The sequence below is a fragment of the Burkholderia sp. Bp8984 genome, assembly GCF_003853755.1.
Classification (GTDB): Bacteria; Pseudomonadota; Gammaproteobacteria; order Burkholderiales; family Burkholderiaceae; genus Burkholderia.
This window is the reverse complement of sequence record NZ_QTQN01000001.1, coordinates 1-57671: the sequence shown is the minus strand read 5'-3', so window position 1 is coordinate 57671 and position 57671 is coordinate 1. Positions and strand designations below refer to the sequence as shown.

Annotated in this window: 39 protein-coding genes and 1 pseudogene (1 of these 40 running past the window's edge); 18 read left to right on the top strand and 22 right to left on the bottom strand. The window is 66.3% G+C overall.

Annotated elements, in window-relative coordinates; all coding sequences use genetic code 11:
- The 6 genes in view from DID98_RS00190 to DID98_RS00165 are tightly spaced (at most 16 nt apart) and all read left to right on the top strand, a layout consistent with a single transcriptional unit that may run on beyond the window.
- Positions 1 to 778 carry the 3' portion of an ABC transporter substrate-binding protein gene (locus DID98_RS00190; protein WP_124484776.1) on the top strand. It extends 317 nt beyond the left edge of the window, so 778 of the gene's 1095 nt are visible here — the last part of the coding sequence; its start codon lies off the left edge, out of view; it ends in the stop codon at positions 776 to 778.
- A 16-nt stretch (positions 779 to 794) separates the two neighbouring features.
- On the top strand, positions 795 to 1688 hold the full coding sequence (locus DID98_RS00185) for a branched-chain amino acid ABC transporter permease (protein ID WP_124519425.1): 894 nt from the start codon (positions 795 to 797) through the stop codon (positions 1686 to 1688).
- Positions 1681 to 2568 carry a branched-chain amino acid ABC transporter permease gene (locus DID98_RS00180; RefSeq protein WP_124569968.1) on the top strand — a complete coding sequence of 296 codons (888 nt, stop codon included), beginning with the start codon at positions 1681 to 1683 and terminating at the stop codon, positions 2566 to 2568. The genes DID98_RS00185 and DID98_RS00180 overlap by 8 nt, the downstream gene beginning before the upstream one ends.
- Complete coding sequence (locus tag DID98_RS00175; RefSeq protein ID WP_124569966.1) at positions 2565 to 3347, top strand: ABC transporter ATP-binding protein; 783 nt, start codon at positions 2565 to 2567, stop codon at positions 3345 to 3347. Before DID98_RS00180 ends, DID98_RS00175 begins: the two co-directional genes overlap by 4 nt.
- Positions 3344 to 4063, top strand: coding sequence for an ABC transporter ATP-binding protein (locus tag DID98_RS00170; protein WP_124569964.1), 720 nt, complete (start codon positions 3344 to 3346; stop codon positions 4061 to 4063). The genes DID98_RS00175 and DID98_RS00170 overlap by 4 nt, the downstream gene beginning before the upstream one ends.
- Entirely contained in the window at positions 4060 to 5439 is a 1380-nt protein-coding gene (locus DID98_RS00165) for an MFS transporter (RefSeq protein ID WP_124569962.1), read from the top strand. Before DID98_RS00170 ends, DID98_RS00165 begins: the two co-directional genes overlap by 4 nt.
- 215 nt (positions 5440 to 5654) lie before the next feature.
- Here the strand turns inward: DID98_RS00165 and DID98_RS00160 are convergent, their stop codons facing one another.
- Entirely contained in the window at positions 5655 to 6713 is a 1059-nt protein-coding gene (locus tag DID98_RS00160; RefSeq protein ID WP_260426175.1) for a porin, read from the bottom strand.
- A gap of 459 nt (positions 6714 to 7172) precedes the next feature.
- Here DID98_RS00160 and DID98_RS00155 point away from each other — a divergent pair, with 459 nt between their 5' ends.
- Positions 7173 to 7910, top strand: coding sequence for a helix-turn-helix transcriptional regulator (locus tag DID98_RS00155; protein WP_260426176.1), 738 nt, complete (start codon positions 7173 to 7175; stop codon positions 7908 to 7910).
- 63 nt (positions 7911 to 7973) lie between these two features.
- Here DID98_RS00155 and DID98_RS00150 read toward each other — a convergent pair whose 3' ends face one another.
- The 14 genes from DID98_RS00150 to DID98_RS35660 all read right to left on the bottom strand — a co-directional run bounded on the left by DID98_RS00150 (position 7974) and on the right by DID98_RS35660 (position 24262).
- Positions 7974 to 8681, bottom strand: a complete 708-nt coding sequence (locus tag DID98_RS00150; protein ID WP_260426177.1) for an ABC transporter ATP-binding protein — start codon at positions 8679 to 8681, stop codon at positions 7974 to 7976.
- The gene (locus DID98_RS00145; RefSeq protein WP_124569960.1) at positions 8678 to 10453 is read right to left on the bottom strand and encodes an ABC transporter permease subunit; all 1776 of its coding nucleotides are present in this window, start codon (positions 10451 to 10453) and stop codon (positions 8678 to 8680) included. The genes DID98_RS00150 and DID98_RS00145 overlap by 4 nt, the downstream gene beginning before the upstream one ends.
- Positions 10431 to 11276, bottom strand: a complete 846-nt coding sequence (locus DID98_RS00140) for a branched-chain amino acid ABC transporter permease (RefSeq protein WP_124569958.1) — start codon at positions 11274 to 11276, stop codon at positions 10431 to 10433. Before DID98_RS00140 ends, DID98_RS00145 begins: the two co-directional genes overlap by 23 nt.
- Positions 11277 to 11280: 4 nt before the next feature.
- On the bottom strand, positions 11281 to 12465 hold the full coding sequence (locus tag DID98_RS00135; RefSeq protein WP_124484768.1) for a substrate-binding domain-containing protein: 1185 nt from the start codon (positions 12463 to 12465) through the stop codon (positions 11281 to 11283).
- 36 nt (positions 12466 to 12501) lie between these two features.
- Positions 12502 to 13923 (bottom strand): indoleacetamide hydrolase, encoded by a 1422-nt coding sequence (gene iaaH / locus DID98_RS00130; RefSeq protein WP_124569956.1) that lies wholly within the window; start codon positions 13921 to 13923, stop codon positions 12502 to 12504.
- 198 nt (positions 13924 to 14121) lie between these two features.
- Positions 14122 to 15354, bottom strand: a complete 1233-nt coding sequence (locus DID98_RS00125; RefSeq protein ID WP_221621947.1) for an MFS transporter — start codon at positions 15352 to 15354, stop codon at positions 14122 to 14124.
- Positions 15355 to 15503: 149 nt separating this feature from the next.
- On the bottom strand, positions 15504 to 16556 hold the full coding sequence (locus DID98_RS00120) for a carbon-nitrogen hydrolase family protein (RefSeq protein ID WP_124569954.1): 1053 nt from the start codon (positions 16554 to 16556) through the stop codon (positions 15504 to 15506).
- Positions 16557 to 16707: 151 nt separating this feature from the next.
- Positions 16708 to 17667: a helix-turn-helix domain-containing protein gene (locus DID98_RS00115; protein ID WP_124484765.1), complete on the bottom strand. Its 960-nt coding sequence runs from the start codon at positions 17665 to 17667 to the stop codon at positions 16708 to 16710.
- Between the two features lie 83 nt (positions 17668 to 17750).
- Positions 17751 to 18896 carry an alpha-hydroxy-acid oxidizing protein gene (locus DID98_RS00110; protein WP_124484764.1) on the bottom strand — a complete coding sequence of 382 codons (1146 nt, stop codon included), beginning with the start codon at positions 18894 to 18896 and terminating at the stop codon, positions 17751 to 17753.
- A 93-nt stretch (positions 18897 to 18989) separates the two neighbouring features.
- Complete coding sequence (locus DID98_RS00105) at positions 18990 to 20336, bottom strand: MFS transporter (protein ID WP_124569952.1); 1347 nt, start codon at positions 20334 to 20336, stop codon at positions 18990 to 18992.
- Complete coding sequence (locus tag DID98_RS36120) at positions 20333 to 20458, bottom strand: hypothetical protein (protein ID WP_260428021.1); 126 nt, start codon at positions 20456 to 20458, stop codon at positions 20333 to 20335. Before DID98_RS36120 ends, DID98_RS00105 begins: the two co-directional genes overlap by 4 nt.
- A gap of 141 nt (positions 20459 to 20599) precedes the next feature.
- On the bottom strand, positions 20600 to 22051 hold the full coding sequence (locus DID98_RS00100; RefSeq protein WP_124569950.1) for an aldehyde dehydrogenase: 1452 nt from the start codon (positions 22049 to 22051) through the stop codon (positions 20600 to 20602).
- A 55-nt stretch (positions 22052 to 22106) separates the two neighbouring features.
- On the bottom strand, positions 22107 to 23696 hold the full coding sequence (gene mdlC / locus DID98_RS00095; RefSeq protein WP_124569948.1) for a benzoylformate decarboxylase: 1590 nt from the start codon (positions 23694 to 23696) through the stop codon (positions 22107 to 22109).
- A gap of 413 nt (positions 23697 to 24109) precedes the next feature.
- Entirely contained in the window at positions 24110 to 24262 is a 153-nt protein-coding gene (locus DID98_RS35660) for a hypothetical protein (RefSeq protein WP_185640814.1), read from the bottom strand.
- Here DID98_RS35660 and DID98_RS00090 point away from each other — a divergent pair.
- Positions 24241 to 24462 (top strand): annotated as a pseudogene (locus tag DID98_RS00090) (ankyrin repeat domain-containing protein); the annotation flags it as partial. The gene DID98_RS35660 and the pseudogene DID98_RS00090 overlap by 22 nt on opposite strands.
- Before the next feature lie 153 nt (positions 24463 to 24615).
- Here the strand turns inward: DID98_RS00090 and DID98_RS00085 are convergent.
- The 3 genes from DID98_RS00085 to DID98_RS00075 form a co-directional block, all read right to left on the bottom strand.
- Positions 24616 to 26532: a serine hydrolase gene (locus DID98_RS00085; protein WP_124569946.1), complete on the bottom strand. Its 1917-nt coding sequence runs from the start codon at positions 26530 to 26532 to the stop codon at positions 24616 to 24618.
- A gap of 9 nt (positions 26533 to 26541) precedes the next feature.
- Positions 26542 to 27423, bottom strand: coding sequence for a sterol desaturase family protein (locus DID98_RS00080; protein ID WP_124569944.1), 882 nt, complete (start codon positions 27421 to 27423; stop codon positions 26542 to 26544).
- A gap of 477 nt (positions 27424 to 27900) precedes the next feature.
- The gene (locus tag DID98_RS00075; RefSeq protein WP_124569942.1) at positions 27901 to 29670 is read right to left on the bottom strand and encodes a hybrid sensor histidine kinase/response regulator; all 1770 of its coding nucleotides are present in this window, start codon (positions 29668 to 29670) and stop codon (positions 27901 to 27903) included.
- An 88-nt stretch (positions 29671 to 29758) separates the two neighbouring features.
- On the opposite strand from DID98_RS00075, the gene DID98_RS00070 reads away from it, so the two are divergent.
- Positions 29759 to 30466: a response regulator transcription factor gene (locus DID98_RS00070; RefSeq protein ID WP_260428020.1), complete on the top strand. Its 708-nt coding sequence runs from the start codon at positions 29759 to 29761 to the stop codon at positions 30464 to 30466.
- A gap of 119 nt (positions 30467 to 30585) precedes the next feature.
- Here the strand turns inward: DID98_RS00070 and DID98_RS00065 are convergent, their stop codons facing one another.
- Positions 30586 to 42978 carry an LWXIA domain-containing protein gene (locus DID98_RS00065; protein ID WP_124569941.1) on the bottom strand — a complete coding sequence of 4131 codons (12393 nt, stop codon included), beginning with the start codon at positions 42976 to 42978 and terminating at the stop codon, positions 30586 to 30588.
- A 567-nt stretch (positions 42979 to 43545) separates the two neighbouring features.
- On the opposite strand from DID98_RS00065, the gene DID98_RS00060 reads away from it, so the two are divergent.
- The 3 genes from DID98_RS00060 to DID98_RS35655 all read left to right on the top strand — a co-directional run bounded on the left by DID98_RS00060 (position 43546) and on the right by DID98_RS35655 (position 46107).
- A complete protein-coding gene (locus tag DID98_RS00060; RefSeq protein ID WP_124569939.1) occupies positions 43546 to 44805 on the top strand; it encodes a porin in 1260 nt (419 codons plus the stop codon).
- 335 nt (positions 44806 to 45140) lie between these two features.
- Positions 45141 to 45632: a peptidoglycan-associated lipoprotein Pal gene (gene pal / locus DID98_RS00055; protein ID WP_124570072.1), complete on the top strand. Its 492-nt coding sequence runs from the start codon at positions 45141 to 45143 to the stop codon at positions 45630 to 45632.
- Positions 45633 to 45933: 301 nt separating this feature from the next.
- The gene (locus tag DID98_RS35655) at positions 45934 to 46107 is read left to right on the top strand and encodes a hypothetical protein (protein ID WP_185640807.1); all 174 of its coding nucleotides are present in this window, start codon (positions 45934 to 45936) and stop codon (positions 46105 to 46107) included.
- Positions 46108 to 46202: 95 nt separating this feature from the next.
- On the opposite strand, the gene DID98_RS00050 is transcribed toward DID98_RS35655, so the two are convergent.
- From DID98_RS00050 to DID98_RS00040, 3 genes are read right to left on the bottom strand one after another with little or no spacing between them, the layout of a single operon-like run.
- Positions 46203 to 47462: a cytochrome c gene (locus tag DID98_RS00050; protein ID WP_124569937.1), complete on the bottom strand. Its 1260-nt coding sequence runs from the start codon at positions 47460 to 47462 to the stop codon at positions 46203 to 46205.
- The gene (locus tag DID98_RS00045; RefSeq protein WP_124569935.1) at positions 47459 to 48175 is read right to left on the bottom strand and encodes a (2Fe-2S)-binding protein; all 717 of its coding nucleotides are present in this window, start codon (positions 48173 to 48175) and stop codon (positions 47459 to 47461) included. The genes DID98_RS00050 and DID98_RS00045 overlap by 4 nt, the downstream gene beginning before the upstream one ends.
- A complete protein-coding gene (locus tag DID98_RS00040) occupies positions 48172 to 51048 on the bottom strand; it encodes a xanthine dehydrogenase family protein molybdopterin-binding subunit (protein WP_124569933.1) in 2877 nt (958 codons plus the stop codon). Before DID98_RS00040 ends, DID98_RS00045 begins: the two co-directional genes overlap by 4 nt.
- 498 nt (positions 51049 to 51546) lie before the next feature.
- Here DID98_RS00040 and DID98_RS00035 point away from each other — a divergent pair, with 498 nt between their 5' ends.
- The 6 genes from DID98_RS00035 to DID98_RS00005 all read left to right on the top strand — a co-directional run bounded on the left by DID98_RS00035 (position 51547) and on the right by DID98_RS00005 (position 57499).
- On the top strand, positions 51547 to 53106 hold the full coding sequence (locus DID98_RS00035) for a sensor domain-containing diguanylate cyclase (protein ID WP_124569930.1): 1560 nt from the start codon (positions 51547 to 51549) through the stop codon (positions 53104 to 53106).
- A gap of 273 nt (positions 53107 to 53379) precedes the next feature.
- Entirely contained in the window at positions 53380 to 53655 is a 276-nt protein-coding gene (locus DID98_RS00030) for a hypothetical protein (protein ID WP_044844576.1), read from the top strand.
- A 243-nt stretch (positions 53656 to 53898) separates the two neighbouring features.
- Positions 53899 to 54933 (top strand): succinylglutamate desuccinylase/aspartoacylase family protein, encoded by a 1035-nt coding sequence (locus DID98_RS00025; RefSeq protein ID WP_124569928.1) that lies wholly within the window; start codon positions 53899 to 53901, stop codon positions 54931 to 54933.
- Positions 54934 to 54967: 34 nt separating this feature from the next.
- Positions 54968 to 55177 (top strand): type II toxin-antitoxin system MqsA family antitoxin, encoded by a 210-nt coding sequence (locus tag DID98_RS00020; protein WP_124484748.1) that lies wholly within the window; start codon positions 54968 to 54970, stop codon positions 55175 to 55177.
- A gap of 406 nt (positions 55178 to 55583) precedes the next feature.
- Positions 55584 to 56726, top strand: a complete 1143-nt coding sequence (locus DID98_RS00010) for a DUF3182 family protein (RefSeq protein WP_260428018.1) — start codon at positions 55584 to 55586, stop codon at positions 56724 to 56726.
- Positions 56723 to 57499: a S9 family peptidase gene (locus DID98_RS00005; protein ID WP_124519398.1), complete on the top strand. Its 777-nt coding sequence runs from the start codon at positions 56723 to 56725 to the stop codon at positions 57497 to 57499. Before DID98_RS00010 ends, DID98_RS00005 begins: the two co-directional genes overlap by 4 nt.
- Positions 57500 to 57671 lie beyond the last annotated feature (172 nt).

Sequence of the window (57671 nt, the reverse complement as noted above, 5' to 3'; positions counted from 1 at the left end):
GATCCCGATCGGACAATTCCTCGTGCGCCAGGGCGACGTGCACGTCAACATCGGTTCGTCGAGCCAGCAGGTCCGCAAGATCGGCGCGGGCTCGTTCAGCACGATCGGGCTCGACGACCAGTCCGCGCGCTTCGCCGCGCAGGACGTGTACGACCGCAAGCTGCGGCGCATCGCACTGATCGCGCCGAACAACGGTTACGGCCAGGGCATCGCAACCGAGTTCAGGAAGCGTTTCGAGGCACTCGGCGGCACGATCGTCTCGACGGTTCTCTACACGGAAGGCCAGTCGACCTACCGGCGCGAACTGGAACAGGCGTCGCGCGCGCAGCCCGACGGCTACGTGTACAGCGCGTACGGGCAGGAAGCCGCGACGCTGAACCGGCAGGCGTTCGAAATGCGCCTCAACCAGCGGCCGTGGTACGGCATCTACCTGACGATGTGCACGAGCGACACGCCCGCCCAGATCGCCCAGGGGCAGATCGGCCTGGAGGTCGCGGCGCTCGGCGGGAGCGCCGCCGCGTACGCGGCGGCCTATCGCGCCGCGTATCACGAGGCGCCGCGCTCGGCGTTCGGCAGCTACGCGTACGACGCCACGATGCTGTCCGCGGCGGCAATCAACCGCGCGCACTCGGCCGATCCAGCGAAGGTGCGTGCGGAACTCGCGGCCAGCCAGCCCTATGACGGTGTGACGGGCACGATCGCCTTCGATGCCGACGGCCAGCGGCTCGTGCAGCCGTACGAGAAGGTCGTGTACCGGCAATCCGTCGTCGCCCAGTAGCCACCGGGAGCACGCGATGCTGCAGTTCCTGATCGATGTCCTGATGCGCACGTCCGACTTGTTGCTGGTATCCGTCGGCCTGTCGACGCTGTACTCGCTGATTCGCTTCCCGAACATCGCACACGTCCAGTACGCGATGGTCGGCGCGTTCGCGACCCTCGGGTTCGAGCGCATCGGCATGCCGTTCCCGCTTGCGACCGCCGTGTCGTGCGCGCTGGTCGGCCTTGCCGCGACGCTGCTGAACCTGTTCGTGTTCACGCGCCTGCTGCGCTCCGGCAGCGCGGTCGCGATGATCGGCTCGCTCGCCGTTTCGCTGCTCGCCGTCGCGCTGATGCTCGGCACCGCCGGCTCGCGGCCGCTGCAGTACGCGCAGGCGGTGCGCCCGCCACTGATGGTCGGAGGCGTCGCGATGTCGCCCGCGCAGGCGGGTTCGATCGCGTGCGGTTGCGTCGCGCTCGCCGTTTTCGCGCTGCTGCTGTACCGCACCCGCCTCGGCCGTGCGATGCGTGCGCTCGCGTCGAATCGCGCGCTCGCGCTCGCGACGGGCATCGATGCGCGGCGCGTGACCAACGTGATCACGTTCGCGAGCGGCGTGCTCGCGGCGCTCGGCGGCACGATGCTCGGCGCGACTGAAAGCGTGCACGTCAACCTCGGCTACGGGCTGCTGATCCCGGTGTTTTCCGCCGCGATCCTTGGCGGTCTCGGCAATCCGCTCGGCGCGGCGGCCGGCGCATTCCTGATCGCGCTTGCCGAGACGACCGCGCTCGATGTCGACTTCGGCGGGCTGGTCGGGCGGCCGGTCGCTTTCTTTCCGGTCGAATACGTCGGCGCGGTGTCGTTCGCCATCCTGCTCGTCGTGCTCGTGTTCCGGCCGTATGGAATCTTCGACGGGGAGGTGCGTCGTGTCTAGTTTCATCGTCCATCTGCTGACCGTCACGTGCCTGTACGCGACGATGGCGCTCGGCCTGAACCTGCAGGCAGGCTACGCAGGGCTCGTCAATTTCGGCTTCGTTGCGTTCGCGGGGCTCGGTGCCTACGCCGCCGGCATCGCTTCGCAGCTCGGCTGGCCGCTGCCGGCCGCCGTGGCGCTCGCGGCGGGCGCGGCGAGCGTGCTGGCCGTCTCGATCGCGCGGCTCGGCCGACATCTGTCGGCCGACTATTGGGGCATCGCGACGCTCGCGATCGCCGAGATCCTGCGCACGTTCGCGCTGAACGAGGGCTGGCTGACGGGCGGTGCGCAGGGTATCGGCGGCATCGCGCCGCTCTTTCCCGGGCTGCGCGCGCCGTGGGCCGATCTCGCGTTCCTCGCCGTCTCGGCCGGCGGCCTCGCCGTCGCCTGCGCCGCATGCCGGCTGCTGACCACCGGCCGCTTCGGTCGCGCGCTGAAGGTGATGCGCGAGGAGCCCGCGCTCGCCGTCTGCTTCGGCTACGACCCGGTCGCGCTGAAGACCTGGGCGAGCGTCGCGGGCGCGCTGCCCGCGGCGTTCGCGGGCGCGCTTCTCACCTGGTACATCAGCTACGTCGGCCCGGATGCGATGGTGGCGTCGGAAACCTTCGCGCTGTGGACCATCGTCATGGTCGGCGGGCTCGGCAGCCACGCCGGCGTGCTGGCCGGCGCGCTCATCGTTCAGGCGGTTTACGCGTTCGCGCCGTTCCTGAAGGACTGGCTCGGCGTCGGCAGCGATCTCGCGGGTGCGGTGCGCCTCGGCCTCGTCGGCCTGATGCTGCTCGCATGCGTGCTGTGGCGCCCGCGCGGCCTCGTGCCGGAACGGCTGGAGGTTCGCCCATGAGCGCCCTGCTCGACCTTGAAGGCGTCACGATCCGCTATGGCGACAACGCGGTGCTGTCCTGCCTCTCGCTCGCCGTCGGCGACGGCGAGATCGTCGGACTGCTCGGGCCGAACGGCTCGGGCAAGAGCACGGCACTCAATGCGATCACGGGCTTCGCGCCCGTCGCGGCCGGCGCGATCCGCTTCGCCGGGCGTCGCATCGACACGCTTGCGCCGTACCGGATCGCACGGCTCGGCATCCGCCGGACGTTCCAGTTGCCGTCGATGCCCGCGCGCATGTCGGTGCTCGAACTGGCGATGGCCGCGTCGTCGGCCCGCCACGGCCCCATTGCGGCACTGCTGCGCAGCCGCGCGACACGCACGCTGGAAGCCGCGACGCGCGCTCGCGCCACCGCGCTACTCGAGGAACTGAAGCTCGCGCACGTCGCCCAACTGGGCGCCGCGGCGATCTCCGGCGGCCAGAAGAAACTGCTTGGCATCGCGTGCGCGATGATGACCGAGCCGAAGCTGCTGCTGCTCGACGAACCGACCGCGGGCGTTCACCCCAACCTGCGCGGCGAACTGGTCGCCGAGCTGCGCCGCATCCGCGGACTGGGCGTCACGCTGGTCGTGATCGAGCACGACATGCACTTCATCCGCGAGCTGTGCGACCGCTGCATCGTGCTCGATCGCGGCGCCGCGATCGCCGACTGTCGTCCCGCCGAACTCGAAAGCAACCGGCGCGTGCTCGATGCCTACCTGGGCCGGGCCCATGCGCGCCATCTGATGGGGGCGTCATGATCGAAGTTCGCGACCTGGTCGCCGGCTACACGGCCGACATCGACATCCTGCACGGCGTATCGCTGTCCGTCGGGCCGGTCGACATCGTCACGATCCTCGGCCCGAACGGCTGCGGGAAATCGACGCTCCTCAAGGCGATCGCCGGCTTCGTGCCGCCCCGCGCCGGCACGGTCACGATGCATGGCCGCGACATCGCGCGCGTGCCGGTACACCGCAAGATCCGCGAACACGACATCGGCTTCGTCCCGCAGACCGACAACGTGTTCGGCGCGCTGACGGTGCGCGAGAACCTGATGCTCGGCGGCCACGCGATGTCCGCGTTCCCTCGCGAAACGCGGATCGAGGAGCTGTGCGAGCAATACCCCGTCCTGCGGCGCCGCTATCGGTCGCCCGCGGGCGCGCTGTCCGGCGGCGAGCGGCAGATCGTGTCGCTCGCGCGCGCGCTGATGCCGCGCCCGGTGCTGCTGTTGCTCGACGAGCCGTCGGCCGGCCTGTCGCCGAAAATGGTCGACGAGGTGTTCGACGCGATCGTACGGATGCGCGATACCGAGCACGTCGCGGTGCTGGTGGTCGAACAGAACGCGATCGAGGCGCTGCACATCGCCGATCGCGGCGTGGTGCTGACGATGGGTCGCGTCGCGCTGACGGGCACCTCGGCCGAGCTGCTCGACAGCGACGAGATGCGGCGCCTCTATCTCGGTGGGCGCGCGGCATGAGCACGAACGCCGCGCCCGCAGCCGGCGCGACCGGCGCGCCTGCCGCGCGGCCGGCACACGTGCTGGTCGCGCTTGCCTGCGGCTTCGTGATGGCGATGCTCGACGTGACCATCGTGAACGTCGCGCTGAAGGCGATGCAGGGGAGCCTCGACATGTCGCTGACCGCGCTCGTCTGGGTCGTCGACGCCTATACGCTCAGCTTCGCCGCGCTGCTGCTGTTCGGCGGCGCGCTCGCGAACCGTTACGGGTCGCGTGCGATCTATGTCGCCGGGCTCGCGCTGTTCGTCGCCGCGTCGGTGCTTTGCGCGGCCGCGCAGACGAGCGGCATGCTCGTCGCCGCGCGGCTGCTGCAGGGCGTGGGTGCCGCGCTCTTCATGCCAAGCTCGCTCAGCCTGCTCACGCTGGCGTTTCCGGCCGGGCCGGTGCGCACGCGGATGATCGGCATCTGGGGGGCGCTCGTATCGGCGGCGATGGCGATCGGGCCGTGCATCGGCGGCGTGCTCGTCGACGCGATCGGCTGGCGCGGGATCTTCTGGGTCAACCTGCCTGTCGGGCTCGCCGGACTGTGGCTCACGTGCCGCCATGTCGAGCATTCGCCGCGCCATCCCGGCCCGCTGAACACGATCGGCCATCTGCTCGGCGCGCTCGCGCTCGCGGCGCTCAGCTATACGCTGATCGAGGGGCCGGGCACCGGCTGGCGCTCGCCCGCCATCGTCGCCGGCGCGGCCGCGACGTTTGCCGCCGGCGCGGCATTCGTGTGGCGCGAACGTCGCGCCCGCGACCGGATCCTGCCGCCCGCGCTGCTGCGCAACCGGCGCTTCGTCGCGGGCGGACTGCTCGGGCTCGCGATCAATTTCGGCATCCTCGCGGAAATCTTCCTGCTGAGCCTTTACCTGCAGCAGACGCGCGGCGCGAGCGCGCTGCGCGCCGGCTTCGAGCTGTTTCCGCTGATGGCGATGTTCGGCATCGGCAATCTCGCGTCCGCCCGCGTGAGCGCGCGGCTCGGCCCGCGCGGCACGCTGCTTGCGGGCCTCGCGCTCGCCACGCTCGGCAGCGCCGCGCTGATCGGCATCGAGGAGCTGCCCTACACGGCGCTCGCGATCGCGGTCGGCATCGCGAACCTCGGCGCGGGCCAGGCCATCCCCGCGATGAATCTCGTCGTCATGCAGTCGGCCGGCCCCGCGGACGCGAATCTGGCCGCCGCATCGCTGAACGCGAGCCGGCAGATCGGCTCGCTGGTCGGCGTTGCGATCGCGTCGGTCGTGCTGCACGCGATCGCCAGCCCGGAGCGCTCGACCGCGGCCGGTTTCGCCGTGATCGCGAGCGTCTACCTGGCCGGCTTCGCGATCGTGTTCAGACGCATCGACCCGGGTTGACGCCCCCGCGGGCCGCCCTTCTTCATGACAGCGAGGACATCATGCACACAGCGACTGGCCGCAAGGGATGGTGGATTCAACCGGTCGATGCAACACACTAGACACTGCGTAAGCAGTGGCTCGAGCTTCTCTGCATCCGACAACACTCTGGACTGTGCCCCTTCCCCAACAGATTGGTGAAGCTCCAGTTCGCCATCGGTCTTACCCCGCAACAGTTAGAACTTGTGCCGAATGCCAATTCTCGCCGCAGTCTGAAAACTCGTGCTGGACGGCGACCCGAGCGCTGCTTCGATTTGAGCGCCGTGTGCATGATCATGCGCGAGCGCCCCAACGAAATAAACGTCCGTGCGTTTGGAAATGAAGTAATCCGCCCCGATGGTGACCTGATTCGCGCTGCCGACCCCGTTATTGCGCTCTTGAAACTGGAACCCTGCTCCAAGCGAAAGATCTGGCCTGACAAAGTAAGTCATGCCACCGTCATAGGTCAGCGCCCGAGCTTTGGTGCCGCTGCTCAACTGGACATCGGTCACTACGCCGAATATCTGGGCTTTCCCGAGACTGTAAGTTGCACCGCCTGCGTATTCCGTCAAATTCGCGGAGTTTGTCGCGTTATGCTGCTTGAAATACGACAGCGATGCGGCGAGCCCACCTTGACTGTAGTTCAGCAGAAAATTCATCGAGCTATTGGTGCCCAACGAGCCGGCGACATTGCCGAAACCATACATGGCGCCGGCACTGAAACCCGAAATCTTTGGCGAGAGATACTTCACCGAGTTATTGACGTTATCGCCCCACAGTCGGTTATCAAGCGTATACCCGCCAGCCGCATACGCCGGGATTCCCCACCCCAGGATGCCCGCTGCCGTGTTTCCTGCGATCGAGTACGCCGGGAAAATATCGCCGATGAAGTCGTATTGCCGCCCGAGCGTCAGCGTCCCGAAGCGCCCGTCAAGGCCCACGAAGGCTGCTCGATTGAACAACAGCCCGCTCTGCGCCAAGGCCCCGTTGGAAAGTTGAAAGCCACTTTCGAGCGTGAAGATCGCCTTGAGCCCGCCCCCCAGGTCCTCTTTACCCGTCAGCCCCCACCGATCTCCCTGCGACGACCCGGACGCAAACTGCACGAGCGCGCCATGTCCGGTGCTCGACGTCGCATTGTTCGTGTACGTAATGCCCGCATCCACCAGCCCGTACAGCGTCACTGAGGACTGCGCATGTGCCGCGCCGCACCCAACCGCGGCGCAGACAACCATGCTTCGCTTGATGACCATATTCATATCGCTTTCCTAATTTTGTAGCGTAGTTTTCGTTGACGAGAATGACTGAGGAAAACGTCCCGCTGGAAATGCATCGGAATCGTTTGGTCAATGGGCAGGCGTCTCCGGGTAATCCTGCAGCTTGCCTCACTACAACGAACAGTCTCAGCACGTCCGCTTCCCACTGTGCGTCTACTCTATGAGCAGCTTTTTTTGAGCCCCATCGTTAGAAATGTCGACACGAATTCCCTGGCCTCCCCCCTCGCTCACGAAATTCGAAGGCCCCGGCGAGCGTCCCTTTTTGATCTGTAGGTATGCCGTGGATCCAGCTGAGACATGAATGCAACGAACAGGTAGAGGAAGCGAAGTTTCGTTGCCGATCAGCATTTTTTCCCTGCTATGCTTGACGTGTAATGCGAGCCTGTCTTTCAAGGCTGCCGCGCATGCTGTCTCTTGATTCTTCCTACCGATGAGGCACCCTTGAAGCCACCAGTTCACGACCTCACGCTCGACGAACTCCGACTTTTCGGGGACATCATCGGACGGCTCGAAGAGCTCGGGCCGATGGTGGATGTAAGACGCGTCGTTTTGCCAGACTTGACCCGGCTGCTGCGATCCGATTTCTGCGTCTCGTACAACTGGGATGCAGAAAAAGGAACATACGTCGACCCGATCGCGGTCAACGTCGACTCCGATCATGTGCGCCGCTACACGAGCTGGTACCAGCACAATGACCCGATGACGGCGCAGCTCTGCAAGATGCGCAAAGCCACCTTGGTGGAGGAGGTCATGGACCGACCTGCACTAGAGAAAAGTGAGTTCTATAACGAGTTTCTCGCACAGGATGGTTTGCATCACGGGATCAACATGTTTGTTTTCGACGGCGAGCGCCAGCTCAGCGATCTGAGAATCTGGCGGACACAGGATCGACCTGAATTCGAGATGCGCGACAAACTCGTGCTCGATGCGCTCGAGCCGTTCCTTTGCCGCGCCATCAAACGTCGGGCAGGTAGTGCAACGGGTCTCACCGACCGTGAGAGCGAGATCGCGCAACTTGTCGCGAAGGGTTGTACCGATCAGGATATCGGCCGCCTGCTCTGCATCAGCTTGTCGACCGTGCGCACCCATTTGCGGCGGATCATGGACAAGAAGGGATTCTCCAACCGCGCGGAGCTTGCTGCTTCCGTCGCCGCGGCTAGAACGACCGCGCCGTCATGAGTGTCGAACGGCACGATCGACGATCAGGTGCACGCGACGCGACGAATCGTTTGATACGGAAGACTAAACCGCCAATACGGCTTCGAGCTGGTCGCGAGACATATCGATCGAGTCGCCCGACAGCACGATCTCTCCATGATCCAAACCGATGAAATTGTCGGCGATCGAAGTTAGAAACGTCAGATTCTGTTCGACAACCACGAACGCCGCTCCTTCTGCGGTCCGAGACCGGATAACAGACGCCATGCGCTCCAGGTTCTCCTGCTGAACCCCTTCCGACGGCTCGTCGATCAGCGTGAGAGGCGAACGCTCCGCGATGATTCTGGCGAAGGAAAGCAACTTCTTTTCACCACCGCTCAGCTTTCCAGCCGGCTGCAACAACCGCTCTTGCAGACGCGGGAAGATCCGGAACAAGTCGTCGTATGCGTCCAGGCTTCTTGTCTTGAATCCGAGTGTCAGGTTGTCTGCGACGCTCAAATTGTCAAAGACAACCCGTTCCTGCGGCGCGTAGCTCATCCCCAAACGTCGTCGCTGATGCGACGGCACTTTGCCGACTTCACCCCCGTTGACGGTTACGGCACCGGACATGGGCCGGATGACGCCCGTCAAAGCGCGCATCAGCGTCGACTTGCCCACACCATTGCGGCCGAATACACCCAGGACGTTACCCGCAGCCACCTCGCCGCTGATCCCTTTGAGCACCATCGTGTCACCATAGCCGGCGACGATCGACGAAAAGCTCAACATGGCTTCTCGCTGGCGTTCGCTCATTTTCTTCCTCCTGAGTAGACAGCCTTGACCTCTGTCGACATCTTGATCTGCGACAGAGACCCGACCGCGAGGCTTCTTCCCTGATGAAGCACCACCACGTTGCCGGCGATCTTTTCGAGCGCGCTCATGTCATGCTCGATCACGATGGCTGACGCCTCCAGTTCGCCGACGGTCGACGTGATCGCGTCCATCATGTGACGGGTTTCGTGCGCCGAGAGGCCCGCGCACGGCTCGTCGAGGAGCAAAAGACGCGGCTCGGTGATGGCCACCATCGCGAACTCCAGCATCTGGCGCATCCCTTGAGAAAGATCTCCCGCACGAACAGCCATATTCGATTCAAGAAACCCGAATTTTCCAAGCGTGCGGACGCGTTGAACCGAATTCCAATGCAGGGGCGCCGCAGTCAGCATCTCTCGAGGACGGATCCGATTCGCCCACAGGGCGATCTGAAGATTCTTGTCGACGGACAACTGGGCGAAAACCGTGGGAATCTGAAACTTGCGGCCGACTCCCAGTCGGGCGACCTGCCAGGCCTGAGAGGACGAAATCTCGGCCCCGCGAAAGTGGATTTCGCCTGAACGGACTGGCAAGCGGCCCGTCATTGCATTGAACGTCGACGTCTTCCCGGCGCCATTGGGGCCAATGAAACAATTGATGACCCCGGCTCCCACCTCGAGATCGAGCCCGTTGAGAATGTTGACGCTACCCTGGCTGACTTCCACCTTCCTGAAACTGAGCAGCGTGGATTGAAGCGGTCGTATGTCAATCGTAGCGATGTCGGGCGCATCGGCCCGTTTCTCCGGAATCGTGTTCGCGACTCGCAGACCCGCAATTCGGGCAAGCGCAGCGGCCATGCCGGCCAGGCCATCGGGAAACAGCCGCACCACACCGATGAAAATCAGCGCAACCAGCACTTCCCAATAGGTAAACAGATCACGCCAGGTCGCTGCGAGCAGTCCGATCACGACGGCACCGAGTTGCGCGCCCAACGGACTGCGCTTTCCCCCGACGGCCGCCCAGATGACAAACTGCGCTGACAACGCCACGCCGACCGCCTGAGGACCGACGAGGCCCTCATGAGGCGCATACAGCGCGCCCCCCAAACCTGCGATCGCGCCCGATAGGCCAAAAGCGGCAGCCTTCAGTTTGTGTGTCGCGAATCCAAAGAACTGGAGGCGATCTTCGTTCTCTGAAGTGGCGGCCCAGAGCGTCCCGATCGGTCTGCGGTTCAACCAGGTGATCAGCGCCGTGACGACAACCGCAGCCGCGGCGATCACGTAATACAGGCTTCCATACCTGTCGGTCATCGGCAGATCGGGGATATCGGTCAACCCATTGAAGCCGCCGGTTACGCTGCTCCATTGATTGGCGACCAGAAACCCCAACATGCAAAGCGCAAGGGTAATCAACGAAAAGAACGGCCCACTGTCGATCCGGCGCGCAAAGACGATCAATCCGATTGCATAGGCCAGGGCCGCCGGTACTGCAATTGCAAGCGGAAGCATAATGATCTGCCATTCGCCACCGGCCGCGGCGGCGCAGCGCAATACAAAGGCGCTGACATACGCACCCAGCCCGAAAAACAGGCTTTGGCCCAGCGGCAAGAAGCCCGCATTCCCCCAGCACAAAGCAACGCTTTGCGAGGCCATTCCATACAGCAACAGAAGCCCGATCTGGTTTGCGCTGTAATCACCGGCCCACCGCGGCAGGCTGAGAAGAATCGCCGCCGTGACAACCTGGATGGCCGTTTCAACGGCGCGAGACGAGGCCATTTGGGCGACTCCACAAGAAATAGATGGACAGGATCAGGACAGCGGTATAGCCCGACGTCTGATCGATGAAACTCGACACCGCGACCTGCGTCCCTCCGATGACGAACGTGCCTACCGCGAGACCGAGCAGGCTGCCCAGGCCACCGACAACGAGCACGAAAAACGAATTGAGCAGATAGTCGAGGCCCATGTATGGCTCGACCCGTACGATCGGTGCGAGAAGCACCCCCGCCAACCCGGCCAGCACCACACCCGTAATGAACGTGCCGCTGGCCAGTCGGGCAGTATTGATGCCGGCTGCCTTGGCAAGAAGCGGATTCGCGACCATGCCTCGAATCCGCGCGCCCGTCTGGCTGCGGCTGTACCATGCGGCGAGCCCCGCGAATGCCAGGCCCACCGCGAGCATCATCGCGAGCCGGAATGCCGGATACTGGGTGCCAAGGACATCCATCGATTTGCCATCCGCACCCGTCACGTCCTGGTAACCCTTTCCGAACAATGCGACCACGCCTTCGCGCAGTAGGATCGAAACGCCCCAGGTTGCGAGCAAGGTGTCGAATGGCCGCTCATACAAAGGGCGAACCAGCAGGCGCTCGACGATCCATCCGACAGCAGCGCATACGACGATCGCCAAAGGTATGGCAAGCAAGGCGGGTAACCCGAGACGCTGCACGACGACCACCGAATACGCGCCCAGCATGATGAACTCGCCGTGTGCCATGTTCAACACGCCCAGCAGCCCGAACACGATTGCCAGACCTATCGTCGTGAGCGCGAGGGCCGCGCATGCGTATCCGAGATTGAGAAGATGGGAAAGCAGCATGACTTCAACCCGCACCCGCTCCGCTCGCACAGGTTTCGGCCGAGCTCAGTTGTGAGAACGTCTTGACGACGTCGTATCGGACGCCTGATGCCTTCGCGAGGAAGATGTCGGCCGTCACATTGCGCGACTTCATCGTGACCGCGCCGCGCGGGCCTGTGTAACTTGCGCCATCGGAAGTCTTCGTCAGATCGCCGATCGACGCGGAATTCGCCTTCCTGGCCATGGCGTCATACATCAGGATGCCCTCGTACGTCGACTCGCCGATGCTGCTCAAAACCGCCGAAGCACCGAACTGCTTGTGATAGCGCTCCAGAAACTGCCCGGACGTGGCGGTCGGCGTCGAGAAAAAGCCGGAGGCCGAGTAGAGGTTCCTGGAGTTGGACGCACCGATGCCGATCAATGTGTTTTCTTCGACCATCGTGCCGAAGCGGATCATCTTGTCGCTGAGACCGAAGCTCGCAAAACTTCGGTTGAACGTGACGGCCGACCCGCCCACCAGCGTGATGAAGACCGCATCCGCCTTGCTGTCCCGGATTTTGCCGAGTACCGCGTCGAAGTTGTCGACGTCGAATGGAACGTACTCTTCGCCGACCACGGCCGCGCCGGAACCCTGAATCGCCTTTTTCGCCACTTCGTTCGACTTGCGCGGCCAGATGTAGTCGTTGCCGATCAGGAACCAGCGCTTGACCTGGTGTTTGGCGGTCAGCCACGGAATGACCGGCGCCAGTTGCTGCGCAGGCGTCTCGCCAACGAAGAACGTGCCCTTCGCGCAATCGCCGCCCTCGTACATCGGGGTATAGAAGTAAGGCACCTGGCCTCGGAACAGACTTTCCAGCGCCGTCCGGACAGCGCTATCGTGCGATCCGACAAAGACCTCCGCCTTGTCGCGCTTCCAGAGGCGGAGCGCCGTCTGCGCCGACTCGGAAGGTGCGGCGCCGGCGTCGCCCACCAGCAACTCGAGGGGGCGCCCCAAAACGCCCCCGCGCGCATTGATCTCGTCGATTGCCAACGCCGCACAGTTTTTGCAGGCTTGACCGAAAAATGCGGCCGGCCCGCTCATCGGCGCCATCAGCGCCAGCTTCAGCGGCTGGTTTGCCGCGCGTACCGATGCCGGAACGAGCCCCCCGACGCCCACCGCGGCACTTGCAGCACCGAGCGCAATACTTTTCAGGATATTTCGACGATTCATTTGCTTGCCTTTCTCGTTAAGCCGTTGCCGGATGAATCAAACGTGTGCGTCGAGACGCGGGAACGTCGCGGCACACAGCACGCGCTCCATTTCCTTGCCGATCTGCAGGATTCGCTGATCCGAATACGGAGCACCGTCCAGCGCCAGTCCAACCGGGAGCCCATCCTGGGTCAGACCTGCGGGAATGGTGATGCCGGGTACCCCGGCATTGCTGCCTGGTTCGGTATTTCGCGTGTACGCGGCAAAGACATCGAGCGCTTCAGACCCGACCGCCACGGTTTCAGAGCCGATGTTGCAAGCCGGAATCAGGACGGTGGGAAATAGCAGCGCGTCGGCCTCCATTTCGCGAAGACACGCCACGTAAGACGTGCGCGACCGCTCTCGCGCGAGAAGAGCTTCGGTATATTCGGCCGCGGAAATCGCACCGGCCCCCAGGATGTCGCTGACGATGCGGACTACATCCGGGCTTTTGATCCGGGCAACGATCTCCGGGAACGTCACAGCCACGCCACCTGTTTCCAGATAGCGGCCCACGGCACCGCCAAACTCGAAAAACGGGATGGTTGCGCTCTTCTGCGCACGGAAAAACGGATAACGTCGCAGGTCTACGTCAACCAGTTCGAAGCCTGCATCCTCGAGCTTCTGCAGCGCATGTTCGAGTACCGGCCGCGCATCGGGTGACAGCCCCTCCCACAACGTCGAGTACGGGACTGCCAGGCGAAAGTCACGTGCACCGTCGACAACGGGAGGCGCTGAACCACTTCCGGACAGGATCTCGTCCAGCAACATCATGTCGGAGACGGTTCGGGCAATCGGACCGACCGTGTCGCGCGTGGGCGATATCGGTACGACTCCCTCTGACGGATAGCGTCCATGCGTGGGACGAAAGCCGACCAGTCCACACAGCGCCGCCGGTATTCGCACCGATCCGCCCGTGTCGGTGCCGAGCGCCGCCGGCACCGCACCACTCGCCACCAGCACGGCAGACCCGCCGCTGCTTCCGCCAGGAATTCTGGACGGGTCATACGGATTGCGGGCCGGGCCGAAAAATCCGTTGTCGTTGGTGCAGCCGAAAGCGAGTTCGTGCATGTTGGCTTTGCCCGCGACCAACGCACCCGCTTCGATCACGCGCGCCACGACCGGCGCGTTCGCTCGAGGTACGGCGTTGCGCAGCGCTGCCGTTCCAGCGGCTGTCGGCATGCCCACGCAGTCGATGTTGTCCTTGATTGCCAATGGAATGCCTGCAAGTGACATCCGGCCTGTTCGGGCTGCGGGAGATTCATCATGCGCCCGCGCCGATTGCAACAATTTCTCCGGGTCGACATACACGAACCCGTTCAGCGACTCGGTTTCAGCCTGTCGATCCATCAGCGCCTGAACGTATTCCAGGCAGGAGATCTCGCGTCGATCGATCGCACCTTTGGCGTCGACGACTGAAAGCTGCGGGAGGGTTGGCATCTACGTCTCGCTTACATTTCGGTCTTCGTAGATTGCACGCCTGCTTTTTTGCAGCGTATCGTCAGAAATGACGACGACGCGCTCAACCGTGGCAGCGTCACCTCACCGCGCCCGATGCAGCCCCGCGACCGACGTCGGCGGCCTTGATCGCGCGAGTCCCCGCAAAGGTCTGAAATCCGCCTGCTCTTTGCCGAACGTTCAGACCGCGTCGATGTTCGAGACGGAATGCTTCGACGTCGCGGCCGGCACCGTTTCATCGAGAAACATCCCCACGAAAGCGCTCACCAACGACACCCCACCGACGATCAGCATCGGATAGCCAAGACCGAACGTGTCGGCGAGCCCGCCAGCCACCACCGGCATCAGGACTCCACCGATGAGTTCACTGACAGCGGTAGGAACGCCTACGGCGGAGCCAGTCAGCGTGGACGGTACGGATTCGCATGGAATCACGGCAAGAAAGAGCGGTGCGATGCCGAAGCCGCAAATCCCGGCAGCAAAGAGATTCGCGAACATGACGATCGGAGAAGCGTGACAAAGAACGAAAGCCAACATCAGGATGCCGTAGCAAGTCGCAGAGACGACGAGCACGATCCGCCGCCCGAGCCGATCAGAGATCGCCGGAACGGCGATCATCCCGATAAACCCGCCGAAACCCCATCCGGAGATGATCAGGCCGACCGTGCCGAGGCTGAGGCCCGCCACTTTGGTCAGATAGAGCGCGACGAACGTCGAGAACACGAACAGGCCCGTCTGGAAAAGCGATCCGATGACCGTGGTCAGCCAGATGTTCTTGTATCGCAGCACGGTCAAGGGGCCGCCCGATGCCGATCGGACCTGCTTGTCGCGATTTGCCTCCGACTTCCGCATGGTCCTGCCGATCAGGAACGTCAGCAAAAGCCCCGGGATACCGAGAACGAAGAACACCCACTCCCAGCGCATATGCATCGCGAGCTGGGTAGCGATGATCGGTCCAAGACCGATACCAAGAAGGGGGAAAAACGACTGGTGAATGCCAAGATTCAAGCCGCGCCGACGCGGCGTCGATATCTCGTCGATGGTCGCAACGCTGGCGCTGAAGACGCCCCCCTCTCCCACGCCGAGGAGGCCGCGCACAAGCAGCATGCTGTGGAACGACTTGGCGACACCGGTAAAGGATGTCATCACCGAGAAGAAGATTGAAGAACCGAGCAGAATCTTGCGACGCCCATGGCGGTCGGACAGACTCCCGAGCACCCATGTCGAAACTGCCCAAGTCAATGCGAGAACCGAGGCGATGGCGCCTGCCTGCGTGTTGTTCAGTTTGAGCTCCGGCAGCAGCACCGGAAACAGGTACACGATGACCAGACGATCGAGACCGACGATTCCGAACAGCACCGCAAGAAAGATGACCATCTTCCATTCGTAGTCTCGATTTTCTTTGTAGTTCATATCGACATCCTAAATATATGGTCGAGACCGGATTGCCGTTATTTCGAAAAAACCGTCCGGTTTCAATCGATATCAAGCAAACACGGTAGCGACATGAAAACCTCTGACCCGGCTCGCCATGGCATGACATGGCGAACTCGATGGTCCCGTTACTGATCTACGCCACTTCCCGCAAGCTCGGACAAGCAGCCGTTGTCTGATGACGTTTGAGCATCGGCGCGCGTCTCCACCGGCGTTCTGTCGAGAGTCTCGGCGAAAGGGGGGCGCGGCCGCCGATCGATCAGCAATCGCAGAACGTCCGGCCGCGAGTAATGCCCCGCGGGATCGAAAACGCACTTCGAAAGCGATTGCAGGCCGAGATCGATGTTGGCGTAGAGCAAGCCTTCTGCGGTTTCGTCGAGCTTTTCGAACAATTCCGCCCCGTCAGGCCCGTATCCAACGCTATGGCCACCGCCTGGCCGCAACAGCTGACGTTTGTCCGCGGTGTCACACAGACTCTCGACCATCTCTTCGGTGACGACTGTCGAAGGCGCAAGGACAAAGCACCCTCCTTCGACGGCGTAGGTTCGCGAAACCGCGTTGTTCACCTGGTGGCTCAATGCGCTCGCAAATTCATAGAGGGAAAAGCTCGGCCAGGCGGCAACGTGGACCTGTTCGCCTTGCGCATACATGGCGGCTTTGGTCAAAGGTTGCACGTGCTCGGCACAACAAAGCGCGCCGAGCTTTCCCAGCGGACTGTCGACCACGGTCAAGCCACTGCCCTCCCCGTCACCGAAAACCGTCCGTTCGAGGTGTGTGGGCTTGAGTTTCTGTCGTTGCAGGAGTGTTTCCCCGTCGGGGCCGATAATCCATTGGGAGATATACAACGAGTGGCCCTTGCGCTCCGAGAGTCCCATCACCACCGTGATACGGTTTTTTCTCGCCGCGTCCCTCAGTGCGTCGGCTTCCGGACTGTCGTAGCTCAGTGAGTTGTCGAAGTAGCGCTGGACATAGCCTTTGCTCATATACCAGGCCGGGGTACCGAGCCAGACATAGAACGGATAGCCCGGCAGCCAGACTTCGGGGAATGCGATCAGGTCGGCGCCGGCCTGCGCGGCCTGTTCAATCAAGCGGATGGACTTTTCGATTCCGGCCTGAAGATCGAGGAACGCCGGGGCGGCCTGCACCACAGCCGCTTTATATTGGGGATGGTTGAGAGCCAAGATATTCCTCCACGACTCGCGGGCGGGACGCCCGCAACGTTGTAGATGAAGTGTCCCGGGCCAATATGGCGGACGCTTGACTCTGACAGAACAGGATTTTCACTTTTGCTGCCAGCAGGTGGGATCGCTGTCGCAGCCAACTCAGGACGCTTCAGAAAGCGTCGCAATGCTTCGCACGGTAGTCGCGGGCGGACATTCCGAAGTGACGTCGAAACGTACGGCTGAAATGCGATGCATTATTGAAACCCCATGCCATCGCAATATCGGTAATCGAGCGGTTTGCGTAGGCGCGCTGCTGAAGCCACTCGCCGCATCCATTGAGTCTGGTCGTACAGATGATCTCGCCTATCGACTCTCCGGCCTCGGCGAACAGTCGGTAAAGGTAACGGCTGGAAACCCCAAGCTCATCGGCGATCTGTTCGGGTCCCAGTTCCGGTTCGTGGATACGATCCTTGATGAACGCACGCGCCCGGAGCAGATGCATCTCCTTCACGTTGGATTTCGGCAGGGGAACCGTGTTGAAATGATCGGCCAGCGCCAGGGCGACCAGATTTGCGGTCACATCGGCAAGCTTCCCGCAGCCGGCCACGGCGCCTTCGTCTGACGAAAGCGCTCTGTGCAGGGATGCGATATGGTCGGCCGCGACGCGGCGGATCCCCGTCGCCGCGGGAATCCTCACTGCCGTATGCTGCCGGCCACACGGCACCAATTTCTCCAGCGCCCTGCGCGGAAAGCGGATCGTGTAATGCTCCCCGGAAAAATGCCACGCGAAATTGCGCGACGAGTCGAACAGCACCATGTCGGTAGGGTCGACGAACGCGGTGCGGGCATCCTGCTCGATTGCACCTCGCCCCTCGATCTGTATCGACACGAGCAGGTAGTCGTCCGCCGTGCGCCGCACTTCCTCCCAGTCATGCGCCGCAACGTGATCGACCGCCGAGATCCGTGACACGCACACTCCGTCGGTGTTCACGCTGGAGATCTCGCCACGAAATCCCTGATCGGACTCGGTCCTGAAAACCATGGGGACGCAACTGGCCCGAACCTGATCCGCCCATGCCACAAGCCGGTCGTCGCGATGGTATTGATCCGTAGTAATCACTTGATTCATGGCACAAGATTCCGACTACAAATACGCGGGATAGCGATCCCGAACAATTGCGCATCCAGAATCCCGCGTCAATGCGCAGTAACCTATGACGGTCGCTTCGAAATGTAGCTGCGATCGAGCTCCCCGACCGAGCGGCAACCGATGAGGGCGAGCGTCCGGTCTGTTTCCCGTTTGATCATCTCGATGACGTCGCTCACGCCGATTTCCCCTCTGGCTGCCAACCCGTATAACGTGGCGCGCCCGAGCATCACGGCATGTGCCCCCAAGGCGATCGCCTTGACGACGTCAGCCCCTGTCCGTATCCCACTGTCGAGAATGACAGTCGTTCCAGAGGTGCGCTCGACAATATCCGGCAGCACATCGGCTGTCGCGGGCAGGTCGGCGAGCTGCCGGCCGCCGTGGTTCGAAACGATCACGCCGTCCGCGCCGAGCTCGACGCACCGCGCGGCATCGTCGGCCGTCACGATGCCCTTGACTAGGAGTTTGCCCGGCCATTCGTCCCGCAAACGGCGCAGGTCATCCCAACTGAAGCTCGCATCCATCTGTCTGCGAAGAATCGCTGCCTGGGAGGCCGTGTCCGATGCATCGTCCGTAGCGAAATTTCTCAACTCCGGCATGCCGTGCATCAGATAGGACCAAAGCCAACGCGGGTGCGACAGTCCATCGACGGCCGCGCGCGCACTTGCCTTGAACGGCATGGCAAAGCCGTTGCGAAGATCGCGTTGGCGAAAACCGTTGACCGCTACATCGGTGGTGAGGATCAAGGTCGAATAGCGGGCCGCGCGGGCGCGATTGACCAGGCTCTTCGCGAGGTTGCGATGAACCACATACAGTTGAAACCACAGTTCTCCGTCGGCTCCTTTTGCCACCTCTTCGATGGACATGTTGGAAGCCGTCGATAGCGCAAAGGGAATACCGGCCTTGGCCGCCGCACGCGCAAGTGCGAGGTCGCCCTTGGGCCAGAATGCGCTATTGAGACCCGTTGGTGCGATCACCAGCGGTGATGGAATCCGCTGGCCTAAAAGTTCCACCGACTGCTCTCGTATGCTGACATCCGACAGCCGACGCGGCAACAACTGCAATTTATCGAACGCCGAACGGTTGTGCCTCAGTCCCGATTCATCGTCCGCCGCGCCTTCCAGATAGTCGAACACCATTCGTGGCAGCCGCCGTCTGGCTTCGTCACGATAGTCGCTGACGGAGAAAATGCCGGGAAATCCTGTTGTCATGATTGACGTACTGTCGGAGTAGATCGTGATGCGAAGAACACGAGGCGCGCTGGAGTCCGGATTCGCGCGCCTCTGTCAAGCTGGAGCCTGAGGTCAGGCGCGATTGACGGGCGGAACATGACGACGCACGATCATCAGGCAGATAAAGACCATCGACATCGCCCCACCAAGCATGCCCAGGTACGCGGACGCTCCCCCCTGCGTGATCACGAATGCCCCGGCGAACGCGCTGAGAATCGCGCCAAGCCGCCCGAATGCAAGCGCGGACGCGGTCCCGGTCGCGCGTATCTCGGTTGGATAGACGTAGGCGCAAAGGGCATACATCGTCGACTGAACTGCGTTCACGAAGAGGCCGTGCAAACCAATTCCGAACACAAGCAACGTCGTGTGGGCAGAGACGTCGATACCGCGCAGGAAGAGCGCGCTCGCGGATGCCATCAGGCAGCACACGAGCAAAGGCCAGCGTGACCCGAACCGGCCGATTGCCACTGCGCAGCCCAGGGCGCCGATGACGCCACCCAGGTTGTAGGCGGTCAGGCCCGAACCTGCCACCGAAGGGCTGAGCCCCTCGCCTGCAAGCATCGTCGGCAGCCAGCTGAATGCGCTGTAGACCGCGATCAGGTTCATGAAGAAAGCGATCCAGATTGCAATCGTGTCACGGCCTTGATCGTCCGCGAACAGAGCACGAAAGCCCGGACGCTGTACCGCTTTCTGTTCCTTCTGATCGGCGAACACGGCGTCCGGCTGAATCGAGCGGGACATGCGGGTCAGCAGGTGACGCAGTTCGTTCCAGCGTTCGTCATGGCGGACAAGATAACGGGGCGATTCCGGCATGGCGAGATACAGCAGGAACGCCAGTGCCACGGGAAGCGTGCCGCCGATGAGAAAGAGCCCACGCCAGCCATAGTGAGGAAGCACGACGCTCGCGAACAGTCCCGCAAGCATGCCCCCCAGCGGTACGCACACGATGGTTGCTGTGACTGCGAGCGTCCGCCGGCGAGCCGGCGTAAATTCCGCCGTCATGGTCGTCGCGCTTGGCAGCGCACCACCGATACCCAGTCCCGCGAAGAAGCGCAGGATTGCAATGGTCATGACGTCCGGCGATAGCGCAATCGAACTCGTCGCCAGGCCAAATACCAGCACGCTTCCAATAATGGCCCAGCGCCGACCGAACCTGTCCGCGAAAAGGCCGGCGAACGCGCTACCGATACCCATGCCTACGAGGCCGGCAGCAACGGCGGGCGCAAATGCGTTGCGCGTAATGCCCCATTCCTTGATCAAGCTGGGAATCGCGAACCCGATGAGTTGCCCATCGAAGCCATCCATCACGATCGCGAACGCGGCGAGAAAGACGACCATTCGCTGAAACGCCGAGAACGGTCCGTCATCAAGGGTGCGGCCTATGTCGACGATCGGCAGACCGGGATTACGATCGTTCATTTCGCCCCCCCGACCAGAGCAGTGAAGCCTGAATCGCCGGCCTGGGTAATCCGTTTTCCGACGTAATGGCCCGACTCGAACTGGGTGCGATCGAGCGACCACTCAAAATTGACAATAGGCATTGCAGTCTCCTTAAGCCGATCGCTCGTCGTTACAGGAGCGAAGGCTACTCACCGGTACAGGGTTGTTGTTTTGTTCGCGCCCACGATCCAGCGGCCCGTCTCGTCCGTCGCGAACAAGACGCGCCCCGACCGTGGCAACCATCAGAACGGATAGTGACGAGGCGTCGTTTGCACGGTGATCCAGCGCAAATCGGTAAATTCCGCGATTCCCGCCTTGCCGCCGAAGTGCCCGAAACCACTGGACTTCATCCCGCCAAACGGCATTTGCGCCTCGTCGTGAACCGTCGGCCCATTGACGTGGCAAAGCCCGGACTCGATACGCTTCGCTACCGTCAACGCACGCGCGACGTCACGGCTGAAGACTGCCGCCGACAGACCATATTCGTTGTCGTTCGCGCATGCGATGGCCGCTTCGTCTCCCTCGACGCGGACGATCGCCTTGACCGGCCCGAACGACTCCTCCCGGTAGATACGCATGTCGGCCGTGACGTGATCGAGCAGCGTGGCCGGCATGAGCGTGGTCTCGGATTTTCCTCCGCAGACCAACGTCGCACCTTTCGCCAGCGCGTCGTCGATCAGGTCGTTGCACTTCCTGACGGTCGCCATGTCTACAACGGAGCCGAGCACGGCCGGGCCCTTTCTCGGATCGCCAAGCGGCAGGCTCTTCGCCTTTTCGGCCAGGCGCGCGACGAATTCGTCGGCGATGTTCGCGTCGACGACGATGCGTTCGGTGGACATGCAGATCTGACCGGAATTTGCGAACGCCCCGAATGCCGCGCCCTGAACCGCAGCGTCGATATCGGCATCGTGAAGAACAAGAAACGGAGCCTTTCCGCCGAGCTCAAGTACCGAGGGCTTCAGAAACTTCGCGCACTGGGTGGCGATGATGCGGCCGACGCGGGTCGAGCCCGTGAAGTTCACCCGTCTGACCGCGGGCTCGGCAATGAGCGCTTCGACAATGGCGCCGGCATTCGCCGGCGCATTCGTGACGAAGTTCACGACGCCGCGCGGCAGCCCGGCGTCCTGCAACGCCTCGATGATGAGGCCGTGGGTCGCGGGGCAAATTTCCGAACCCTTGAGCACGACGGTATTGCCGCAAGCCAGCGGCAACGCGATGGCACGCACGCCGAGGATGACGGGCGCGTTCCACGGTGCGATCCCGAGCACGACGCCGGCGGCCTGCCGAACCCCGAGCGCGAGATTGCCGGGCACGTCCGACGGAATCACTTCGCCCGAAATCTGCGTGATCATCGCAGCAGCTTCGCGCAATCCGTCGGCCGCAAGCTTGACGTTGAAATCGGCCCACAGGCGGGACGCGCCCGTTTCGGTCGCCATTGCCAGCGCGAAAGCGTCGCGCTTTTCTTCGAGCGCATCTGCGGCTCGATTCAGCAATGCGCGTCGCTCGCCGGGCCCCATCGCCGACCAAGCGGGAAAAGCGGCGGCGGCAGCGTGCACCGCGGCCTGTGCATCGGCGACGGTCGCGGCGGGTGCGGTCGATGCAACCGTGCCATCGAGCGGATTGCGGCGCTCGAATGTCGCCCCATCGCGAGCCATCGTGCGCTCGCCGTTGATCAACATCGATACCTGATTCATAGCCGTCTCCTGGAATATGTTTGAAAAGCCAGCCTGTCGAACCACCGACTCGCGGTCAGGCCACGACAATTTCTACAAGGCGCGTTTTGCCCGAAGACAAAGCGTCTTCCAGCGCGGACTTCAGCGACGGCGCGTCGCTCACTCGCACCCCTTCGCAACCCATGCTGTTGGCCAGAGAAACGAAATCCAGCCCCGCGAGGTCGGTGCCCTGTACCGGATCCGACGCGGAGAAGCCAAAGACGGGCGCAAATTCCTGCAAGGCGGCGTAGCGGGCGTTATTCAGGATGACAAAGGTGATCGGGAGATCGAGTTGGACCGCGCTATAGATCGCTTGGGGCGAATACATCGTCGAGCCGTCACCGATGAGGCCGATCACGCGGCTGCCGGGTTTGCCCAACGCCACGCCCACCGCGGCGGGCATGCCGTAGCCCAGACCGCCGCTTGCCATCGTGTAAAACGTCTGACTGCGCGTGAACGGCAGATAACGCTGCATGACGGGCCGCGAACTTGGCGCCTCCTCGACCACGATATCCGCTGCGTCGCGCACCTCGGAGAGCGTCTGCAACGCATACGCGACCGACATGACCGCCGTGGGCTCGGCTCGCTCGACGACCTCGCGAGGCGCCGGCAACGGCCGGCCACGCGGCGCCGGACGGGCGAGCAGGTCCGCCAGCCCCAGGCGAACGTTCGCCACCACCGACGTGCCGACCGGGGTCCACGCCGCGGTAGCCGGATCGTCGATCAATTGGTACAACGCCGCGCCATCAGGCACATGCGGCCCACTGCCTTCGACGTGATACGCAAAAGCCGGCGCCCCGACGACGAAGATCAAGTCATGCCCATCCAGAATCCGAACGATTTTTTCGCGCATCGCCGGAAGGAATCCGGCGAAAAGTCGGTGATCTTCAGGGAAGCTGCAGCGTGACGACATCGGCGCGACATAAACCCGCGCGTTGTGGCGCTCGGCGAGCTGGATGGCCTCGCTCCAGGCGTCGGCACGATCGAGTTCCGCGCCGACGACGATGGCCGGCCGTTTGCAGTTGTCCAGCGCGTCACCGATCTCCGCGATCGATGCCGGATCGGGGCGGAACCGGGTGCTGACCCGTGTCGCCTCGACGAGGTCGGCCGGCTGATCCCAGTCGTCGACCGGAATGGAAACGAACACCGGGCCACGCGGCTCCTGCATCGCCACGTGGTAAGCACGGGCGAGCGCAAGCGGAACATCCGCGGCACGAGCCGGTTCGATGCTCCACTTCACATAGGGCCGCGGCAACTCGGTTGCTTGCGATGCCGACAGAAACGGATCGAACGGCAGAATTGAACGGGCCTGCTGGCCGGCAGTAATGATCAGCGGCGTCCGGTTCCTGAAAGCCGTGAATATGTTGCCCATCGCGTTGCCGACACCGGCCGCCGAATGCAGATTGACCAGAGCGGCATTGCCGGTCGCCTGGGCATATCCATCCGCCATACCGACGACGACGGCTTCCTGCAATCCCAGCACGTACCGGAAGTCCTCCGGGAAGTCGCGGAACATGGGCAGCTCGGTCGAGCCGGGATTGGCAAACACCGACGTCATGCCGAGGCGCCGCATCAAGTCCACGACGGCATCGCGAACGGTCGGCTGCCCACTTGTGTTTCGTTGCATCTCGAGTCCTCTGCGGTTCGCCACTCAGGCTGGCGGTGATTGGATGAGCCGCAGTATGGGATTCGATGCATTGTTTGAAAATTGCCAAAATTGCTCAAAGTCATTACTTTCTGGCATGGGTCCATCGGGCTGCCGGATGCGTCCATTCCGCCCGGAAGCCTTGCGGGTCAAGGCCGTACGCCGTCATCGCCGGCTCTGCGGCGGCCGCGGTGAGCGGCCATGGCGATCCCGTTCAGGGAAGACACCTAGTACCGGACAACTCGGGACCTTGTTCGGTTCCTTTAGCCCCTTTCAACGGCCGAGCGGCCGTCGCGGCTGAAACAAGCGGCAGCGTGACGCTGATCGACGCGGCCATGACAACTGCGCCGGCGCACGCTCGCGTGTCCCGCGCCGGCTTCACCCGGGCGGGCCGCCTACGCGTCGGTCCAGGCGCCGGTGCCCTGCCGATACTGGATCACGCCGCTGTTGAGCCGCACCTGCAGGTTGCCGTCCGGCAACTGCACCCAGGTCGTCATGTCGAGGCCCTGCATCAGCCCTGCGAAGAAATCCCGCCAGCGAAACGGCATTGTCGTTCGCCGCGCTGTTCGGCCGCCTCGACATGCTGCCGGTGCTCGTCGGCCGTGGCGCGAACCCGGATCACGTCGATGCGCTCGGCCGCACCGCACTGCAGAACGCCATCCTGCAAGGCAACGACGCCGCGGTTGCGGCGCTAGAAAAGGTGGGCGCGACGCCGAATGCCGATGTGACGTTGCGAGCGAGGCCGTGACCGCTCGAGCTTGCCCTCGAGGTTGACTGCCTGTCGATCGTCGTGCGGCACAAGGTCACGAAGGCACACGTTCCGGCCTTAACACCGGAGCCGGCTTGCCGGCGCGTCGGTCATGCCGCTGATCGTCGCGCCTCGCGCCCTTCCCGCCGGCCCTCACGCGCGCTGGCACAGCCATCCGGAAGCCGCCATCGTCTCGACATTGCCCGCGTTCGTCATGCTGATTTCGAACAGATCGCGGCCGGGCATCACCGGTATCTGCACGGTCATCCCGCAGCGGTCGTCGGCCAGCGGCTTCAACAACTGGTAATTGAAGTGGGCGCCGCCGCTGGTGCTGTAAGCGAACAGGACATAGCCCGGCAACGCGTCGAGGCTGCCGAGCGACACCCGCAGCTTGCCGCCCGAGAACACCGACTGCGCCGATTCGTTGATCACGTTCCACGACGTGTTCACACGCGCCTGCCAGGCGGCGCCGAGCTGCGGCAGCACCGGCAATTGCTGTGCATACGGCGTGACGCGGAACACATAGCCCGAGCCGTCGACCACACGCTTGGTCAGATACCGATTGCTCACCGCGTTGCCCGCGTCGTCCGTGCCCGGCAGGATATCGAACCGGTACGACACGGTATCGCCGTCGCTCCACCACCAGCCGTCGCTGCGATACACGTACGGCGCGCTGTTCGAGCCGGCGTCCGTCCACGCCGTGCCGTTCCATTGCGTCAACGCCAGGCTGCCGTCCGCGTTCACGACGACCTGCATCGGCGCCGATTCGTTGCCGTAGACGCCGCCGACGGCGGAAACGTCCGGCGACGCAGCCGCCGGCGGTGCAGCGACATTCACCTTCGCGGGGGCCCCGGCGATGCTGCCGTCTTCCTGCAACGCCTGCAGCAGGATCGCGGGCGCGATGCCGGCCGCGTCATAGCCGGTGCTGCCGGTGATCATCAGCGCCATTTGCGCCGCCGGCAGCACGTAGAAATGGCTTGAAAAGAACTGCGTGCCGCCGCTCTTGTACGCGCCGGCGGCGCCGGCCGCGCGCAGGACCGGATCGTCGACGTCGTCCCAGCCGAGACCATAGGCATACGAGTAACCGAGGCGGGTCGACTTGATCTGCCACCGGTCGGTCTGGTCCGTCAGCATGTCGGCGATTCCGGCCGCCGACGCGATGCGCCGCCCCTGGAACACGCCGTTGCCGATGAACAGTTGCGCGAGGTTCATCATGTCGAGCGGCGTCGTCGACAGGCCGCCGGTGGCGTACGGATTCGCGAATTCCTGCCCGTACTGGATGCCGTTCGCGTACGCCAGCGCGAACTGGCCGCTCGTCGGCACGCTGGTCAGGAAGCCGGAATTCGTCATGTTCAGCGGCGCGAGAATGTCGCGCTGAACGAAATCGGCGAAGCTCAGCCCGGTGACTGCCGCGACCACCAGCTCGAAGATCGTGAAACCGTCGTTGCAGTACACCGCGAACTGGCCCGGCGGATGATTCAGGTGTTCGTTGGCGAGCACCTTTTGCGCGGTCGCCGCATAGCCCGGAATCGGCGCATACGAGAACATGTCGTCGACGTTCTGGCCGGGCAGCCCGGACGAATGCGACAGCAGATGACGCGACGTGATCTGCGCATACTGCGGCGACAGCATGGTGAACGACGGCACGTACCGGACGATCGGCGCGTCGAGGTCGATCAGCCCGCGATCCTGCAGGATCACGCCGGCCAGCGCCGCGATCACTTTGGATACCGAACCGATGTTGTAGCGCGTCGTCGGCGTGGCGGCGACCGCCGGGTTGATCGACGCATTCCCGAACGCCTGCGCCCACACGACCTGATTGCCCTTGAGCAACGCGACCGAGATGCCCGCGAGGTTCCGCGGATGGGCATCGAGCGCGGCCTGGATCGTTTGCCGCCCCGCCGCGATGGTCGCGTCGTAGGTCGACCGCTGAATCGTGTCCGCGCCGCCGCACCCGGGCAGCATCGCGGACAACAACCCCGCGCCCGCGTATTCGAGGAATTGCCGGCGGCCGGCGCTGGATGGCGCCGCATCGTGGCGCCGGTCGTGTGGATCGCGTGTGTGAGCCATATCGCCTTCTCAGGAAACCTGCTGTGCGGCACGCCGCGCATCGCGCGTCGTCAGGGAACTGCCGTCGGGACTCCAGCCGGGCGGCCGGATCAGATACTGGATCGCGGTGTGCAGGCTGTCGGCTTTCGCGAGGTCGCGCGCGATATTGCGCCACTCGTAGAACGCGATCCTGAACGGATTGTCGGTGCCGATGCTCGACGTCAGCCCGTAGTGCGGCGTGAATCGCTCGGGCGTGTACGAGCGGAACAGCCGATCCCAGATCATCGTGGTGCCGGCGTAGTTGGTATCCAGATAGTCGAAATCGCTGCCGTGATGGACGCGATGCTGCGACGGCGTGTTCAGCAGCGCCTCGAACCAGCGCGGCATCTTGCCGATCGCTTCGGTGTGGATCCAGAACTGGTAGATCAGGCTCACCGACTGCATGAACAGGATCATCTTCGGATGGAACCCGACCCACGGCATCCACGCCCAGAACAGGAACGATCCGGTGATCGTGCCCGTCCACGTCTGGCGCAGCGATACCGACAGGTTGTATTGTTCCGACGAATGGTGGACCGAATGCGACGCCCAGAACCAGCGCACCTCGTGACTCAGGCGGTGGAACCAGTAGTAGCTGAAATCGTCCGCGAAGAAGCACAGCACCCACGCCCACCAGACGTTCGTCGGGATCGTGAAGAGCCGGTGCGCGTACACCCAGCTCAGCACCGCCAGCACCAGCCCGCCGGTCAGCACGCTGGCGACGAATGCGCCGGCCGCGAGCGCGAGGTTCGCCAGCGTGTCGCGGGTCCGGTACAGCGACCGGCCGAGCACCGCCGCGAGTGCGATTTCCACGGCGATCAGCACCGCGAAGGCCGGGAACGCGGCCACCATGATATTGGGCAGATTGTCCATCACCGTTGCGCTCCAGGCAGGCGGGGGGCGAGGCCGCGCCATGACCGTTCAAGGATTCGACCGCGAGAGGCCGGTCGGCTCATGCGCAAGGCGAGCGCGATTCAGGGTGCAGGCACGGCACCCTGTCGCGTTGCTTTCAGAAAGGACGACGCCTGGAACAGGATCGGCCGCACTGCGACCGATCCTGTTCCGCGGCATCAGGCCGTGCCGGCGCCGTGCCGATTCGATCGGACGTGCGGCCTGAACCGTAGGTTGGTCTCCCCGGCTGTCCTGCCTTCTTCGCTACCCCGCGCGACTGTTTTTTACGATTGCCAGCAGGTGCGAAGGTACTGCACCCGTTTCGTTTGGGAAATACCGCAGATGCAGTAGTGCCGTCGCCGCTGCGCCGGCCGCGCCGGCTGCCGTCGCGAACGCGTCGCATTCGCGTGCGGGTGCCGAGCGGGCGCGGTGCGATGACATCGCGGCGCCGTCACGCCGTCACGCCGGCGCGTCGATCAAGGTCTGCATTTCCTGCGGGTCGAGCGGCTTGTGCATCACGCTGAAGCCGCTCGACGAAGCGGCATGGATGCCCTCGGGCGACGTATCGCCGGTAATGATGATGGCCGGAATCTCGCGTCCGATGACGCGGAACACCCGGTGGACGACATCGGCGCCGGTCACGTGCCCCGCCAGCCTGAAGTCCGTCACGATCATGTCCAGTTCGGCGCGCCGCGGCGCGGCAAGCTCGATCGCACGCTCCAGCGATGGCGCGGCGATCACGGTATGCCCCCAGGTCTGAAGCAGCGTCTGCATGCCGGCCAGCACGTCGCGATCGTCGTCGACGACGAGGATGGTCTTGCGCGCCTGCCCGCGCCCTGCGCCCGCACGCTCGCCCGACGGGTGCGCGCCGGTGGCGTGCGACGGGGCATGGTCGGCCATGGCCAGCCGCACCGAGAACAGCGAGCCGCGGCCCGCGGTCGAACGCACCTGCACGCTCGCATCGATCAGCGCCGCCGTGCGCTGCACGATGGCGAGCCCGAGGCCCAGCCCCTGCTCGCGGTCCCGCGCCGCGTTGCCGATCTGGTAGAACTCCCGAAAGATGTGCGGCAGTTGATCGCCTGCGATGCCGATGCCGGTATCGAAGACCTGGATCTCGACGTCGGTGCCGCGACGCCGGCAGGCCAGCAGGATGCCGCCGCGCTGCGTATAGCGCACGGCATTCGACAGCAGGTTCGACAGGATCGTGTGCAGCAGCACCGCATCGGTTTCCAGCCAGATCGAGGTCGGCCGGATCCTGAGCGTCAACCCCTTGGCCTGCGCGGCCTGGCGAAACTGGCTGTCGAGCGCGTCGAGCGCCTGCTGCAGCGCGAAGCGGCGCGGCTCGACATCGATCACGCCCGCGTCGAGCCGGGAAATGTCCAGCAACACGTTCAGCAATTGCGACATGCCTTTCAACGCGGTGCGGAGCCGTTCGGCGATGTCGTCGAGAGCGGTTCCGTCGACGCTCGGCGCGCGCGCCATCGCCCGCAGCGTCGCGATGTAGAGGCCGAGCGCATGCGTCGGCTGACGCAGGTCGTGGCTGGCGGCGGCCAGGAATTGCGATTTGCTTCGATTGGCGAGTTCGGCGCGCTCCTTCTCCTGCGTCAGTTGCCGGATCAGGTCGACGTTCTCGAAGCGCAGCGACACGGCATCGCGCACGGTACGCTGCAGCGTCCGGCTGAAGGCGAGATTGACCGCGAGCAGGAACAGCGACAGGAAGCCCAGCACCGAAAACAGCGCGCTGCCGTACGCGAACGAGCGGATCGCGAACGGCAGCACCGTCGGCAACGCATAAGCCACGTAGGTCGGCCACCACGACGAGAGCGACGCCACCGAGCCGCCGGTCATGCCGGCCAGCACGATGCAGATCAGCGCGGTCACGATCGTGTTGTCCGGCGAAAAGAACAGCACGCCCATGGCGCCCCACAGGCAGCCGGACACGCCCGCGAACACCATGTATTTCCGCGCGCGGCGCGTGGCCGTCCCGGCAGGATGTTCGCCTGCGCGGCGATCGCGCCAGACCATGGCGGTACGGATCGCGGTCAGCACGCAGATCGCCGCGGCCCACGCGAGCAGCGCATGCCGCGACACCTCGTTCCACAACAGAAAGGTGGTCAGGCTGACGACGGCGATGTTGCCGAACAGGATCGGCGGAGACTGTCGGTACAGCGTATTGACCAGTTCCAGCTGCACGTCGGCACGGTATTCTTGCGCTATCCTGTTTGCCATTTCAAAATCGCGTAGCGGATCCGGCGTTGAACGGAGCGGGCGTCGATCTCGCCCGCCGCGTGACACGTCGCAACGGGGTTGCATCGTATTGTCGCAAAGGAACGAGCTTCCGGGTGCGCCGGGAGAAGGCGAAAGAAAAATGAAAAAAATCGTGCTTGCCGAAGATCACGCCATCATTCGCGACGGGCTGAAGTTGCTGCTGAAGACGCGAGCGAACTGGACCGTCGTGGGGGAGACCGGCGACGGCCGGATGGTCGGTCGGCTGGTGTGCGATACGCAGGCCGATTTGCTGTTGCTCGATCTCGATCTACCCGGCTTCCCCGGCATCGAACTGGCGAAGCAAGTCAAGACGCAATCGCCGCAGACCAGGATCCTGGTCGTCACGGGCAATCAGAACCCGGCGACGGTCCGGGCGGCCGTGGCGATCGGCGTCGACGGCTACATGCTCAAGCACGAAGACGGCGACGAGCTGCTGCGTGCCGTCGCGCTGGTGCTGTCGGGCATCCGCTATGTCAGCGACTCGCTCGCCCATGTCCTCGAGCACACCGCCGCCGCCGTGCCGCCGGTGACGGCCCGGGAGAAGGAAATCCTCGTGCTGATCGCCAACGGGCACTCGAGCAAGGACATCGCCATCAAGCTGAATCTCAGCGTGCTCACGGTACGCAAGCATCGACAGAACCTGATGTCGAAACTGGCGCTGCACAACGTCGCCGAAGTGATCGCGTATGCGCTGCGCGACGGCCTGACCGTGCTGCCGCGGTCCGACGATGTCGGCGCGGAGGCAATCCTGCGCTGACGCGCGGGCCGGCGACGACGACGCATGCATGCGCGTCGTGGCGCGCCCGCCCGTCGCTCGTCGTCACGCGCGACGCGTCGCTTGCATCCGCCCTGCACACGTTCCGCGCGCCGCCCCCGTCACCCGACCACGACCTGCTGCCCCGGATCGATCTCGCCCGGCTTGCTCGCCAGGTTCCGGTTCAGTTGCAGGATCTCGTTGAGCGCGACGTCGATCCGCTGACCGTCCGACATCCGCTGCTGCTGGTCGGCCGGCACGTGTGCCGCGGCAAGCAACGATCCTTCGTGACTTTGCGCGATCGTCCACAACGAATCGCCGGCCGCCACGGTCACCGTCAGCGGTGTGGGCGCGGGGCTCGGTGAACCCGTCGAAGGCTGCGCCGGTTGCGATGGCGTACCCGACGGCTGCGCACTCGCCGACGCCGATGCCGTCGCCGATCCCGACGGTGTTGCCGACGCATTCGGCTGCACCGGTGCGCTCGTCGTGCCGGGCGACGGCGCAAACGACGCACCCGGCGTCGGCGCCCCGGCACTCGAACCCGACGGTTTCGGCGACGAACCCGGCGCCTTGTGCTGATCGTCCGACGCGGTTGCCGACGTGTACAGGCTGATCCCCTGCATGATCCCGAAGATCGCCACGGGCGCCAGCGCGATGCCGGTCGGCAAGCGCTCCATCCACGGCGTCGCGTTCGGGAAATGCGAATGCAGCCGCCCGGCGCCGAGCAGCGCGCCGGACATCGCGGTCAGCGTGCCGGTCACCGGATCCACGGTCAGCGCGGTATGCACGCCGGTTGCGATGCCGACCGCCGAGGTCAGGTAGTCGCCGGTCGCGCTCGCGATCCGCGCCAGCTGGCTGCGGTTCTCGGCATTCACGCCGCGCAGGCTGCCCTTGTAAACGATGCCGGTATAGACGGCGCTGAACGCGCCGCCGATCGCCTGTCCGCCGGCCAGCAGGTCGCCGTGCGTGATCGCCCTGAACGCATTCATCGTGATCGAACCGCCGTAGCCGCCGAGCGCCAGCACGCGACCGACGCGGCCGACCGAATGGCGCGGGCTGCCGTGATGCAGCAGCTTCAGCGACGTCCCGCCGACCACGCCCTGCATCTGCGCGAGCATGTCGGCGGCGATCGCCTTCGTATGCGTGACGGTATCGTCGAACGACAGCATCCCGTCGTCGTTCAGCGCGCGCAGCTGGGCGGCCATCGCCTTGCCTTCGTGCGCGATCTGCTCCAGCTGCGCGCCGCGTGCGTCCACGTCGAAGCCGTTCGCCTTCAGTTGTGCCTGCAGCCCGCGCACGAGCCGGTCGACGACGCGATCGAACACGCGCGGATCGCCGTTCTTCAGGCTGGCGACCGCGCCGTGATGCAGCGCCTGGAACACGCGCCCGACCCGCAGGCCCGCATACAGCGAGTTCGTCGCGGTGCGCACCGACTCCCGGCCGACCGCGACGAGCACGCCCGCGCCGGCGCCGCCGGTCACGGTGGCCGCCGCGATGTCGCCGGCGATCCGCCTGGACGATGGCGGCGGCGTGTTCTCGCCGATCGGTTCGTCGTGCACCCGCAGCGCATGCAGTTCCGCCTGCGCGCGCTTCGCGTCGGGAATGTCGACCTTCGCGAGCTGCGCCGCTTCCCGGCGGCTCGTGCCGATCGGCTTGGTGCCGTCGTTGATCAGCGCCGGATCGTGCACGACCGCGCGCCAGTGGTCGAGCGGGTCGGCGGCGGCCGGCCGCTTGCCGGTGGTCACCCGGTCGGGCACGCCGGCGCCGTAGTCGGCCAGCCAGCGGCCGCCGAACCTGCGTGCGCCCTCGTCCGTCCCGGTGCGCGGCGGGTTGCCGTCGGCGTCCCACAGCGGCATCGCATGCTCGATCGTCGCCTTGCGCGCCTGGTTCAGCCAGACGGTCGTGTTGCCTTCGTAGAGCTTCTGGCGCAGCGCGGCGATGTCCGCGGGCGTCATGCCGTCCGCGGCGCCGAGCCGCTCGACTTCCGCGAACAGCAGCTGATGCTGGTTCGCCAGCGTCTGCCGGTCGACCCGCTCGAACACGCGCGTGAGCGCATCGGCGCCATGCAGGCGATCGATGATCCCGGGCCGGTTGCGGTTCTCCACGATCAGCTTGGCGAGCGCGCCGGTGAGATCCTGGTTGCCGATGAAGTCCGCGCCGTGGGTGCCGTACGACAGCCCCATGTGCACCCATTCGAGCCCCTTGCGCTCGAGCACCGCGCGCAGCAGCTTCTCGTGTCCGCCGCCCGGCACCGATTCCGGCACCGCGTCCCAGCCGTGGAACGTGATCATCACGTTCGGCGCCTTCGTGTCGGGATGCGCGTTCGACCAGCGTTCGAGGGCGGTCATCACACGCACGTAATCGTGATACGTGTCGTTGGTGCCCGACTGGAACCGGTAGTCGGCGCCGGACACGAGCGCGCGCGACGGCGCCGTCTCGAGCCGGATCGCGAAACCGGTGCGTGCGGCCTCGTCGAGCCAGCGATGCAGATGCGCGAGATCGTCGAGCGCGAGCGCCTTCCCGTCGGAGCCCGGGGCCGGATGGATCATCCCGTTCTCGCCGTCGAACACCGCATGCTTCTGGTCGCCGAGCGCGCGCACCGCGCGCAGGAAATCCGGATCGTGCGCCTTGCCGAGCACCGCCGCGAGCGAATGCGGATCGATCACGAGCGTGACGACCGGCATCACGCCGCCATACCGCTCGACCAGCGCGCCCATCAACGCCGGATCGTCACTCAGCGAGAACGAGCGCGCCATCGGAACCATGCGATCCTGCAACGCTTCGCTCGAGCGCGTGAAGATCTGCCGGATCCGCTTGTCGGCGACGGTCGCCGCGCCCAGGTTGCGCGTCCGCGCGCGCAGCTTGCCCGGCACCGGCAGGAACCGCGATGCGGACGTCGACACGTCGCGCGCGACGTACAGCTTGTTGAGCAGCGTGCGCCACATGCCGACGTCGACCATCACGGCCTGCGGCTCGCCCTTCAGCACGAGGTTCACGTCGCCGGGCCGCTGCGCCTGCTTGTTGTACGCCTCGATCTGCTGGTGCGTCGCGAAATACTGCTCGGGCTTCGCCGCGCCGTGGCGCAGGCTGAACTCGACGGAGGTCGCCGACGACAGCCCCGGCTGGTACGGCTCGATCGACAGCGGCTCGGGTGCGGTGCCCTTGCTCCCCAGGCGCCGCAAGTCGGCGAGCACCTCGTTGTAGCCGTGCCGCGTGCGCGCCGCGAGCGCGCGGAACGGCGCCGAGTGCAGGCCGCGCGCTTCCGCCGCCTTCCATTGATCGTGCAGCGCCTTCGCGCGCGCTTCGAGCGCGGCGACGCGCGTCGGCCGCGCGCTGGTCAGGAAATCGCGCGGCGACAGTTGCGTGAGCAGGAAATGCACGTCCGTGCCGAAGCGATCGTTGCCGATCGGCATGGCGTCGAGCGGCACGCCCGGATGATTCTTGTTGCTGACCTGCGGGATCTTGTCGAACCAGCGCATCTCGCCATCGCGCTCGGCGATCACGCCGAGTGGATCGCCGAGCGCCTCGGCCACCGCGCCGTCCGTCCTGAACACGTAGATCACGTGGCGGCCGCCGTCCAGCGCGCCGTTGCGGATCGCGGTCAGCAGGTGCGACACGCTGTTGCCGCTGAAGTCGACCGCGTTGAGCGCGGACTTGTCCGACGGCAACAGATGCGGATCGACCGGCGCCAGCGGAGCGGCGTTCGCGTCGTCGCCCTGCTCCGCGCGCGCCAGCGGCCGGCGCACCGGCACGATCGACTGGAACAGGTCGCCGGCCGAGCGGATCGGTTTCTTCTCGACGGCCGGCGCTGCCTTCGCCGGCCGGAACCCGCCGATGCGGTCGACGGTGGCCGGCGCCACGTCGCTGACGACGAAGCGGATCCCGCGGCGCGGCGACCGGCCGACCGGAATGCCGCCGCGGCGGCGGCGCCGGAACACCGTGCGCAGATCCTGCTCGGGGATCTCCGTATCGCCGAGCGACGCCTTTTCGAAATATTTCCACTCGTGATTCGTGTTGCGTTCCGCATGGCCGAGCACCTTGCCCGTCTCGTCGTCGACCACGTGAATCCAGCGCTGCGCGCCGGAGACCGCACGCACGGCCTGGCGCGGCCGCTTGAAGACCGGCGCATCCTGCAGCTTCGACACGTCGCCCGCGAGCGTCGTCTCGATCGCATGGCCCGACGCCGTCACGTCCCACGACGTCTTGCCGTCCGGCGTCTCGATCTTCGACGGGCCGCCGAACGCCACCAGTTCGTCGTGCGCGACCGGCGACACATGGAAATCGAACTTGCCGCGTGCACGTCGGCCGCCGCTATTGGCATTTTCCAGCGCCTTGGTAAGCGCGGGCGGCACGCGCTTGCCGTCCAGCATCCGCACCGGGCCGAGCGCGCCGTTCGCGTCGGTCTCGAGCACCGCGACGAAGGCCGGCGGCGTGTAGGCCGCGGCGCCGTCGGGCGGCGTGTGATGCGCGGTGACCAGCACATGCGCGTTGGGGCCGAGCTGCCGGGCGAGTCCGTCCAGCGTGGGCGCATGCCGGCCGTCGACACGCTTGAGCGTGCGGCGGCCGAGGGTGTCGAGCCAGTCGGCGGCGCGCGCCTGATGTTCCGCCTCGACCGCGGCGGCACCCTGCGGCGCGGCCGGGGCGGCTGAATGACCGGAAACAGTGGCCGGCGTCGCCGCGGCGGACGGGTTGCTTGCCGGGTCGCCGGCCGCGCTCGCCAGACGGCCGGCCGGCCCCGCGTGGCCGAACCTCGGCCAGGTCGGGTTGCCGTCGACCGCGCCGAGCGCGCGCGTCCCGCCGGCATGCACGGCCGCATAGCCTTCCGGCAAGCCGGAACGATCGACGCCGACGAGCCGGTACGACACGTCGCCCGTCGCCGCATCGCGGGTGCGCACGACGTACATGTCGACGCCGGCCGGCTTGAACAGCGAGCCGCCGTCGGGCGTGGCGATGCGCAGCGCACTCGCCGGATCGTGGCCGAGCGCCGACAGCAGCACGACGTCGGCCGGTGCGGCGGCCTCGACCGCGGCCAGGTGCGCGGTGGTGCTGGCCGCGACGCGTTCCGCCGGCGTCAGGTCGCCCTGCGCGAACGCGGTGTCGTCCGGCAGCGCATCGGCCGGCACGTACGCGTGATTGCGCGGCCCGGCTTGCGCCGCATCGAGCGCCTGCCCGAGATCGTCGTGCGCGACCGTCGTCACGCCTTCCGGCAACGCGCGCCGCGCTTCGGCGGCCGTGCGGCCCGTCGCGTGCGCTGCCGACGCCGCGGCGTCCGGCACCGTGCCGCTGAACCGGAACCAGCCCGCCTCGGGATCGAGCGCGCCGAAATCGGTGCCGCTGCCCAGCACGATGCTGCCGTCGCCCGTCACGAATTCGACGCGCAGGTTCGTCAGGCCGGCCGCGTCGAACGCCTGCATCACGTCGTCGATCACGCGGGTCGGCTCGGGGCCGTCGAGGAAATAGCTCGGCCAGTGCTGGCTCACGGTGCCGCCGGCCTGCGTCACGCGCGCGGCATCGCCGATCACGCCCGGCCGGTCGGCCAGCGCGCTGCGGAACGGATGGTCGAGCGTGACCGATTCGAACGTGCCGTCCGGAATCGGCGTGAAGTCGTAGCCGGGATCGGCGAACGTCGGATCGGGCACGCGCGGCACCGTCGGACGCGCCGGCCGCTCGGCCCGTGGCGGCGGCGCCGTATGCGCGGCGCTCGGCGCCGGTTCCGCGTCCGGTCCGGCGGGCAGTGCCGGGCGGCCTGCCCGCGCGGGATCGCCGACGAAGCGCTGCATCGGCAGGCGATCGCTGTCGACCTCGCCGGTCCGGCGCGTCACGCGCACGGTGGCCGAGCCGTCCGGCTTGACGAGCAGGATGTCCTGCGGCGCCCAGACCGACGTCGGCCGCCCGGTGAGTTCGGACAGGCGCTGCGCGAGCGCGGCCGCGAACGTCCCGCTCGCGGCCCGCACCTGGCCCGGCGCGACGCGCAACGGATCGTGCTTGTCCGACCCGCCGAAACAGGAATACAGCGTCACGTCCTGCCCCGCCTCGAGCTGCGGCGCGACACACTCGGCCACCTCGTCCGGCGTCACCGGCCGTCCGTCCGGGCCGAGCATCGCATCGGCCGACATGCCGTGTCCGAACACGACGTGATGGCCCGGCGGCGACATCAGCCCGCGCGCGCCGACCGGATGCAGCGGGTCGCCGGCCGGCATCAAAAGCGTGTCGGCCGGACGCAGGAATTCGGGGTGCTGCGTCGCGTCGACGCCGGTCACGTCGTCGAAGCCCGGTTGCAGTACCGACTCGCCGCGAATCGTCGTCGTCATCACGCCGTCGTTGGCGATCGCGCGGTCCGTATAGACGCGGCTGTTGTTCCGGTACGTCTTCTGCGGAATCCCCGACAGGCCGTCGTCGGCTTCGGCCTCGGCGGCCTGCTCGGTGCGCGCGGCCCACTCGTCCGCCGTGAAAATCTGCCCCGGCGCGACGTCGACGACCGGAACCGGCTCGTCGACGGGCGGCTCGCCCGCATCCGGCTCCGGTGCGAGACGCGGATGCGCCGGGAGCTGCGGCTGGGCCGGCCCATGTGCCGTCGCGCCCGGCCGCGCGGCATCGCCCGGCGTGCCGGTGTTGCCGCGCGGCCCGCTGTCGGCGTCCGGATCGATCTGCGCGTCGATCGGGCGCACCGGTTCGACCGGCGCGCCGTCGTACCCGTGCGCCACCGTGCCCGGCACGGGTTCGCCGCGCCGGGCGAACACCAGCGGCGGTTCGCTCGCGTCAGGCGCCTCCGGGACATGCAGGTAGAGCCGCGTCGACACGTCCGGATCGTGCGCCGGCACGACGATGTCGTCGCTGTTCGGGTGCAGTTCCAGCGCACCGGTGCCGCGTATCGAATTGGACGCGATCGAAGCGATCACGGGCACCTGAAGTTCATACGCGAGCTCCTGCGCGAACGGGTAGCCGCCGGAGCCGAGATAGCAGCCGGTCAGCAGCACGCCGTTGCCTTCCGTGTAGGCAGGATCCTCGAGCAGGCTGCGCGCGAATTCCCTGGGCGACATCGTGTTGCCGTCTTTCGTGATGGCGATCGCGCTGTCCCAGCTCACGTCGCGCGGCTTCGTGCCATGCGATTCGGCGATGTCGAAGCCCGACACCTTCAGGAACTGCCGTGCGGTCGCGTGGCCCAGCAGGTTCACGACATTCGAGCCCGGCACCGGCCGCAATTCCAGCGGATTGACGCGAACCGGCTGCGCGCGGCCGGGCGAGAACTTGCCGTTCACGTCGGGTTCGATCTGGAAGCGCGCGAGCCGGCGCCCCGGATCGGGGATCGCGCGCCGCCAGCCGGCCGCGTCGTCGTCGCCGAGCCGGCCGAACACCGGCGCCTGGATCAGGTCCGCGAACTCCTGCAGCAGTTCGGGATCGGCGCCGCTGTGCGGCCCCTCCAGCGCGATCGGCGTGCCCGGCGTATAGCCTTTCCACGCCAGTTCCTCCAGCGCGTGGGTCATCTCGAGCGCGCTCGCCGGGCTGCGGCTGCGCGGATTGATGACCGCGCCGCCGCGATTCGTCAGCACGCGCCAGACGTAGACACCGAGCGGCACGCGCGCGTCGCCCGACGCGCCGCTGGCGCCCCAGCGATTCGACACCGGGCGCGGCGCCACGGTGCTCCAGTCGACCGCGTGCGCGCCCTGGTCGATGACTGCCAGCGCCGGCGAGAAGCGGTAGGTGCGCGGCGCATGCTGCACCGAATGGTCCGGCTTCCCCGCGAGACTGGGGGCGCCGGGCTCCACCACGATGCCGGTCGTATAGCCGGAGTCCGGGCTGCCGTCGCTGCGATAGCGCGGCGAACGCCACGCGACGAAGCCGCTTGCGCCGTACACGTCCACCCCCAGCACGTTCGCGAGCAGTTGCGCGAGCGGGCTCACCCGCGTACCCGCGCCGCATGCATAGAGGATCACCGGCGATTTGCCGTCCCAGCCGCTCTGGCGCACCAGCTCGGCCAGGTCCTCCGCGCTCATCGGCTTGCCGGTCGCGCTCGCGAACGCGTCGGACCACGCATGCGCGTACACCGCGAAGTAGCCGGGCGGCACCGGCATCAATGGCCGCTCGCCCGCCGGCAGCCGGTTCTCGGGCTGGTCCGGATGGTTCGAATAGATCGCGAGGTCGGCTTCGCGGCGCGGATACGCGCCCCATTGCGTTTCGTCCATGCCGGGCGGCGCGTTGATCACGTCGACACGCCGGCCGTCCTCGCTGCGGATCAGCGGCTTGGCGGGATCGAACCCGCGCGGGTACATCACGCGCAGCGTGCGATCGTACGCGTCGTTCATCGACAGCATCAGCGCGTCGCCGGCGTCGTTTAGCCCGACCCGGGCGACCACCGCTTCGGGCGGCACCGTACCGTCCGCGGCGAGCGCGCCGTGGTCGACCAGCGCGACCTGGTAGCGGCCCGCCGCCACGCCGCCGCGGGCGACCATCATCGCGTCGTGGAACGACGCGTAACGCGTGACGCCGATCGTGCCGTCCTCGCTGGAGGCGGCGGCCGCGAGCTTCACCGGATCGTCCCCGGCCGCCGCGCGCCGCGCGTCCGCGTTCGCCGCCCGGATGTCGTCTCCCAGGTTGCCGCGTTCGGTCGACGGGAGTCCGTCTTCGTCCGGCTTGCGCACGTTCCCTTCGCCGTCCTCCAGCGCGTACACGTAGTATTCGACGTCCTCGAGGCGGTTGCCGCCGTCGAGAATCGACCCGACCACGCCGGCCAGCGCGTCCGGATCGGCCGCCACATGCGCGGGAATGGGCCACGACGCGGGGCGTCCCGCCGTGGCCGGCGTGCCGGCCCCGGCCGGCGTCGCATCATCGCCCGCGATCGCGGCGGCAACGGCCGGCGTCGCTTCGCCGTCGATCCCTTCGGCATCGGGCGCGAGCCGCAGCAGGATCGCGTCGCCGTCGTCCGGCGTGCCCTGCGTGCGGCGCGCGCGCAGCCACGCGGTGAAGCGCGACCGCAGCCCGCCTTCCGCCGGCGACACCGGCTCGCCGTCGCCGACGGGCTCGCCGAAACTGGCCGCCTGTTCCTCGGCGTGCTGCCACGGGTTGCCGATCTCGCCGACCGCGAGGCGCTGGTTCGCCAGCCCGTTGGCGAACATCGCGTTCGCCACGTCGATCGTGATCGGCCGCTGCGTCGCCGGCGGGGCCGGCGTCTTCGTGATCGCCCGAATCGGCCGTTCCATCAGCGTATGCGAGCCGAGGCCCATCTGCGCGACGCCGATCCCGAGGTTCAGCAACTGCTGCGCGCGATCGGAATCGGACATCGCGTCCCAGTTCTTCACGAGCGACACGCCCTGGTCGACCATCTGATAGCCGCCGATCGCGCCGCCCGTGACGTTGAGCACGCCGGCCGTGCGGCCCGTCGTCTGCGCGACCGACTGGAACGCGTCCGCTTCCTGCGCGAAACGGCCGAGACCGGCCACGTCGGCCGTCACGCCCTCGCCGCGCGATGCCAGCGTGACCATGTCCGAGACCTGGCCGGTCGTGCGCAGCAGCGACGACGCCTCCGCGAGCGACTTCGCCGCGACGCCGAGCCCGCCGCCCGCGATGCCCGCGCCGCTGCCGATCAGGCTGATCCAGTCGCCGCGCGCCTGCGCATTGCCGAAGCCGATCGACTGCCCGTGCTCGCTCAGATTGTTCAGGTCGCCGATCGCGGCCGGCACGCCGACCGCCATCCCGGCGCCGACCGCGGTCCACGCGGCGCCGAGCATCAGGCCGCCGACCGGCGCACCGATGCCGCTCGCGACCAGCACGACACCGCCGGCCGCGGCGAGAATCCCCGTGCCGATCTCGAGATAGTGTTCGACGTGCTGGTACCACTCCGTCTTGTGCGCGTCGATCGATTCGTATTGAGAGTAGCCGCCGGACGCCGCGCCGTTCGTCAGGCTCTTCGGCACGTACAGCTTGCCGTCGTCCGACAGCGCGTTGTTGTGCTGGTAGTCGTCGACGGTGTCGTACTTCCAGCCGCGATCGTCGATCAGCTTGAACTGGTCCGGATGGTTCGCGACCTGCACCTTGAACAATGCGCTCGGCGCGGTACCGGTCCCCTTCGACACGTAGTAGATCGGCACCAGCGACACGACCGCGTGGTCGCCGCCGACCTTGCGGATCTGGTCGACGACGGTCTGGATCATCTGCGTCGCCGCCGAATTCCTCGCGTACAGCGACCGACTGTTGACCGCCACACCGTTCTGCAACTGCCCGTTGCCGACGATCAACTGCTCGAGCATCGCCATCGACGGCACGTCGTTGCGGTCGGTCGGCGTCGCGGCCGGGTCGTCCGGCTGGATTCCGAGCCCCGCGCCGACGAAGTTCGTCATCTGGTCGGAGCCGGTGGCGAACGTGTAGGACTTGTCGTCGAAGTTCTTCTGGAAGTCGTCGAAATACGCCTTCAGCTGCTTGTCCGGATCGGCCTGGAACAGCTTGTAGCTGGCGTTGGCGGCGTCCTTGTTCTGCTTGTTCTGCGCACTCTTGGTGCCCTGGTCGTAACGCAGCTGGAAGTCGTTCGCGAAGCCCGCCTGGAACCGGTCGTCGTTCTGCATCTTCGACAGCAGCGCCTTCGACAGCGCCGGATCGACACCCGACGACAGCGCCTCGCGCACCGTGTCGAAACCGTAGCCGGTGTTGCTGCCGCGCAGCGTGTAGATCAGCGTCTTCGCGTTGCCCTTGTCGTTAAGCAGCCAGTTCGCGACGTCGTCCTCGCGCCGCACGGGCACGCCGCTCGCGGTCGGTTGCTGGTCCGCCAGCCCGACCGCCTTGCTGAGCCCCTTGTAGAACTCGGTGCCTTGCCCGTACGGCTGCGGCGTGCCCGTGTTCGTCTGCATCCACTTGTTGCCGAAATCGTGCTCGACGGTGTCGAGCACGACGCCCGCGAACTCGGGCGGCGCATTGTTCAGGATGTCCTGCATCCACTTGCCGGCCTTGTCGGCGTTCATCGTGTCGTCGTAGCGCGCACGCATGCTCGCCTGATCCGTTGCATCCGCATCGGGCTTCTGCATCAGCGGATCGATCTGCGTATGGATGAACTTCGCGTCGAAATGCGGCTGGCCGGCCTGGGTCCACAGCGCCTGGCGCTCGTCGAGCGAGAACGACGCGTCCATGTTGGTCTTCAGCATCTGGAGCGCCGCGCCGGGATTGCTGCCCGGGCCCTGCATCAGCTGCGCGACCTGCTGCTTCGTGTACTGCAGCCGCACCTCGGGCGCCGCCGCAAGCAGCGTCTGGATCTTCTGGTAACCGGGATTGTTCTTGCCCGCCTGCGCCTGCGCCATCGCGTACGCGAACACGCCGCCCGCCTGGTCGATCTGCGCGTTCAGCGCCTTCGCGTCCGCGTCGCTCTTGCCGTCGGTGCTCACCGGAATGCCCGTCAGCTTGACGAACGCTTCCGCGAGCGGATTCTGCTGCGCGAGCGCCTTCTCCTGCGGCGACAGCTTCGGATCGTTCGGATCGACGGTCACACCGGTGTCCTGCAACAGCGCGAACGTGACCGGATCGGATTGCGCGAGCTGCTTCATCTGCGGCGACAGCGACGGATCGTCGGGATTGATCGTCGCGATCGTGCGCTTGAGCTGGCTTTCCTCGCCCAGCGCGTCGACGAGGCCGGTGTACCACATGCCGTCGTGATTCTGCTTCACCGACGCGACGACCTGCTTCTGCTCGTCGGCCGTCACGTAGGTCAGTGCGGTGTCGTCGCCGCCCATCACGACCTTGTCGTACTGGCTCTGCGCCTGCGCCAGCGCCTGCGTGACGTCGGCCTCGTCGGCACGGCGCAATCCGCCCGGCTCCTTCTGCCACGCCGCGTAGTCGGCCTTCGCGTCGTTCAGGCGCAGCGTCGCGGCCGACGTGCTGTACTCGTGGCGCAACGCGGTGGTGAGGGCCGTGTAGGCGTTGTTGGCATTCGTGTCGGCCGTGCCGGCCGCCTGGCGAAGTTGCACGCCGGTGTCGGGATCGGCGCGCCGGATTCCGCCCGGCAGCGCGTCGTACTGCTTCACGTCGGCGTTCGCGGCCTGGTCCTTCTGCATCGCCAGCGCGAACTGGAACGCCTTCACGTTGGTCGCCCGCTCGGGCGCCGATTCGGCCGACACCGCCTTTTGCGCATCGTCGAGCACCGAGCCGAGCACCGGATCGTTCGGCGTCGCATTGCGCAGGTCCGAGGCCACGCCCGCGATCGCCTTGTTCGTGTCGCCGCCGCCGTCGGCCGCGACGCGCATCTGGTTCTCGACGGCCGCCTGCACCGAGCCCCATGCCGCTTCGGCCTTCTTCACCTGGTTGTCGAGATCGGCCTGCGACGCGCCCTGGTCGTGCAGGCGCTTGAGCGTCGCCATTTCGGCCTGCGCGAGCTGCAGCAGGCGCTGCGTCTCGGCCTGGGCGGCCGCGAGGGCCTGCTGTTCCGGCGTCTGCGCCGGCGGGGTGCTGCCGGCCCCGTTCGTCGGTGCCGGATCGTTGTCATCCTGCGGCTGCGGCACGTTCACCGGTCCGCCCCCGCCCACAGCCATCAACACCATGTCCGTTCTCCCGCGGCATGCGTGACGTGCCGGCACAGCGGCAGGCGGGCCACGCGCAATGGTCCATTGTGCCGAACGGGCGCACGTGAAAAAGCCGCGCATTACGTAGTCACCGGGCCGGTTGCGGCAGCGCGGGAAGACCCGCGCTACGAACGCAATCAACCCGATGCCGCCATCCGGTCCTTGCCGCTTCGGGCGGAAAATTTTGCTCGCTGCCGCGCATCGGGTCAGAAATACACGATGCCGCCGACCGGCGGCACACGCCTTTCGCGACGCGTCACCACCCCGCCGCCCTCCGCCGCCTGCTCCTGACCGCGCCGATGCTCACGCTGAACCGCCCCGGCGCTGCCGAATCGTTCCGCATGCGCGACGGCCGAATTCCCGCAGATTCGATCGAAACACCCCGTGTGGAAACGCCGCGATTCCACGCGATCCCGCAGAGGACCTTTCCTGTGCAGCGCCTTAATCGCCGGTCGCACGTTCTCCAATAATGCCCACTCGATCCGTCGGCCCGCGCGCCGATACGACCCACCGGCGATCGGGCCGGAGACCAACGAAAAAAGTCATATGCATTCCTATAAAACAACCAAGGCCGCCGGCGCGCGCGTCGCCGCGCCGCTTGCCGCCCGCCGCGGCCGTCGTACCGGTGCGCTCCCGCTGAGCCTGATTGCCGCCTGTGCGGCCGGCTTCCTGATTCCCTGCGCCGCGCGAGCACAGAGCAGCGTGACGCTGTACGGCCTGATCGATACGTCGATCACCTATTCGACCAACCAGCGTACGCAAGGCGCCGGTTCGCCGGGCAGCGGCAGCGTCGCAATGACGAGCGGCGCGTTGAACGCGTCGCGCTGGGGGCTGCGCGGCCGCGAGGATCTCGGCGGCGGGACGGCAGCGGTCTTCACGCTCGAGAACGGCTTCTCGGGCACGACCGGCAAGCTGTCGCAGAAAGGCGTCGACCTGTTCGGCCGTCAGGCGTGGCTCGGCCTGAGCTCGCGGACGGCCGGCACGCTCACGTTCGGCCGCCAGTACGACCTGATCCTCGATTTCGTGACGCCGCTCGGCGCGTCGGGCCCCGGCTGGGGCGGCAACCTCGCGGTGCATCCGTACGACAACGACGACTCGAACCGCAACCTGCGCATCAACCATGCGGTGAAGTACACGAGCCCGACGTATCGCGGGCTGACGCTCGGCGCGATGTTCGGATTCTCGAACACGGCCGGCGCGTTCTCGAACAACGCCGTATGGAGCGCGGGGCTCGGGTATGCGAACGGGCCGCTGAAGCTCGGCGCCGGTTACCTGAAGATCAGCCGCGACCGCAACGCGCCGAATCCGGACGGCGCACTGAGCACGCTCGACGGCTCCGCGACGATCACGGGCGGCAACCAGCGGATCTGGGCCCTGGCCGGCCGCTATGCGTTCGGCCCGCATTCGGTCGGTGCCTCATGGTCGCACTCGGCCACCGACGGCGTGAGCGGCGTGCTCCAGGGCAGCGGCATCACCCCGCTGAAGGGTGAATCGCTCGTGTTCGACAACTTCACGGTCGACGGCCGCTACTTCGTCACGCCGGCGTTCAGCGTGGCCGCCGCGTACACGTACACGATGGGCCGTTTCGACACGCGCACGGGCCAGACGCGCCCGAAATGGAACCAGGTGGTCACGCAGGCGGACTACGCGTTCTCGAAACGCACGGACGCGTATCTCGAAGCCGTCTATCAAAGCGTGAGCGGCGGCAACGGCAACCCCGCGTTCAACGCGACCGTCTGGACCATGACGCCTTCGGCCAACAGCAACCAGGTCGTGGTCGCGCTCGGGCTGCGGCACAAGTTCTGAGTGCGCCGGCGACGCGCGATACGCCCCCACCGGAAGGACGCATCACGCATGCGCGGCGCATGCTGCGCGCGTTCGCGCAAGCAAGAATGCGTCCTGCGTCGTTTTCGCGCGAAAAAGACGGAGAAACTGGTCACGCTGTGACATTTTTCCTAATCTTGTTGCAGCGGCGCCGTGCGTCGGCGTCCGGCCGAGACAATCTTTCATCCGGCACGTCGCCGGATTACGAAAGCGCATCGCGCGCGGAAGCCGACGCTTTCGTGCCGTCTCGCCGCATGCGTGACGCGGCAGATCGCCCGCACCACGCTTTCCATGCAGTCAACCGCAGGAGACGCACGATGAGCAAAACGAACCGATTCGCGGTCATGGCAGCCTTCGCGCTGCTGGCGGGTTGCCACCACGCGGCGAAAACGCCCGAGAATGCCGAGATGGCGCCGGCGCCATCGAGCGAAGCGGTCGCCACGGTGGCGGCCGACGATCTCGACAACCCAAACAGCCCGCTTGCGAAGCGCAGCGTCTACTTCGATTTCGACCAGTACTCCGTGAAGCCGGAATACCAGACGCTGCTGCAGGCGCACGCCGACTACCTGCGCAGCCATCCGTCGCGCCGCGTGCTGATCCAGGGCAACACCGACGAACGCGGGACGTCCGAATACAACCTCGCGCTCGGCCAACGCCGGTCGCAAGCCGTGATGGGCGCGCTCGAAACGCTGGGCGTGCAGGCCACGCAACTCGAAGCGGTCAGCCTCGGCAAGGAAAAGCCGGTCGCGCTCGGCCACGACGAAGATTCGTGGGCGCAGAACCGCCGCGCCGATCTCGTCTATCGTTGACCGGATGCCGCCGCGACGGCGACATTCCGGCCCCCGTCCCCCGTTACCTGTCATGCGACGAATCGCCGGTGCGCCCCGGCTGCGTGCTCGTGCTCGTGTGAGCGCGTGCGCCGCTGCGCGAGCACGGCGCCGCCCGACGCGCGTGCGCCCCGCGCGCCGATTCGTGTCGCTGTATGCCGCGACGCACCGATACCCAAAAAACATGGAATAAGCCGCCTGACGCAGACGTTTCGTCATCGCGCGGTCGCCGGTTCACGCGAACCGCCCTGCCGCGCGGCCTGCGCGGTCCAAGGAGAGTGAAATGAAATCGGCAAGATTGGCCGCGGCGCTCGTCGCGGCGCTGATGCTGGTGCTGTCGGCGGGATGTACGTCGTCGGGCGGCGGGATGTCGCAAGGATCCGGCATGAGCCGCTACGGCGGCGCGGGCGGCAACGGAGGGGGTAGTGGTGGCGGAGGAGGAGGCGGCGGCTACTGAAACACCGCCTCCCGGAATCGGGCGAGGCATCGCGCGGGAACACGGCCGGGAACCGGCTGCGTTGCGCGCGACGCCCCGCCCTGCCGCTCGACGGCTCAACGCATGGCCTTCACGTCGGCCGGCGTGACGCTCGCGGGCTGTCCGCCCCATGTCGCACGCAGGTAGTTCGCGAGCTGCGCGAGTTCGTCGTCGCTCAGCGTGTGCGCGAAACCCGGCATCGGCTGCAGGTTTTCGTAGCCGGCAAACTTCTGCTCGTCGACGCCGTCGAGCATCGCGACCAGCAGGTTGCGCGCGTCGCCCTGACGCAGCGTCGAATTGCCGTACATCGGCACCGCCACGTGCGGCTTGCCTTCGCCGTTGAAGCCGTGGCAGCCCGCGCACACCGCGAGATACACCGAGCGGCCGGCCGCGAGCTGCGCGGCGTCGGCCGACACCGGCTTCACCGGCTGCGGTGCCGGCGGCGTATCGCCGAGCAGGTACACGGACAACGCGCGCAGGTCGTCCTTCGCCAGGTACTGCGTGCTCAGGTGCACGACCGGATACATTTCGCCGAACGCCGAGCCTTGCGGCGCGATGCCGACGCCGAAGAACGTCTGCAGGTCGGTGCCCGTCCAGCCGCGCGCGGCGAGGCCGGCCGGCGTGATGTCCGGTGCGGCCACGCGGCCGAGCGCCGCGCCCGCGAACGGCTTCGCGCCGTCGAGCTGGCCCGTGAACGCACGCGGCGTGTGGCATTCCGCGCAGTGGCCGAGCGCGCCCGCGAGGTAGCGGCCGCGCTGCCAGTCGGCGGACTGGCCGCGCGACGCGTCGGGCAGGCTGTCCTTCAGGAACACCATGTCCCAGAACACCATGCCGAAGCGCAGGTTGTACGGGAACTTGAGTGCGTGCGCGCGGTTCTCCTGCGCGACCGGCTTCACGGTCCTCAGGTACGCGTACATCGCGTCGCTGTCGGCGCGCGTGAGCTGCCGGTACGACGTGTACGGCATCGACGGATACAGCCGCTTGGCCGGAGCCTTGCCGTCGTGCAGCGCGGCGTAGAAGTCGTCCGCGCTCCAGCTGCCGATCCCGTGATCCTTGTCGGGCGTGATGTTCGAACCGTAGAACGTGCCGAACGGCGATTCGAGCGGCGCCCCGCCGGCGAACGGCGCGCCGTCCTTCGCGGTGTGGCACGCCGCGCAGTCGGCGGCCTTGACGAGATAGCGGCCGCGCGCGACCGGGTCGGCGCCGGGCGCGCCGGAAGCCGCGTTCGAGGCCGGGGCGTCGTGGCCGCCGCAGGCGGCGAGCAGCAGCGCGCAGGCGGCCGCGAGCGCGGGCAGGCCCGCGGCCCGCGCGGCACGATGGGCGAATATGCGTTTCATGCGGCGTCCTTCACGAGTCCCGGCGTCGTCAGGATCAGGTCCTTCACGGCCTGGTAGTAGCGGACGTAACCCGTGCAGCGGCAGAGGTGCGCGTTCAGCGCGTCGGTGATCGTGCGCTCGACGTCGGCCTTCGCGACCGGCTCGCGCGTCAGCCGCTCGATCAGCACCGTCGCCGCGTTGACGAAACCCGGCGTGCAGTAGCCGCACTGGAAGCTGAAGTGCTCGAGGAACTTCTGCTGGATCGGCGACAGTTCGACCACTTCGCCGGCTTCGTTGCGCTTCGCGTGGCCTTCGATCGTGCGGATCGAACGGCCGTGGAAGAAGTGCGCGCCGGTGATGCAGGTGCGCATTTCCTCGCTGGTGCCGTCCGGCTTGTCGACGATCACGACGCATGCGTGGCAGATGCCCTGCCCGCAGCCGAGCCGCGAACCGGTGAGGCCCGCGTACTCGTGCAGGAACTCGATCATCATCAGCCCCTCGGGCACCTGCATCGGGCCGACGGACTTGCCGTTGATCTTCAATGACAGCGGCTTCAGCTGAAAGCGCACGAGCGGACGCTCGACGGCGGCCGGAGCTGCGGCGGATACAGCCAATGCAGCCGGCACCGCAGCGGATGCGGATGCCGGCGCGGCCGAAGCCGCGTTCGGCACGGACGCGGCGGTCGCGGCCGCGCTGGCGCTCGCGGCCGACGCGGCGGTTTGGGCGGTCGTCATGCGAGCACCTCCTGAATCTTTTGCGGGGTCACCGGCAAGTCGGTGAAACGATGGCCGATCGCGTGCGCGATGCCGTTCACGATCGCGCCGACGACGGGGATCATCACCACTTCGGCGACACCCTTCGGCGGATCGGTCTCGGACAGCGGCGGCAGGATGTCGCCCGTCTGCGACCACACGGCGACGTCGCTCGCGCGCGGCAGCTGATAACGGTTGAAGTTCCACGTGCCGTTGCCCGGGCCGTCTTCGTAGAGCGGCAGGTACTCGTGCAGCGCATGGCCGATACCCATCGCGAGGCCGCCCTGCAGCTGGCCCGACACGAGCTGCGGCGAGATCTGGTTGCCGCACTCCATGATCGAGTGATGCGTGAGCAGCTCGACCTTGCCGGTCGCTTCGTGCACGGCCAGCTCGACGAGCGTGCCGACCGCCGTGTAGTACGTGACGGCCGCGTTGTTGCGGCTCGTCGGCGGGATGAACACGCGCTTGCGGTCCAGCACGCGATAGCCGTTCGCGGTCGGCGCCAGCGTGCCGCGCAGCGCGGTCGCGCCGGCCGGCGCGACGGTGCCGGGCAGCGGGCCGTCGGCGCCCGTCTTCGGCGCGCCGACACGCAGCGACAGCCCGTCGATCGGCAGACGCTCGACCGCGCCGCCCACGTCGAACTCGGCGTCGGTCCATTGCCAGCGGTTGAACACGTGCACGACGGCGCCGGTCGGCAGGCCGAGCGCATGCGCCTGCTTCGCGAGCTGCTCGAACGTCAGCGGCTCGAGGCCGTCGGCGCTCAGCTTGCCGTCGACCCAGCGCGCGTCCTCGATGCGGATCGTGTACGGCGCGGCCTGGCCGCCGCCGAGGCCGCGCGTCCAGATCGACATCGCGGCCGGCCACAGCCCGTAGCGGAACACCGCGCGCGCGGCTTCGCGCGTGCTGTGCGTGAAGTAGTACGCGGAGTTGGTCGCGCTCGACGGCGACGCATAGCCCGGCGACCAGCGCGGATTCGCGCTCAGCCGATCCTGGTCGGCCTGCGACATCAGGTACGGATCGCCGCTCGTCTCGACCGGCAGGTCGGGCCAATCGGTCACCGCGACGCGCACCTCGGTCGCCGGGCGGCCGAGCCACTTCGCGACCGCGACGGCCTGCGACGTCGACATCCCGGTGCCGATCTCGGCAGCGGTGTGTTGCAGCGACACCTTGCCGTTCTCGTCGAATTCGACCTTCGCGAACGATGCCTCGGCACCCGTGCCGAAGTCCTTCTGCACGCACGCGAAGCCGACACCGTAGCGCTTGCCCGGGTTCGCGGCCTCGAATTCGGCCTTGCGCGCCGCGCGACGCGTCCACAGCGGATGCTGCCTCGCGCGTTCCAGCACTTCGTCGACGCGCAGCGCGCCGGCGGGAATCGCGCCCTGGGTGTTCTTCATCCCCGAGCGCAGCGCGTTGCGCAGGCGGAATTCGATCGGATCGAGGTTCAGTTGCGCGGCGATCTCATCGACGGCCATCTCGGTCGCGGCCATGCTCTGCAGCGTGCCGTAGCCGCGGGCGGAGCCGGCATCGATCGCACGCGACGCGATCGCGACCGCCGCGAGGTCGCTCTTCGGGAAGTAGTAGATCGATTGCGCGGCCGTCGCGCCGACCATCGCCACCGACGGCGAGAAATTCGAGCGCCCGCCGCCGTTCGCCTCGAAGTCGCCCTTGAACGACTGCAGCAGGCCCGTGTTGCGGTCGACCGCGATCCGGTAACGCATCCTGAACGCGTGACGCTTCAGCGACGTCTGGAACTGCTCGTAGCGGTCGTTCGCGAACCGCACGGGGCGGCCGTCCGCGTACAGCGCGCAGACGAGCCCGTAGAACGGCACGTTGAAGTGATCCTTCGAACCGTAGCCGACCGTGTAGCACGGATGCACGAACAGCTTCTTCACCGGGAAGCGGCATTTCGCGACCATCGCGGCCGCGTTTTCCGACACTTCGAGCGGCGACTGGGTCGGCACGACGAGGTGCAGCGACTGCGTCGCGGCGTCGTACCAGCAGTTCGCGTTGTCGGGTTCGAGCGCGGCGGTGTCGACCGACTGCGTGTTGTACTCGCGGTCGAACACGAGCCAGTCGGCCGACGGATGGTCGAGTTCCGCGGCGATCTGGCCGGCGAGAAACATCCCCTGCTCGTCGAGCTTGCCGTGCTCCTTGCCGTCCGGCCAGACCGGCAGGTGCTTGCGCATCATGCTCGGGAAGATCGGCGCATCCTTCAGGCTCGAATAGACATCGTCGTCGTAGGCCGTCTTGCCGCCCACCCGCACGTAGCGGAACGTGCCCCACGGATCGCGCTCGAGCGGGCCCGTGACCGTGCCGTAGCGGATCACGTCGTCGCGGAACTTGAGCGCGTTCTTCGCGAAGCGGAAGCGCGCGAAGTCGTGGTAAATGAGGATCGCGACCGCATGACCGAGATACGCGGGCGTCTTGCCGGCGGGCAACAGCATGTCGTCGCCGTAGAACGTCGGGAACGCGACGCCGTCGCGCGCGAGATCGTCGGCCGTGACCACGCGGTCCGGCTTCAGCTCGTCGCCGAGCAGCGACAGGTCGAAGCCCTCGTAGGTGCGGTCGGCCTGCGTGACGCGCAGGATCAGCGCGTGCGACTGCTGCTGCGGCCAGTGCGGCATGTCGGCCGCGCGCACGTCGCGGGCGAACACTTTCGAGCCCGTGACCTTCGCGATGCCGTCGATGCGGAATTGGGGGATGCCGGTGACGCTATCCCATTTGACGGGGGTGAGGAGTTTTTCTTCGAAGAGCGCCGCGAACGCGCGGCTGCCGATGGGCGCGACGTAGACCGCGACGCCCGCCAGCACGCTGGCTTTCAGAAAACCCCGCCGTGACAGGCCGTGGTTTTTCATTGGGGGGGAACCTCCTGATGCGGCTCGGACGGCGATCGGGTGTCGCGGCGTTCGGAGCGGCGCGCATTCTGGCATTGTTTTTGATATATCGCCTATAGTATTTCTCGCATGAATTGCTTATTGGATTTCTTATAACGGGATTCGGACGAGCTGCGGCGCGCGGTCGCGGGCGGCACACGCGTGCGACTGCGCTGTGTCGCGCCGGCCGCATCGGTGGCTGCCGGCCGATCGTGCGCCATCGGCGGCCCGCGTGCGGCGCGGGCTGAAACCGGTCCGCGCGCGGCTGCCCGAGATCGTTCCGTCGGCAACGATCCTGCCTGCGCATCGGCGAATCCGCAAGATGCGCGCGAACGAAGTTGACGACGACGCGCCGACGTCCCCGCACGGCGCTCGCGGCCGATGTTTCATGTTAATGTCGTGCGCATCCGGTTCGCCGGCCATCCCGTGCCGGGCGGGGCGGCCGGCGGTGCACCGCATCGTGTCGAGGTCAAAATAGCCATGGCAGTCAAGGCACGCCTCCTGAACGCCGTTCTCGCCACGCCCCCCTGCGGCGATCACTACGTGACGGCCGCGCTGCGCCCGTCGATGCTCGTCACGCTGTTCGAGGACGTGCGTCCGATGGCGCTGTCCGGCTTCGCCAGCGCGTTCGTCGCGGCGATCGCACTGATCCGCCTGCATCAACTCTGGTGTTTCGTGTGGCTCGTCGTCGACGTCGGCCTGCTCGCCGCGCGGCTCGCGATCGCACGTGCGTATGCGGTACGTCGTGCCGCCGGCGACGATCGCGCCGAATACTGGGCCCGGCGCTATGCGCCCGTGTCGCTCGCCGCGTGCTTCGTGCTCGGCCTCGGCGTGATGGGCTGCGTGGATGCGCCCGACGTCGAGCTCGGCACGCTGGCCGTGATGGTCGCGGGCGGCGTGTTCGGCGGGATCGCGTCGCGCAATTCGGCGCTGCCGCGGCTCGCGATGACGCAGGTCACGCTCGGCGTCGTGCCGATCGGCGTCGGCGCGCTGCTGGTCCAGCGGCCCGGCGCATGGCTGCTGCTGCCGCCGCTCGTGATCTATCTCGCGGCCATGCGTACGGTCGTCGAACGCCATTACCGCGTGCTGGTCGCGCTGATCGCCGCACGCCAGCGCAACGCCGAGCTCGTCGCGCGCTTCGACGCCGCCCTCACCTACATGCCGCACGGCCTGTGCATGATCGACGGCGAAAGCCGCGTGATCGTCGCGAACCGCCGCACCGCGCAGCTGTTCGGCTCGCCGCGCGAGATCATGCTGGACACGCCGCTGCCCGACGTCGTCGCGGCGCTCGGCGCGAACGCGCTCACCGATCCCGACGGCGCCAGTCTCGCCGTGCAATGCGACCTCTGGCTGAACCATGACGAACCGGAGCCGCTCGACATCGCGCTCGCCGACGGCCGCCAGCTCGAACTCACACGCCACCGCGTGCCGGACGGCAACGCGGTGATCATCGTCGAGGACGTCACCGCGCGCCGCCAGACCGAGCAGCATATCCGGCACCTCGCGCGACACGACGCGCTGACGGGATTGCCGAACCGCCACGAGTTGCATGCGCAACTCAAACGGATGCTCGCGCACCGGCCGCACCTGCCGCACGTGCCGAGCCCCGCGCTCGCCGTCATGTATCTCGACCTCGACGGCTTCAAGTCGATCAACGACCGCTTCGGCCACCAGGCCGGTGACGAAGTGCTCATGCAGGTCGCCGAGCGGCTCGGCAAGACGCTGCCGCCCGGCGAACTGGCGGCGCGGGTAGGCGGCGACGAGTTCATCGTCGCGCTCGACGCAACCACCATGCAGGCGTGCTCGGTCCTCGCCGCGCGGATCATCCGGCAGATCTCGGCGCCGTACACGCTGTCGATCGGCGAGACCGTCGTCTTCGGGATCAGCATCGGCATCGCGCTCGACGACGGGCACGGCTCACCCGACGAACTGATCCGGCAGGCTGACAGCGCGCTGTACGACGCGAAGTCGGCCGGCAAGGGGATCTACCGCTTCTATTCGGCCGGAAGCAGCCGCGTGACGCCCGCGACCGCGAGCTGAGCGCGCGCTCGTTCCCGCCGGCGGCCGCCGCGCTGTCCGGCTTGCCCGTTCGCTTCCCGCGATTCATTCCGGAAACGCCTTGCGTGGTACGACGCGTGCGCGCAGGTGTTCCGCCGCGGCCGCCGATGTCACGTGACGTGTTCCGTAACATCGGCGCGCGCCGCGCGTAGCGTTCGCTGCAGAAGCCCGCACGATCGCGACGGCGCGCGGCATTTGATGGCTGGCACTCTTATTGCTCCTTGACCGGGAAACAGGATGTCAGGGAGGCCACTCATGAATACCGTCGAAGTTCTCAGCCGCGCGGAAACGATCGATCAACTGGACGTGATCGACGGTGCCTCGCTGATCCGGCGGCTCGTTTCCGAGCGCCGCATGCCCGCAGCGCGTGAAGCCGCGTGCGTCGCCAATCCGCCGCTGACGCTGTACGGCGCGTTTCGCCAGGGCGTCACCGACCATGCGGCGCGGCGCGCGAATCCGTATCGCGCCGGCAGCCGTTTCTGGACGCTGTGGGAAGAAGGCCGTATCGAGGCTGAAACATCGGGCCGCTGACGCGCTCGCGCGCCGGCCCCGTCGCCGCAAGGGGCTGACGCACCACGCGGCGTGCGCAGGCGGCCGGCCCGCACGCCGGCGTGCGTTTCAGCGCTGCAACATCGCGCGCAGCTGCTCCGGTTGCGCTTGCCGCGCGTTCGCGCACGGGCCGCCTGACGGCGCTCGACCTCGGCCGCACCGCGCGCCGCGCGGCGGTCGTTTCCCGATAAGATGGCGGATTCCCGTTCTCCGAACGATGTCGCCATGACCGCCTCCTCCTCACACCGAAATCCCATCCACTGCGAAATCGATCTCGATGCGCAAGGCAAGCATGCGGGCTATCTGCGCCTGCCGCATTCCGTGCATCGCTCCGCGTATGGTTGGCTGCCGATCCCGATCGCGTCGATCCGCAACGGCGACGGCCCGGTCGCGCTCGTGATGGCCGGCAACCACGGTGACGAATACGAAGGCCAGATCATCGTGTCGCAGCTGATGCGCGAGATCGACCCGGAGAGCGTCACCGGGCAGCTGATCCTGCTGCCGATGGCCAATTTCCCCGCGGCCGACGCGGGCCTGCGCGTGTCGCCGCTCGACGAAGGCAACCTGAACCGCAGCTTTCCCGGCAACCCGACCGGCACGCCGACGCAGATGATCGCCCACTACATCGAGCATGCGCTGCTGTCGCGCGCGCAGTATCTGGTCGACCTGCATTCGGGCGGCAGCTCGCTGCTGTACCAGGGCGGCAACATGCTCGCGATCGACCCGCTCGACGACGACGAAGCGGCGAAGCTCAACGGGCTGCTCGTCGCGTTCGGCTTGCCGAACGCGCTGCTGCACGCGCCGAACCCGGTGCATTCGGCCTCGGCCGCGCGCCGGCAGGGCGCGATTTCGATCGTGACCGAACTCGGCGGTGCGGGGATGGCGGATCCGTCGCTGATCCGGCTCGGCCGTCACGGGCTGCTGCACTATCTCGGCTACATCGGCCTGCTGCACGGCGCGCTCGTGCCCGACGCGCCGCCGACCGTCACGCGCTTCCTGCGCGTCGACGGCGATCGCCACTTCGTCTACGCGTACGAACGCGGGCTGTACGAACCGCTCGTCGAGCTCGGCGACCAGGTGAAGGCCGGCCAGCCGGCCGCGTGGGTGCACTTCCCCGATACGCCGCTGCGCGAACCGGTGCTGCACCGCTTCAAGGGCGACGGCGAAGTCGTGTGCAAGCGCGTGCCCGCGCAGGTGCAGCGCGGCGATTGCCTGTTTCAGCTTGCGGAGGCGTCGCCGCCGCCGCGGGTCATCGGGTAACGTGCGTGATCGAGTCGTCGAGGAGATCACGAACATGAAATGTCCCGCCTGCGGTGAAGCCGAACTGATTCGCGACACACGCGATATTCCGTATGCGTTTCAGCGTGTGTCCACGGTCGTTCGAGGTATAACGGGCGACTTCTGCCCGGCATGCGGCGAAGCGGTGCTCGATATCGAAAATGCCAGTCGTCTCGGTGATGCGATGACACGGTTCGCCACACAATTCGACGGGCGGGCGAACTAGATGCACGTCGTCGTTCGATGAGATGAGGGTCGCTGCGTAGATGGCGTGTCATGACCGGTACAGACCCTAAGCGGACGGCCGGCTTTCTACAAAGCGGCCGTTCGATCGAGATGGGCTGGACGCCTGGTGCGATGGAGTTGTCCAGACCGGACTGCGGTCGCTCGGCTCTACAGTAGCCATTTGGAAGATCAATCACATTCATCTTCCGCCACCGATCGGACCAATTTTCCAGTAGAGCGACAGAGCTACAGCACGCTCGACTCGCCGCCCCGCGCAGACAAACGATTGTCGGATAGACAAAGGCACAAGCCTTGCTCTATGCAAGGATCGGCATCGACCGATGATGCCCTCGCATAGCAACGAATCCCCAATCATTGCGCCACGACGCGGGGAGGACAACTTGAAGATGCGTTCATCTCCTGCGACACCGGCGCTGCCCGTCGTCCTCGTCTATCGTGGGCAACGCAAATCCGTTCAATCCGGCCACGACGTCGGCACGCTCTGGGCGCTCGCCCGACAGATCGCTGAGCTCAAGGGCACGGGACTGGCGGGCGAGTTCGATGAAAAGCATGCGTACCCCGCGCATCGATATCTGGTCCCCGACGATACGCTGACGTTGGCGCAAGCGCGCAAGCTTGGCGTGCGATCCGAGCGCTATCTGTTCGGCGGCGTCGTGCCGTTTGCGTTTGTCGCGACGAAGCTGATCGCACATGCGCTGCCTGATGACGCGCAGGTCTCGCCGCCGGGCTGGTCACGCGTATTCGGCGAGCACATTGGTTCGCTGGTGCTGCCGGGCTACGCGGCGTTTTCGCGGGTCGATGCCTGCAACGCGGCGCGCATCCTTTGGCAGGAGGGCGGCGTACGGATCAAGCGCCCTTATGGGGTCGGAGGAGCAGGACAGTCAGTCGTCGCCGACATGGACGAACTGGAAGCAGAACTCGATGCGCTTGGTGACGCGGCGCTGCGAGCCGAAGGCATCGTCGTCGAAAGGCAGTTGGATAGCATTGAGACGCTGAGCGTCGGTCAGGTGACGCTCGACGATCTGGTCGCGAGCTACTATGGCGTGCAGCATCTAACAGTCAATAACCATGGCCACCACGTCTATGGCGGCACCGACCTGGTCGCCGTGCATGGTGGCTTCGACCTGCTTATGCAACTCGATGTCATGAGCGATGTCCAGGAGGCGATCATCAAGGCGCGTGCATTCGATGCCGCCGTGCAAAATGACTACGCCGGTTTTTTTGCATCGAGACGCAACTACGACGTCGCCTGGGGCATCGATGCACAAGGCGTGCGCCGTTGCGGGGTACTCGAGCAGTCGTGGCGGATCGGCGGCGCAACGGGCGCCGAGCTTGGCGCGTTGCGAATGTTCAGGGCAGATCCTCGGGTGCATGCGGTGCGTGCGTCGACGCGTGAGATTTACGGAGGCGATGTGCAGGTGCCTGATGGCGCCTGCGTCATCTATCGAGGCGTCGATCCGCAAGCGGGAGCCATCACGAAGTACTACACAGTGGATCGTAATACCTTGCAAGGGAGCAACGGCATATGACAGCGGAGCGTTATGGCGTGCGGATCAAGGTCGAGAACGGTTACCTGGACGGGACCCTGCTCGCTCCGAAGACAACGGTGCCGGGCATTCTTTTCGTGCACGGCTGGGGCGGCAATCAGGAACAGTATCTCGAGCGCGCCCGGCAGGCATCGGCATTCGGCTGCGTTTGCCTGACCTTCGATCTGACGGGACATGGGCGTACGCAGGACGAACAACAAAACGTGACCCGGGAAACCAACCTGCAGGATCTGCTGGCCGCCTACGATACGCTCGTTGCACATCCATTGATCGATCGCGATGCGGTTGCAGTGATCGGCAGCAGCTACGGAGGCTATCTCGCAGCCATCCTGACGGAACTGCGCCCAGTGCGCTGGCTGGGTCTGCGCGTACCAGCGCTTTACCTCGACGAAGGATGGAACACGCCGAAGCGCGCCTTGCATGTCGAACATGATCTCGTCGCGTATCGCAAACGCACCGTGCCAGCGTCGGAAAATCGGGCGTTGCGTGCGGCGGCCCGCTTTCGAGGCGATGTGCTGCTCGTCGAATCGGAACACGACGAGATCGTGCCGCATACCGTGATCGCCAGCTATCTGCAGGCGTTTTTGCAAGCCCATTCGCTCACGTACCGGATCATCGACGGTGCGGACCATGGACTATCGGATGATCCCAGCCAACGTGCCTATACCGCGCTTGTCGTGAACTGGCTGAACGAGATGGTTGCGGGCCTGCGCGCAGGCGACCGCGGAGCTGCGCCCGCTCAGGCAGAGACGTAGAAGCCCGTCAGTTGTGCAAGTCCAGACCTGATCTCTCAGTCGGAGGCAGATCAGGTCTGAGATTGCCTGGACGTCACCTCATCAAGGGCCGTGATCGACCCATATCAGCCCTTCGGGCCAGCGGAGGATCAATGGCGGCTCAATGCCCCGTTGCGGTCATTTGTCGTCGTCC

What these genes read in the sequence shown, in the direction of transcription:
- DID98_RS00185 (WP_124519425.1), top strand. Translation starts at nt 795, where the DNA reads ATGCTGCAGTTCCTGATCGATGTCCTGATGCGCACGTCCGACTTGTTG.
- DID98_RS00175 (WP_124569966.1), top strand. Translation starts at nt 2,565, where the DNA reads ATGAGCGCCCTGCTCGACCTTGAAGGCGTCACGATCCGCTATGGCGAC.
- DID98_RS00170 (WP_124569964.1), top strand. Translation starts at nt 3,344, where the DNA reads ATGATCGAAGTTCGCGACCTGGTCGCCGGCTACACGGCCGACATCGAC.
- DID98_RS00165 (WP_124569962.1), top strand. Translation starts at nt 4,060, where the DNA reads ATGAGCACGAACGCCGCGCCCGCAGCCGGCGCGACCGGCGCGCCTGCC.
- DID98_RS00160 (WP_260426175.1), bottom strand. Translation starts at nt 6,713, where the DNA reads ATGAATATGGTCATCAAGCGAAGCATGGTTGTCTGCGCCGCGGTTGGG.
- DID98_RS00150 (WP_260426177.1), bottom strand. Translation starts at nt 8,681, where the DNA reads ATGAGCGAACGCCAGCGAGAAGCCATGTTGAGCTTTTCGTCGATCGTC.
- DID98_RS00145 (WP_124569960.1), bottom strand. Translation starts at nt 10,453, where the DNA reads ATGGCCTCGTCTCGCGCCGTTGAAACGGCCATCCAGGTTGTCACGGCG.
- DID98_RS00140 (WP_124569958.1), bottom strand. Translation starts at nt 11,276, where the DNA reads ATGCTGCTTTCCCATCTTCTCAATCTCGGATACGCATGCGCGGCCCTC.
- DID98_RS00135 (WP_124484768.1), bottom strand. Translation starts at nt 12,465, where the DNA reads ATGAATCGTCGAAATATCCTGAAAAGTATTGCGCTCGGTGCTGCAAGT.
- iaaH (WP_124569956.1), bottom strand. Translation starts at nt 13,923, where the DNA reads ATGCCAACCCTCCCGCAGCTTTCAGTCGTCGACGCCAAAGGTGCGATC.
- DID98_RS00125 (WP_221621947.1), bottom strand. Translation starts at nt 15,354, where the DNA reads ATGAACTACAAAGAAAATCGAGACTACGAATGGAAGATGGTCATCTTT.
- DID98_RS00115 (WP_124484765.1), bottom strand. Translation starts at nt 17,667, where the DNA reads ATGAATCAAGTGATTACTACGGATCAATACCATCGCGACGACCGGCTT.
- DID98_RS00110 (WP_124484764.1), bottom strand. Translation starts at nt 18,896, where the DNA reads ATGACAACAGGATTTCCCGGCATTTTCTCCGTCAGCGACTATCGTGAC.
- DID98_RS00105 (WP_124569952.1), bottom strand. Translation starts at nt 20,336, where the DNA reads ATGAACGATCGTAATCCCGGTCTGCCGATCGTCGACATAGGCCGCACC.
- DID98_RS36120 (WP_260428021.1), bottom strand. Translation starts at nt 20,458, where the DNA reads ATGCCTATTGTCAATTTTGAGTGGTCGCTCGATCGCACCCAGTTCGAG.
- DID98_RS00100 (WP_124569950.1), bottom strand. Translation starts at nt 22,051, where the DNA reads ATGAATCAGGTATCGATGTTGATCAACGGCGAGCGCACGATGGCTCGC.
- mdlC (WP_124569948.1), bottom strand. Translation starts at nt 23,696, where the DNA reads ATGCAACGAAACACAAGTGGGCAGCCGACCGTTCGCGATGCCGTCGTG.
- DID98_RS35660 (WP_185640814.1), bottom strand. Translation starts at nt 24,262, where the DNA reads ATGCCGTTTCGCTGGCGGGATTTCTTCGCAGGGCTGATGCAGGGCCTC.
- DID98_RS00085 (WP_124569946.1), bottom strand. Translation starts at nt 26,532, where the DNA reads ATGGCTCACACACGCGATCCACACGACCGGCGCCACGATGCGGCGCCA.
- DID98_RS00080 (WP_124569944.1), bottom strand. Translation starts at nt 27,423, where the DNA reads ATGGACAATCTGCCCAATATCATGGTGGCCGCGTTCCCGGCCTTCGCG.
- DID98_RS00075 (WP_124569942.1), bottom strand. Translation starts at nt 29,670, where the DNA reads ATGGCAAACAGGATAGCGCAAGAATACCGTGCCGACGTGCAGCTGGAA.
- DID98_RS00065 (WP_124569941.1), bottom strand. Translation starts at nt 42,978, where the DNA reads ATGGTGTTGATGGCTGTGGGCGGGGGCGGACCGGTGAACGTGCCGCAG.
- DID98_RS00060 (WP_124569939.1), top strand. Translation starts at nt 43,546, where the DNA reads ATGCATTCCTATAAAACAACCAAGGCCGCCGGCGCGCGCGTCGCCGCG.
- pal (WP_124570072.1), top strand. Translation starts at nt 45,141, where the DNA reads ATGAGCAAAACGAACCGATTCGCGGTCATGGCAGCCTTCGCGCTGCTG.
- DID98_RS35655 (WP_185640807.1), top strand. Translation starts at nt 45,934, where the DNA reads ATGAAATCGGCAAGATTGGCCGCGGCGCTCGTCGCGGCGCTGATGCTG.
- DID98_RS00050 (WP_124569937.1), bottom strand. Translation starts at nt 47,462, where the DNA reads ATGAAACGCATATTCGCCCATCGTGCCGCGCGGGCCGCGGGCCTGCCC.
- DID98_RS00045 (WP_124569935.1), bottom strand. Translation starts at nt 48,175, where the DNA reads ATGACGACCGCCCAAACCGCCGCGTCGGCCGCGAGCGCCAGCGCGGCC.
- DID98_RS00040 (WP_124569933.1), bottom strand. Translation starts at nt 51,048, where the DNA reads ATGAAAAACCACGGCCTGTCACGGCGGGGTTTTCTGAAAGCCAGCGTG.
- DID98_RS00035 (WP_124569930.1), top strand. Translation starts at nt 51,547, where the DNA reads ATGGCAGTCAAGGCACGCCTCCTGAACGCCGTTCTCGCCACGCCCCCC.
- DID98_RS00030 (WP_044844576.1), top strand. Translation starts at nt 53,380, where the DNA reads ATGAATACCGTCGAAGTTCTCAGCCGCGCGGAAACGATCGATCAACTG.
- DID98_RS00025 (WP_124569928.1), top strand. Translation starts at nt 53,899, where the DNA reads ATGACCGCCTCCTCCTCACACCGAAATCCCATCCACTGCGAAATCGAT.
- DID98_RS00020 (WP_124484748.1), top strand. Translation starts at nt 54,968, where the DNA reads ATGAAATGTCCCGCCTGCGGTGAAGCCGAACTGATTCGCGACACACGC.
- DID98_RS00010 (WP_260428018.1), top strand. Translation starts at nt 55,584, where the DNA reads ATGCGTTCATCTCCTGCGACACCGGCGCTGCCCGTCGTCCTCGTCTAT.
- DID98_RS00005 (WP_124519398.1), top strand. Translation starts at nt 56,723, where the DNA reads ATGACAGCGGAGCGTTATGGCGTGCGGATCAAGGTCGAGAACGGTTAC.